We start from the raw sequence: 42,266 nt of genomic DNA on the forward strand, positions 1-42,266 counted from the left end.
AGGCGAGGTGCCGAGTGGTGGGGCAAGAGCGTTTTGCTTACTTTTGCGCTCTTCAAAAGTGAGCCGCTGTAAGAGCGGAACCAATCTCAGCCATCACCCAAATAACGGATATACACCCAAAACCCACCTCAGCCCCGCCGACTCCCCAGCCATTCCTCCCGGGTAATCTCCCAGATATCCTTGGGCAAACTCCCCGCGACAAACTGCCCCTCATCGGTCCTGACCAACCGCATCCCCGTCCGCTCGGAAATCCTGCGAGACGCCACGTTCGGCGCCGCCTTGGGCACGCGCATCACAGGCCGCTCCAGCACCTCAAACCAATACTCAGTCACCGCCGCACTGGCCTCGGCCATCAACCCCTGGCCCTGCCACTGCGGCGCCAGCCAAAAGCCGCGGTTGTTGTCCACCTCATCCATCAGGCTGACATTACCAATCAACACCCCAGGCGCGCTTTTCAGGCGGATCGACCAATGCCACTCCTCACCCCGAGCCATCGCCGGCAATGCAACCTGCTCCAGATAGCTGCGCGCACCGTCCGCCGGGTACGGCCAGGGCACCAGGGCATTCAGGTAACGCACCACTTCCCAGTGCGGAAATTGCTGCTGGACACCCTCGGCATCCTCCAGCGTCAACGGCCGCAGGATCAGCCGTTCGGTATACAGCGTAGGTTGCGCATCCATGTCGTTACCATGTGGCAGTGTTGGGAAAGTCCAGGGTCCCGCGATCCACAAAACGCATGGTGCCAAACAGGCCACCTGCGAGTTTCCCGCGCAACACGTACGGCAGGTTATTCAAACTCTGGGTCTGGCTCAAGCCAAGGGTCTGGCGCAACACGGAAAACGCCGAAACGCTCACCGGCACCGTCAGCACCGTCTCCGAAAAGCGTGGGATCGAGCCACCCTGGTCACTCACCCCGGACGCCAGCGGCCGGCCATTGACCTCCAGGTCCAGGGCCACGCCGCTGTAGTCGATGGCTGTTTCATTCGGATTTTGTATCCGCAGCTTCACCGCGAAACGCACTTCCAGGTCCTGGCTCTGCAGCGGCTCGATGCCCACCACGTTGATGTTCACCGGGTCGCGATTGGGAAACAGCGCGCACGCGCTCAGGGTGAGTAGCAGCAGTGACAAAACCATGAGCTTGCGCATAAAACGGGTTCTCCTATTTCGTGACGTCCGGGTCCTGCATCACTTTGAGGGTGGAGGCTTCCGGATCAAATTCATCTTCTTCCAGTTCTATGAACTCCTCAGGCAGGAAGATGTTCAGCACGATAGCGCAGAACGCCCCCACGGTGATCGGCGACTCGAAGATGTTGTGCAGTGCCTTGGGCAGCTCGCGCAGTACTTCCGGCACTGCTGCCACACCCAGGCCCATGCCCAGGGAGATCGCCACGATCAGCACATTGCGCCGGTGCAGCCCGGCTTCGGCGAGGATCTTGATCCCGGCCACGGCCACGGTGCCGAACATGATCAACGTGGCGCCACCGAGTACCGGCTTGGGCATCAGTTGCAACACCGCGCCGATCATCGGGAACAGCCCCAGCAGCACCAGCAGCCCGGCAATGAAGTACGCCACATAACGGCTGGCCACGCCGGTCAACTGGATCACCCCGTTGTTCTGGGCGAAGGTCACCATCGGCAAGCTGTTGAAGGTGGCCGCCATCACCGAGTTGAGGCCGTCGGCCAGCAGGCCGGACTTGATGCGCTTGATGTACAGCGGGCCCTTGACCGGCTGTTGCGAGATCATCGAGTTGGCGGTCAGGTCACCGGCGGCTTCCAGGGGCGAAATCAGGAAGATCACCGCCACCGGGATAAACGCCACCCAGTCGAACGAAAAACCGTACTTGAACGGCACCGGTACGCTGATCAGTGGCAACTGGGGCAGGGCGCCCAGGTCGACGCGGCCCATCCACCAGGCCACCACAAAACCCAGGGTCAGGCCGATCACGATCGAACCCAGGCGCAGGAACGCGTTGTTGAAGCGGTTGAGCACCACGATGGTCAGCAGCACCAGGGCCGCCAGGCCCATGTTGCCGGCGGCGCCCAGGTCGCTGGCGCCATAACCGCCGGCCATGTCGGTGACGGCTACCTTGATCAGCGACAACCCCATCAAGGTAATGATGGTGCCGGTGACCACCGGGGTGATCAGCTTGCGCAGCTTGCCGATGAACTGGCTGAGCACCACTTCGATAAACGCCGCGAAAAAGCAGATGCCGAAGATCGTCGACAGGATCTCATCGGTGCCGCCGCCCCGGGCCTTGACCATGAAGCCGGCACTGAGGATCACGCTGATAAACGAAAAACTGGTGCCTTGCAGGCACAGCAGGCCCGAACCCACCGGGCCGAACTTGCGGGCCTGCACAAAGGTGCCGAGCCCGGACACAAACAACGCCATGCTGACCAGGTACGGCACTTCGCTTTCCAGGCCCAGCACGCCGCCGACGATCAGCGTCGGGGTGATGATCCCGACAAAGCTGGCCAGCACGTGCTGCAGGGCGGCAAATATCGCCGCGCTGAAGTGCGGACGGTCGTCGAGGCCGTAGATCAGGTCGGATTTATAACGGGGGCGAGGGGTTTGAGTGTCAGACAAAATACGGGCCCGGGTAGGAAAAAGGAGGCGCAGGATGCCAGAAAGTGCCAGTTGTCAGAAGTGTGAAAAAATATTTCGAAACATCCCCCATTAAATCCTCAAGCCGGCCGATACCGTTTATAGGCCCACATACCTATTACAACAGTGGCGCCAGCCGGTCAGAGCGGCGCGTTGACGCCCACTGACCGTGTCGCGGCAGGGATGCTCGCAGCCACTACTTCTAAGAGCGCCCCCTATGTCCCTTCGTAACCTGAATATCGCACCTCGAGCTTTTCTCGGTTTCGCCTTCATCGCGTTGCTTGTCGTTATTCTTGGGGTGTTTGCGGCGAACCGCATGACCCTGATTCGTCAGGCATCGGTCGACATGGGCTCCAACCAACTGCCCAGCGTCGGGTATCTGGCGACCATGACCGAAAACGTCCTGCGCCTGCGGATTCTCTCTTTTCGTGTGCTGGTAAACCGTGAGCCGGCGGCTCTGGATGAGGCTCAAACCCGCATGGGTGTGCTGGTGGACAAGGTCAAGACGGCACAGGCCGCTTATGCAGGCATGCCAGCCGGGAACGAAGAAGCGGCGCTGTACAAAACGTTCTCCCTCACGCTCGACAATTATCTGAAGGCCCAGGCCGAGATGGTTGCCCTTTCACAGCAGAACAAGGTCGAAGAGATGCGTGCCTTGATCAATAGCCGTATCAAGGACGGCACCGACCAGATGGGCGAGCAGTTGAATAAACTGATCGCCATCAACGCTGCTGACGCGAAGCAGGCCGACACCGAGGCCGGGCAAAGTTATCAGGATGCAATCACTGGCATCATCGCAGTCTCCGTGATTGCTGCGTTGATGACCGTACTGCTGGCCTGGCTGCTGACGCGCAGTATCGTGACGCCCTTGCGCAAAGCGCTGGAGGTTGCTGAAACCATCGCTGGCGGTAACCTGAGCAAAGCGATCGAAGACGACGGCAAGGACGAACCGGCCCGCCTGATCGGCGCCTTGGCCGCGATGCAGAACAACCTGCGCCAGACCATCCAGCACATCGCCGGCTCAGCCACGCAGTTGGCCTCCGCCGCTGAAGAGCTCAGCGCCGTCACCGAAGAAGCCTCCAAGGGCCTGCAACAGCAAAACAACGAAATCGACCAGGCCGCCACCGCGGTCAACGAAATGACGGCCGCCGTGGAAGAAGTGGCGCGCAACGCGGTGTCCACCTCCGAGGCGTCCAGCCAGTCCAACCAGGCTGCGCGGGAAGGGCGCGACCGAGTGGTGGAAACCGTCGGCGCGATCCAGACCATGACCCAGGACGTGCAAAACACCTCGGTGCTGATCGAAGGCCTGGCCACCCAGGGCCGTGACATTGGCAAGGTGCTGGACGTGATTCGCGCGATTGCCGAGCAGACCAACCTGCTGGCACTCAACGCGGCGATTGAAGCGGCGCGTGCCGGTGAAGCCGGGCGTGGTTTTGCGGTGGTGGCGGACGAAGTGCGGGCCCTGGCCCATCGCACGGCGCAATCGACCCAGGAAATCGAGAAAATGGTCGCCGGCATCCAGAGCGGTACGGGTGAAGCGGTGCAGTCCATGCAGCAGAGCAACCAGCGCACCCAAAGCACCCTGGAAATGGCGCGGGCTGCCGGTGTGGCCCTGGAGCAGATCACCCAGTCCATCAGCCTGATCAACGAGCGCAACCTGGTGATCGCCAGTGCGTCGGAAGAACAGGCTCAGGTGTCCCGCGAAGTGGATCGCAACCTGGTGAACATCCGCGACTTGGCGACGCAGTCGGCGGCGGGCGCCAACCAGACCTCAGCCGCCAGTCACGAATTGTCGCGCCTGGCGGTGGATTTGAACGGGATGGTGGCCAGATTCGTCATCTGATCTGAAATGCGATCAAAAAAATGTGGGAGCGGGCTTGCTCGCGAAAGCGGTGTATCAGTTGATGCATTCGGTGGCTGACACACCGCCTTCGCGAGCAAGTCGAATCGTCGCACCGCCGCTCCCACATTGGCTTCTGTGGTGCTTCAGGAATCAGTGTTTCCAGGCGGCTGGGTTCACCAGGTTCTTCGGCTTTTCACCGGCCAGCGCCGCCAGCAGATTGTCCACCGCACACTTGGCCATCGCCTCCCGCGTCTCATGAGTCGCTGAACCGATATGCGGCGTCGCCACCACATTGTTCAAACGCAACAACGGCGAGTCATGCTGCAGTGGCTCCCGCACAAACACATCCAGCCCCGCCGCACGAATCGTGCGCTGTTGCAACGCCTCAATCAGCGCCGGCTCGTCCACCACCTTGCCTCGGGAGATGTTGATAAAGATCGTCTCCGGGCCCATCAACGCGAACTCTTCAGCGCCAATCAAACCTTCGGTTTCAGCCGTCAGCGGCAAGGTCAGGCACACAAAGTCGGCTTCCCGGAGCAGGTCCGGCAGGCTGCGGTATCGCGCGTCAAACCGCGCCTCCACTGCAGGTTTTGGCGAGTGGCTGTGGTAGATCACCGGCATGCCGAACCCGAAGTGCCCACGCTGGGCCAATGCTTCACCAATCCGGCCCATGCCGATAATGCCCAGGGTCTTGCCATGCACGTCGCTGCCGAAATGCAGCGGGCCGATGTTCTGGTTCCAGTTGCCGGCGCGCACCATATTGGACAGCTCCACCACTCGCCGGGCGGTCGCCAGGATCAGGGCGAAGCCGGTATCGGCGGTGGTTTCGGTCAGCACGTCGGGGGTATTGCTGAGCAGGATGCCGCGCGCGGTCAGGTAGTCAATGTCGTAGTTGTCGACACCGACCGACACGCTGGCCACGGCCTCAAGGTTTGGCGCCAGATCCAGCAGTTTGGCATCCAGGCGCAGGCTGGCACCGAGCAAGCCCTGGGCCGTCGGCAAGGCTTCACGCAGTTTGGCCAGGCCGCTTTCATCCAGCGATTCAATAAGCGTGAACTCGGCCTGTTCATGCAGGCGGGCCATCAGCGGTGCAGAGAGTTTCTTGTAGAGCACGACAGACTTTTTCATCAGGTCTTTACCTTCAATTCAAGGGATTGCAGCGGGGCGCGTTCGCGGTCACTGGCGCCGGGCTTGAGAAAGATCGTCAACACCACCGACACCAGCAGCGCACCGCTCATCAGCAAGTACGAGGCGCCGGGCGATCCGGTGCTGCTGTTGAGGTAGCCCACCAGGTACGAACCGCCGAACGAACCGAGGGCGCCCATGCTGTTGATCAGCGCCATGGCGCCGCCGGCGACGTTGGCCGGAAGGATCTCGGGGACGATTGCGAAAAACGGCCCGTAAGGCGCGTACATACAGGCCCCGGCGATCACCAGCAGGGTGTACGACCACCAGAAGTGTTCGGCGCCGAGCACGTAGGACGCATAAAACGCGATGGAGGCGATCAGCAACGGTGGCCACACAAAACGTTTACGTTTTTGCAGTTTGTCCGAGCCCCAGGACACCGCCAGCATGCCGATCACCGCCGCCAGGTACGGCAGCGCCGACAGCCAGCCAGCCTCGACCATGTCCATTTTCAGGCCGGCCTTGAGGATCGACGGCAGCCACAGCACGAAGCCATACACGCCAATGCTCCAGCAGAAAAACTGCAGCGCCAGGATGATCACCTTGGGTGAGCGAAAGGCCTCGGCGTAGTTCTTTACCGCCTTGATGCCCACTTGTTCTTCGGCGAGGGCTGTTTCCAGGTCTTTTTTATGCTGGGCGCTCAGCCATTTGGCGTCTGCGGGTTTTTCATCCGCCAGCTTCCACCAGATAAACGCCCACAGCACCGCCGGCAAACCTTCGATGATAAACATCCAGCGCCAGCTGAAATGCTGCACCAGGTAGCCCGAGACCACCGACATCCACATCATGGTCACCGGGTTGCCGAGGATCAGGAAGGTGTTGGCTCGCGAGCGTTCCGCGCGGGTGAACCAGTGACACAGATACACCAGCATCGCCGGCATCACGGCGGCTTCGACCACCCCGAGCATGAAGCGGATCACGATCAGCATGTAGGCGTTGGACACCATGCCGGTCAGGGTAGCCAGGCCGCCCCACAGGATCAGGCTGACGAAAATCAGCTTCTTCACGCTGCGTTTCTGCGCGTAGATCGCACCGGGCACCTGGAAGAAAAAGTAGCCGAGGAAGAACAGCGCGCCGAGCAATGACGACATGCCCGGAGTGATCATCAGGTCTTCGGCCATCCCGGAGGCGGCGGCAAAGCCGTAGTTGGCGCGGTCCAGGTACGCCAGGCTGTAGGTGATAAACACGATGGGCATGATGTACCACCAACGGCGGGTGGCGAGTTTCAACGGTTCCATAAGGTTGCTCCTGAGCTTGTTGTAGTTGTGGCAACAGGTAACTCGGTGATGCTGATTAACCGGCTTTCTGGGTGTGGGGCAGATCGGTCCTGAACGGCAAGCCTTCCATGTCGCCACGGCTCTGCACCGCGCGGCTGCCGATCCAGTTGCCGCGCTGCACGGCTTCGCTGAAGCTCAGGTTTTCCAGGAGCGCGCTGATCATGCCCACGGCAAATCCATCGCCGGCGCCGACCGTGTCGACCACCTTGGCCACTGGCACGGCGGCGACAAACCCCTGGTCCAGCTGGGTGCGGTAATACGCGCCGTGGGGCCCGAGCTTGATGGCCACGGCTTCCACGCCCTGGTCCAGGTAAAACGCGGCGATGTCGGCCGGGTCTTCAAAACCGGTGAGCAAGCGGCCTTCGCCCAAGCCCGGCAACACCCAGTCCGCCAGGCAGGCGAGGGCGTTGATTTCGCTGATCATGCGTTGCTCGTTCGCCCACAGGGACGGGCGCAAGTTCGGGTCGAAGGACACGCTGCGCCCGGCCTCGCGCATTTGCGTCATCAACTGGCGCGACAGGTCGCGGGTGGCGTCCGACAGCGCCGGCGGAATGCCGGTGGCGTGCAGGTGCCGGGCTTGCAACAGCTCAGGCTTGATCGCCTCGACCGACAGATGGCTGGCGGCCGAGCCACGGCGGAAGTACTCCACCTGCGGATCATCGCCGGCTTCCTCGCGGGACTTGAGTTGAAAGCCCGTGGGGTGCAGCGGGTCCACCGCCACATGGGTGCAGTCCAGGCCTTCGTTCTGCAAGGTGTCCACCACGAAGCGCCCGAGGGAATCGGCACCCACGCGGCTCAGCCATGCGACGTTGAAGCCCAGGCGTGACAGGCCGATGGCGACGTTGCTGTCGGCGCCGGCAATGCGCTTGTGAAACTGGGCAACCTGGGCCAGGTCGCCGGTCTGTTCGGCGACAAACATCGCCATGGTTTCACCAAACGACAGGATATCGATCTCAGACATGTGCGTTCTCCACGCGTGGCTGGCCGAGGACGGCGAGGGCGGCGACCTGCTGGGCGGTGACCTGCACCAGGTCATTGCCTTGCAGCGGAAATTCCACGGCCCGGGTAATACCTTGAGTCATGTGCTTGAGCAGTTGTTCCCACAGATGCAGGTCGGCGGCGCCCGGCGGCAGGGCCACCAGCTTGCCGTCGGCGCGGCGGGCCACGGCCTTGCAGTGCAGGTAGTCCACATGCCGGCCCAGCAGGCGCGCGGCGGTGGTCGCCGATTGGTCCTGCCATTGCCAGTTGCCGATATCGAAGGTCATTTTCACCGGCACCGCCAACCGCTCGATTTCGTTGAAAAAGCGCTGCATCGGCTCGATGCGCCCGCCGTGCAGGGTCTGGTCGTTTTCCACCAGCAGCTTGACCGGATGCCGGTTGAGCAGGGCGCTCAAGCTGTCGAGGTCGTTGGTGTCGGTGAAATAGCCCAGGGAGACTTTCAGCCAGCGGGCGCCGAATGCCTGGGCGCGGTCGAGGGTGGCGGCCAGTTCGGCATTGGGCTGCGAGCGACCGGCCACCCAGAGTTCCAGGGGCGATGAGAACACGCACTCCAGGCCTTGATCGGCTGCAGCTTGCGCCAGCTCATGGGGTTGTTCGGTGGTCAGCAGCTCTTCGCGCCATTCGATGCGTTGCGCGCCGGCGGCAGCCAGCACCTCGACGAAACTCAACTGGCCTTGCTGGCGGACCAGGTCGGCGCCGTAACTGGAAAGGCTGATGGAGACGGGGTATTTATGCATTGTTGTGGACCTCTGAAACCGGTTTCATTTTTATTCGCAAAATAAACGTGTGGGAGCTGGCTTGCCTGCGATGGCGGCGGTCAGCCGCCTACTGCTTCGCCGGAGAAACCGTTATCGCAGGCAAGCCAGCTCCCACAAGGGATTGGGTCGAGCCCCGGATAATCAGTTGTGGCAAGAAGTCCAGGGTGCGTGGGGGCTGGCTATCGCCGCGCAAACGCTTGAGTAAACAGTCAAACGCACTGGCGCCAATGGCCTCGGTGGGCTGGGCGAGGGCGGTGATGCCGTTGCCCACCAGCGGGTACCAGTCGAGGTCATCCAGGGCGATCAGGCCCACGTCATCAAACAGGTCGCAGCCTAGATTTTTCAATGCACGGGTACACGCCAGTGCCGCGATTCCGTTGGCGCAGAACAACGCCTTGGGGCCGGATTTGTCTAGAAACTTTTGCAGACGCTGTTCCAGTTCGCCGTCCAACTCGAGTACGGCGCCGGTCAACGTCGGACGGTTGGTCATCTCCGCCTTGAAACTGTCCAGGCGCTCAAGCCGCGAGCTGGTGCCGTCGGTGGCTTCAGTCACCAACAGCAGGTCGCGATAGCCTTGCTGTTCCAGATGCTCCACGGCCATGCGCACCGCCACCCGGTTGTCCAGCCCTACCAGGTCGCTGTGCAGCGGTTCGACCTTGCGGTCCACCAGCACCAGGGGCATTTCCCGTTGCAGTTCCAGCAATTGGTCCAGGTGATGGCCGAGGGTATTCACGATCAGCCCTTCGATATTGTAGGCACGCAGGGCCGCCAGGTGCTGGCGCTCCTGCTCGTCATCGCGGTCGGTGTTGCACACCACCAGGCTGTAGCCGTGCTGGCGGCAGGCGGTTTCCACGCCATGCATCACGGCAATCGAATAGGGGTTGCGGATATCGGCTACCAGCATGCCGATCAGGCGGGTGCGCCCGCGTTTCAGGCCGCGGGCCATCTGGTTGGGGCGATAGCCCAGCTCATCGATGGCCTGCTCGATGCGCAGGGCGATGGCATCGGAGAGCAGGGCACGGTCGTCGCCGATAAAGCGCGACACGCTGGCCTTGGACACACCGGCGCGCTCGGCGACGTCCAGCATGGTCACGCGGCTGCGTTGGGCGGCGGAAAAAGTAGTCACGGCGGCGGGCCTTTCTTATTGGATTTATCTGGGTTCCAAGGCGAAACCAATTGCTGAAACCGGTTTCAGGAAACACCAAGTAGGAAATTTCGTCAAGCGCTGCTCAGTAACCGCCCTGGCAGCAAGGCCGAGCAAAAAGCGACGAATGGAGGGGGCTACCTGTTAATTCTGACAGTATCCGGCCGGAGGAATCGGGCGCTTAATTCTCTCAACGCCACTTGGTATACACACGCCGCCTGCCGGCAGGCCACTGTCCACCGTGTTGAGGATTAAACCCATGTCTGACGTCTCTGAATCCACTTACCTGATCAAACCCTTGGGCGCGGACGACGGGGGCACTGTGTTGCTGGACCCGATGGACATACCCGGCGTCGACAGTGGTGACCCCCGGGGCGTGATCCCGCGCTCGCGCCTGCAGGGCCCGCTGCAGGTCAACATTCCGATGTGGAACCCGCGACCTGAGCCGCTGCTGGATGAGCCGCACATCGTGCGCCTCCGCTGGGTGTGGGCGGGTGTCGATGAGGAGGTTGATTCGCGGCAGGTGTTTGGCCCGCCACCCCCTTTGCCTGCGATGATCTCACTGGAGGTGCCCCTGTCACGATTGACTGATGAGGGCTCCGGCATCGCGCAACTCTACTACACGGTTCAGGACTCCTTTGGCGGCGTCAGTGTGCTGAATCCCAGGAGAACACTCACCATCGATCTGGACTCGCCTGAGTTACTGAACCCTCTGGATACTGTGGATTTTGTAGTTGCCCCGACCCCGAACGTCGATGAGCAATACCTGCTCGATAACGTGCCGGTGGCGTTCAATATTCCGTTCTACACCGTGCGCGCGGACAGGGACCGGATTGAATTCTACCTGTCCAACCGGGATAACCCGCCGCTAAGCGCGGCGGACGCCGAGTACGTGATCGCGTTAGCCTCAGACCCGCTGGTTGCTTACGTGGACCCCGATATTTTTCGCAGGTTGAACAACGGTGACGCCTATATTTTCTACCGCATTTTTGACGAGGCAGGCAATTTCAGCAGCCAGAGTGCCGGACTGCTGTTTCAGCTGGCACTGACGCCGTTGCCGAGCAACTTGCCGCGTCCGCAAATTCGGCCACCGGCATACGACGACGGCCTGATCAAGCGCGATGATGCACGTCGTGGCGTGTTCATGCGCATTGACCCCGCCTACGACGATTGGGCGCCGGGGGACCAGGTAATCGCCTACTGGAATGCCCGTCCGACAGTCCCGCAGCCAGTACTGAGCTTCCCTTGTGATGTGGAAATTCCATGGCTGACCCTCAGGGGGCCTGCGCCTGTACTGATTCCCGAAGCGGCGGTGGTGCGCTACGAAATCATTCGCGGAGCCCTGCCTCCATTTCGTTCCTTATCGGAACGGTTCAATGTCGACCTGACGATTGCCGGCCAGGACCATCCCAATGCGCCCGCATTGCTTAACCCGACCCTGGCCAGCGTCACGGTGATAGGGCGCGGCTCCAAGACTCCCAATCAGCTCAATCATCTGGATCGTGGGCTGGCTGCCCAGGCATATGTTCCTTTGTTTGCAGATCCGGTTGCGGGTCAATTGCTCAGTCTGTTCTGGAACGGTGTTGGCCCGGTGGCCAGCCATCCCGTGCAGTTGGGGGAGGTAGGAGGGCAGTTGGTGTGGTTTACCGATATTCCCTGGAATCTGATCGAGGGGACGGTCAATCCACGTCTGCCGGTCCATTACCTCACCAGTAATGGGGTCAACGAACAACAGTCGCCGCCAACTTTTGTGAATGTCGATGTGACGGCGCTGATTGATTTTACTCCTCCGCAAGTTCAGCACACCCTCACTAGCGAGTATGTGACCTGTTGTTCTTCGCCTTCGCCTTTATATGGCGTGCATTGGTTGATTCCGGGCAATATCGGCCTGCAACTTAACGACGAGGTGCGTTTTCACTGGCAAGGCTATGCGCGTAATAACTGGGTTGATCCTATTGCTGGCACTGAATACGAAGAAACCATCCAAGTGCTGCAACCCCATATTGATAACGGTATTAAAGTTGTGGTGGAACCGTTCGACCGGACCTTGGAGCCTATGCGCGAATACGGTTCAGCTGTGGCCAGTTTCGAAGTGTGGCGCAACCTGGGCAAGGTGGGTGACTCCCGGCCAGACGTCAAGGGGAGCGGACACATCCGTGTCGACCTGACCTTTCCAACGGGTGGGTTTTGTAAACCCGGGGATGTCATTAGTTGCACCAGTGATGGAAAGGCAACGTTGGTCAAAGATTAAAGGACTGGGTGTATTTGTTGTTGTGCAGGGAATAGTCGGCGTGTGATAGGCGTGCAAGCGCTTTGTCTCGCGACGCGAACGGCTACGTCAATGGTAGGGAAGTGTGGGTGAGATGTAATTCGTCTTAATATCTGGAGACACGTAATGAAAAAGGACACGCTCGACTTTATCCGTAACTATGCAAAGAATCGAAGTGCCAATACGAGTGATGACGCCTTGGCTGATGGTATTCTTGAAGGTGAGGTGCCTGGCTACCCTGGATTGCTTTCACGGGAGTACAACCTGCGTGAGAATTTGAATTTCTCTATTCCACTATGGCCTGACGCCGATACCCATCCGTTTCTTGACGATCAAGTCAGTGTTTGGTGGAAAAATTTCGATGACACCGAGTGGGGCACGCCCATTTATAATTTCACCGTTGTTGCCCCAGGGCCTGAGACAGTGGTGAACATTGCTCAAGGTCGGCGGCCCGCGGGGCGGTACCAAATCAAGTACGGAATTAACGTACGTGGCGTTGACAACTATTCCGAATCAGATCCGCAGACCATTGTCGTTGACCTGACACCACCGTATGCCATTTCCCCCGATGCACCGCCGGCGCCGATTCCGCCTGCCGACCTGCCGACACCTGCCGACCGCGACTACTTTGAAAGCAAGCCCAATGAGTCTGCAGTGTTTACGATCCCGGATTATGTGGCGCATGGTCGGGCAGACGGCGATTGGGCGTATCTTTACTATAATGGCTCCGATACGCCCTATGCACCCAACCCGCCCGATCCTTCGCCACGCTGGAATCTGCCTGCGGACCTGAGCTTTCCATTGCCATTATCCGTGGTTGACGCCAATCCGGATGGCCTGCGCAATTTGCGGTATGAGTTGTTCGACGCGGCAGGGAATTGGGCGCGGCTTTCGACTGCCTACGAGATGGACGTGGGCCTGTTTCCAGCGCCCGAGAACCTGCTGGCCCCCCTGGTTGACCGAACCTCACCCCCCGGCGATGTATTGATTGATCGGGCGGACGTTGCGCTGGACGGCGGCATGATCGTGCGTATTCCTGAATATACGAACTTTCTGCGCGGCGTCGATGGAGATGAATTCCTCGTCACATTGAGGACAAGCATCACCACCGTTAACTTGGAGGCCCAGCCACTGGGCAACAGCCGTTTCCCGGCGGAGGTTTACGTTCCGTACAGGGTGCTGGAAATCCTGTATGGGGCCACTCGAGGGCTATTGCCGTTGACGGTTTCCTATGTGGTGCGGCGGCGGTCTGTCAACAACCCGGCGACACCGACCACCACCGTCAACCTGGACCTGTTTGTTGTCGGCCCCACTCCCATTGGCCCGGACCCGATCAACGATGACCTGCTGCCCGTAGTCGTGAACGGGGTGGACGCAACCGGTACCGAGGGCCCCGACGACGAACTGGAGCGCGACCACGCCAACCGGCCTGCAATTGCTCGGGTAACGTTATGGAGTACGGCACCCACACCGGATGCCAGCGACTTTACGATCCGCCTTTACTATTCGGGCGAACTCGTTGCTACCCAACCGGTGACCGGCGCCTCGGCTGGCCAGGTGATTCCGCTCTCAATCCCGTGGAGCTTCATTGAGCGTCATGGCAATGGCCGCAAGACGGTGTTCTACACCATTGCCCAAGGGGCCAGCACCAACCGCCAGTTTTCCCCTGACACCACGGTGACGGTGAATGCCAACTTCAAAGAGCTTGCCCCGCCGGTGGTACGACATCTGTCGGACGCAGGCGCGATCAACTGCACTACGTTCAGGCCTGAAAATCCTCCCGGAAACGTTGTGGTGTTTATCCCGCCTTCGGAGCACTTTGAACTGAGGATGGTGGTTACGCTGCACTGGCAGGGCTACAGCGACAATGCAGGAATGGTAGCGGTCCCGGCAGCAGTGGGTCGTGTAGACTCCATACCGCTCACGCAAGCCATGATCAATTCTGGGTTCGAGTTGCTCCTGGGGCCCTATGAGACCATCTACAAACCCATCCAGCCCCACTCGGGTGCAAGGCTGGCCGGCTCCGCGCGGATCTGGTACACCATCAACCTGCCTGAAGGACCATTACCTTCCGATGAAGCGCATCCTCTTGTTCGCGGGGTTCGGATAGGTGGAACGAATGGCTTTTTCTGCGACGGTACTGCCGTCCCGCTTCCTTGATACTTGTTTGAGCCCTAATGCCAAAGAGGAGCCTTGCTCCTCTTTGGCGTTTTTGTCGTTGGGTCGACTACAAACTGCATTCACTTTCAGCACAGCACCTTGGGATTAGTCCTACAGATGTTGGGAACAGCTCTGGGTACCTTGGGCGCCGCTTGATTGGCAGGGTCCACACGCTTTTCGGAACCGGCCAGTTTTTTTTCCGTAAAGGAACGCCAACCCAGAGGTCCGTAAAGATGTCAGCTCCATTCAATTTCAAACCAACTCCCTTAAGCCTTGCCTTCAAGGCCAAGGCCGTCACACTGCTGATGCTCATGGCGCAGCTGTCCGAAGCGCGTGTCGTGACCGGCCCGGATGAAATGGTGGGGCCTGGCCCGCGCCCTGACACTTTTGAATTGCGTGCAGGTTCCCGCCTGACGGTTCTGGGAGTGCCCACCCTGCAAATCACTGCCAATTCCGCAACCCTGATTGTCAATGCCGGCAGCAGCACCCGGGACATTGCCGCAATCAACTCCGACATCCGCATCGATGGTTCGGACGTCATTGCGCGGGATTCGGGAAGGGCCGGGGTTCATGTCACGGGCAGCAACGTGCTGATCACCAACAGCAACGTTACCCACAACAACGGAACCGGGCTGGCAGCGGCCCGTTCCCTGGGCGCCTCCAATGGTTCCAGCGTCACGGTCGTCAACAGTCACATCACCGGCAGCACCCGCGGTGCCTCGGCCAGTGCCCACAGTGTGCTGGACCTGACCGATTCGCGTGTCGAGGCGACCGCAGATGATGGCGTGGGTATCGAACTGTTCAATGGCCAGGCCCGTGCGTTCAATACCAGCATCGTTGGTGGAGACATTGGCGTGAAGATGGGCGTGGATAACGACCCGACTTTGGCCAGCAGCCTGATCCTCGACCGCTCGAGCGTCGAGGGCAAGACCGGTTCGGCGATTCAGGTCGGCTCGTTCAGGCCCGGGGAATCCACCCTTGCTGATATTCATGTACTCAATGGCTCCACGCTGACCGGCGCAAACGGTGTGCTGCTGGAAGTCATGAATGGCGCCACCGCCAACATGAACGTCGACCGCAGCTTCCTGGTCGGTGACGTGGTGGTCGAAGACGGCAGCACCGCCAGGTTGCAGCTCAACAATGGCTCCTGGCTCACCGGCAAACTGCAGAACGTCGCCGAGTTGAGCGTCAATTCAGCGTCCCACTGGATGCTGGTGGATGACAGTTCAGTCGGCGACCTGATCATGGGCGGCGGCACCGTGCACTTTGGCGGCGCCGATGAGTTCTTCCAGTTGGACGTCAACAGCCTGTCGGGTGACGGCAGCTATGTGATGCACACCGACTTCAGCACCGGCCAGACCGACTTGCTCAACGTCAACGGGGTTGCCACGGGCAACCACAGCCTGCTGTTGGCGGCGACCGGCTCCGAGTTGGCGAGTGCCTTGCCGATTCGTGTGGTGCACACCGAAGGTGGCGATGCGCACTTCTCGCTGGACGGCGACACCGTGGATGTGGGCGCCTATTCCTACGGGCTGAAGAAGGAAGACACCGACTGGTACCTCGATCCTAACCGTCGTGGCACCAGCAACAGCACCAAAACCGTGATGGCGTTGTTCAACACGGCCCCCACCGTGCTGTACGGCGAGATGTCCCTGCTGCGTACCCGCATGGGTGAACTGCGTTTCAGCGACGGCCAGAGCAACGGGTTCTGGATGCGTGGCTACGGCAACAAATACGAGGTAGCCGGGAACAAGGACGGTGGTGGCTACACGCAAAACCAGCGTGGCCTGAGCCTGGGTGCCGATGCGCCATTGTCGGGCGGAGATGGCCAGTGGATGGCCGGTGTCATGGCGGGTCACAGCACGTCCGACATCAGCGCCAACACTTCCGGCAGCGGCAAGGTCAACAGCTACTACCTGGGGGGGTATGCCACCTGGATCGACGACGAGAGCGGGCTGTACTTCGACGGCGTGGTCAAGCTCAACCGCTTGCACAACGAGGTCAACGTGACCATGAGCGACGGCAAGCGTGCCAAGGGCAACTACACGCAGAATGCCGTGAGCGCATCGGCGGAAGTCGGCCGGCATATCAAGCTCGACGATGGTTACTTTGTAGAACCGTACTCGCAACTGAGCACAGCGATTATCCAGGCGCAAAGTTACGAGCTGGACAATGGCCTGCAGGCCAAGGGTGATCGCAGCGCCTCCGTGGTGGGCAAGCTCGGCGTGACAGGTGGCAAGAATATCCAGCTGGAGAGCGGCGGGGTGCTGCAGCCCTACCTGCGTACAGCGTTGGCCCATGAGTTCAACCACAGCAACAAGGTCAAGGTGAACGACCAGCGCTTCAACAACGATGTGTTCGGTTCGCGTATTGAAGTGGCAGCGGGCGTGGCGATGTCGGTGTCGAAGAACGTCAAGCTGCACGCTGATATTGAACATGCCCAGGGCAAGAAGGTGGATCAGCCGTGGGGGGTTAATGTGGGAGTGCGTTACGATTTCTAGGAAACAGGGGTAAAGAAAAAAGGAAGCCGAGGCTTCCTTTTTTTGTGGGGTTAAGTATCTTGATTTTTTAATAGGGAGTCATACACCACGCTGACATGTTGTGATGCCCGCGCACAGCCACCCAGTATAGCGGTCCGGTTCCTATCGTTATGAAGTTGTACCAATCACCATTGAATGAACAAAGTCCATACTCTCTGAGTCTTGGAGGAGGGTTGTATATAGAGTTTAACGCGGAAATTATCGATCCATTTCCGCTGTTGCCTATTACAAGTGGGCGTCCTCCTATTGAGTTCATCCAGTTAATAGCAGCAGTAGGAGACTGGTGTGTTTCATTGACTTGTAGTTGGAAGATGTTAGAGACAACGACCGTATAGGACCGCGAAATATTATTTCTGTCTCTCGCGGTGATCGTCGCCGTACCATTACGATTGCCTGTTACTTTTCCCGTGGTTGAGTGTACTGAAGCAATAGTAGGTGCGCTGGACGCGTAGGAATAAGAACCAACCCCTCCGCTGGCTACTCGTGTCTGCGTATTGCCCGCCCAATCCCTCCCGGTTGCGGGCCAGTTGGTGAGCACCCTTGTACCGTTCAAGTTCATTTGACTCTGATCAATCCTCAGCGAAGTGATTACCGTATAGGTCGCAGTGGGGAACGTAATGGCCGTGGATTCAACGCTGCTGCCATCAAACGTTACCTTGCACGTTACGGTGATGGTGCTGTTGTTAGGCAGCCCGTCCAGCCATGTGCGCAGTACCGCCTTGTTCACCAAGCCGGTCGATACTTCTCCCGCCAGCAGGCTGTAGTTTGTCAGCACATTCAACGGCGCGCTGCCCGCCCTGGTCAGTTGCACCCAGACCTTCTGGCCCGTTGCGGCCAAAGGCCAAGGGGCAACACTCAAGGTGGCATTGGTGCTGAAGTTATTGAGGTTCAACTCACCGCCTGTAGGGACGCCATTGATCAGCGGCCGAGGCAGCGCCGAGGACGGAACACGGTTGACGGTCAGCTTCTGTGTTTCTGACGGGACAATAGTCGTCCCTATCGTCGCCATATAACGGAGCTCGATCAATTTGCCCGCGCTGTTGGCGAGGATGTCCCGGCTGATCTGAAAGTCGACGCGCTTATTGGTGTTACCGTTCTGCGCCGGGATGGTCGCCATGGTGCCGTTCGGGTAAATCCACTCGAGGGCGATGCGGTGGGCCGCGGTCATTTCGTTATAGGCCACCGCCACATAGGCGTTGTTCTGCCAGTCCTGTGGGTCGATGGTCAAGGTGGCGCCCTGCAGATTGGCAAAGGCCGGGCGCGGCAATGTGGCGGGGATCGACTGGATAATATGCTCGCGTACACCAAACAATACTGCGGTGTTTTTATCAGTGCTTTCGGCCAGGCTGACCCAGAAGCGAATGGTCAGGTGCGACTCGTTCCTGAGACCTTGCAGCTCCGCCAACGGTATGGGTTGCGAGACACCCAGGGTGGCGCTTTCTCCAACAGGGGCGGCGATAAAAGTGTCCAGGTTGAACGCACTGCCGTCGGTGTTGGTACCCGTGTATTGCAGCCACATGAACTGCTCTTCAAAGGCCAAAGGCCAGGCCGCCACACGGATGCGGGCTTGAGCAACAAGCTCGTTCGTCGGCAGGATCACGCTGTTGCCGACCCCGTCGATGGTTGGTGTGGGTAACCCACTCAACGGCAGCAGGTCCAGGTTCAGAGTATCCGACTCATGGAGAAACCCGCTGCGGGTAAAACTGTATTGCACACTGATGCGGTTACGCTCGTTGCGAATGCCCTTGGCAATGGTACGGGCCTCTATCGGCACACCCACTTCATTGGCGTCGGGGTTGCCCCAACCCGTTTCGACGGTGCTGCCCAGCAGATCGGCCGTCACCCATTTCACTGAAAACGATTCGCTCTCGCGCATGCGCCGGTATTTCACCAGCACCGTTGCACCCGATTGAGCCGCCAGCGGGTCAAGCCGGTCAGGGTACTGCTCGGCTTCCACGACTTCAGGCGCATCCAGTTCCACGCCACGGCCCACGGTCAGGAGGGTTGTAAACGAGCGCAAGGTGAGTTTCGGCAGCGGGGTTTCGCGTTCCAGGCTGTAGGTGATGCGCAGTTGGCCATCGAAGTTGTTATCCAGCACCGCACGGCTCACCGGCAGTACCAGTGGCTGGCCCTGTGTCGCACCGTTGATCGTCACCGAACCGCTGGCGGAACCGCCTGTGCCCGTGCCCACAATGTTCCATTGGATATGGTCGCGGCTCCTGGTTGCCGTATAGGGTAGCGTCAGCAGCACGCTGTCGCCCACTACGTCAACCGGGTCAACGTTGTCGTCAATCGCACCCTGCAGGGTGGGGGCAGGCATGGTTTCGAGGCGTTCGTCGATGCGTACTGTCAGCACCCGTGATTTGCGTTCAATCAGCGCACCGTAGGCATGCAACTGGGCATCCGCGCCGTCGTCGACCAAGTAATACACTGCGACGTCACCCAGCCCCTTGAATTGTTGAAGCGCTTCACTGGGCACGCGGCGAGTGCCGCCCTGGTCTCCGGCCAGTTGCGGGTCGGAATAGCGAATTCCACCGCCCCCTGGAACAATTTGCTCGATGACCAGGGTTTCCAGCGAGTCGTAGGCGTGGGGCTGGTAGGACGGGATGCTGATAAACGCATCATCGTCCGGGTTGATCAGGCCCAACTCGCTCGGGGTCACGGTCACTGCCGGCATCGAGGTCGGTGTACCCACCACCGTCACGGTGACACTGCCAGACTGCCCGAGGTGGCCACCGGTGGCGGTGTGCCAGACGAATGAAGCCCTGAACGAGCCGCCGATGACGCGCTCGATCAAATCGCGGTCCACCGGGAAGATCTCTTCCCGACCGTTCCTGACTTCGACAGGATCAAGCACCAGTTCTTCGATCGTGCCGTCCGCCAGTGTGGCCGTCAGGGTAATCGTGACCTGGTTTGGGGGCAGCGGGGCCGGTGTCACCCGTGGGGTCTGCAACAGGATTTCGAACAGTGAATTACTTTGCGTGTCGTAATCGATTTGCCGGCTTTCCGCGTCATCCACCAGGAAAAACGGCGCGCTCATCAAGCTGGGGTCCAGTTCGGCGACCAGTCCATACGGCTTGGAGTACTGGTATTTTTCCCCTGAGTAATTCTGAACCACATCGAACACCCTGAAGCGCAGGGTGAGTGCGCCGTTGAGGCCGCCCTTGAGAATATTTTCCTTGCTGATAAATACCCTGATCGGCTGGATACCGCCAGCCTCGGCGGCCGTGACCAGGTGCCTGATCTCAATTCCGTCCCAATAGAACTCAATGGTGTCGTTCTTGCGCACGTTCGGATAGGGCGCAATCACGGCGTATAACCCGCGACTGATCGTGTCCATGTTGATCGTGCTGCTTTCGGGCAAGCCGTCGACACTCAGGCTGAGTTTACTGTGCCATTTGTCGTCACCATTGTTCTCTATCCCGCCGGGACGGGTGGTCTTGATCAATATGCTTTGCGGCGGCGAGGTGCTTTCCTGGCCGCTGCCTGCGCGCAGTACCCGCGCGCGCACTTGCACTTCACCTTCAGGCATGCGTTCGGCGATGACGTACATGCCATAACGATCCTGGTCCATCTCGACGACACCAGATACCTGAAGATCGTTATTGAGGTACAACTCAAAGGCGTCGAAGATGGCCCAGGTGTGCCATTTTTCCAGGACGAAATACGCATAGGGCTGAACATGCCGAATGCCCAGGCCATAGGCGTAAGGTTCATCGGGATACCGGTCAAGCGAGACCGGCGGGAACGCCGAATAGGGTGGGGCCAGGTCTTCAGCCGTGATCACCGGCAGGGGCGCGGGCTCAAGGAGGGCCAGGGGGCTGTCGGAAACAGGTACACCTGGGTCTTCAATGACCGAGGCATTGTCATCGGGGTCGATCGGTTGGTTGGGCATGCTGACCACTCCTTGCTGGAAGTCACGCACAGCGCTGGCTGTGCATATAGGCAAGGGAAATCAAACACCCGCAGCCCCGATAGCGGATAGCTGTGAAAACTGACAGTGCCGACGAACGGTTGTGTCTACACCCAGACGCTCAGCCAGCTTGAGACCAGCAACAACACCGCCATGCAGCGGTTGAACCGTTGCATGGCCTTGGGCGAGCGAAACACCCGGCTGCTTCCAACCCCCAGCAATGCCCACGCGCCGAGGCACGGCAAGGCGATCACAAAGAACGCCAGCGACAGGTACAGCACATGGCTCTGGCGTTCATCGCCATTGCCGGCAAACACGCTCACCACCGCCAGGGCCATCATCCAGGTCTTGGGGTTGACCAGTTGCAGGCTGGCGGCGCCGGCCAGGCCCAGGGGTTTTTGCACGGCAGCCGGGTCGATTGACTCGGCGGGGGCGCTGAAGATCTGCCAGGAAAGATAGCTGAGCCAGGCGACCCCCAGCCATTGCATCGCTGCCTGCACCCGGGGCCAGTGCGCCAGCGACTGGCCAACGCCGGAGCCTACCAGCAGCACAATCCCCGCCGCCCCCGCGCATGCGCCCAGCACGATAGGCAGTGCGGCTTTGAAGCCATACCGTGCGCTGTTACTCAGCACCAGGATATTGGTGGGGCCAGGGGTGATGGAGGCTACAAAAGCGAATAACAGGAAGGGCAACAGGGTAGGGAACATGGTGGGGCGACTCCGTAGGTGGGACGATGGAGTCGATGGTTGCAGGGGCGTGGTGGCGTGTCTGGAAGGTTTGAGCAGGGGCGTGCGGACACGGGCAGGGGATAGTGGCGGGAGAGCTATAGGGGACAAAAAAAGGGACAAGTCCATGGTTTAGATGGACCTGTCCCGGTTATACCTCGGTTAGTTAATCAATAACGCATGACATAGAGTCCTTGCGAGTCACTGTCGGTGAAATAAGCTTTTGAACCGTTTGGAAGTACTGCAATATTGCCAGATCCAAACCCAATGTCCACGGGTATAGTCGCTATAAGCCTGTCCGTATTTGTGTCAAATATGTTGAAGACCCTGTACCCTGCCGTATAGACATGAGGAAGTACCGGGTTGACTGCAACCGACCTTCCCCATCCCACCCCAATCACGGTCACCAAACTGTTGGTGTTGGTGTTTATTATCACCAAGCCATCAGCTCTCGCCAAATAGAGGCGAGGGGTGTTGGTACTTAATGCCATGGGCCCAATCACTCCCTGAATGACAGTTACAACACTATTGTTTGCAGTATTGATAACAGTCGTATCAACCGCGTTGAAACCGCCGCCATAGGTCGTAAGATAGGCACGCGTATTATTAGGTGAGCGGGCGATGAAGTAAGACTGACCCGCTATTTGAGCTATCCGATTGCCGGTGGCGGCGTCGTAAGTATAAGCACCGGTCCTCGAAGTAACATATAGCCGAGTGCCTGCAGTATTGATCGCCAAGTCCTGTGCATTTTCGGTGGCATAGGTCGCAACTCTGGCAAAGGAGGTTGTACTGATTACCGCTATGCCGGTGTGGACCAGGTCCAGGTAGAGTCTTGATCCGTCCGGGTGAATTGCAAGGTGCCCACTGGACTGAATGTCATACGAAGCCGAGTGAATAATGGCGTCCGTTGCTGTGTCGATAACGTAAATCGCAGTTCTACCACCCGCGCCAACAGCGACATAAACGCGGCGCCCGTCAGGGCTGACGACGATCCCCCTTGATGAGTGAAGGAGGGTAGGAATAAATGTGACCTCCGCTAGCCATGTCACGGTATAGGTACTTTGCAGGAGCGGGATGGCTTTTGACTCATCGTCACTGCCGTCATAGGTCACTTTGCAGGTCACCGTGAACGTAGTGTTTTTCCCCAGGCTTGCCAGCCAGCTGCGGGAGACAGCTTGGTTGGTGATGCCGTTGGCCGCTTGAGCAGCAGTAATGGCGTGTGCCCTCAGCACCGACAAAGGTTCTACACCTGCCGCCTCCAGCGTGATCCATACACGTTGACCTTGCTTGCTCAATTCCCATTTGGCTACAGAGGCGTGTGCATCCCCGGTGAACGCCTGGAGGTCCAGGGTTGTGCCGCTGTTCATGTTATTGATTCGCGGTTGTGGCGGTCTGCCCGCCGGGATCCTGGCCACAGTCAATACCTGCGTTTCTGAAGGCACCGGGCTGCCATTGATGGTGGCGACATAGCGCAACTCAATGGTTTTGCCGACGCTGTCTGCCAGCACTTCATTGGTAATGACGAAATCCACACGACCGCCGTCCAGGCCGTCCTTGGCGCCAATATCCGCAACACCACCATCCGGGAAAATCCATTGCAACTGGATGGAATGGCTTGGATTCATGCCGCCATACGCCACCGTGACACTGGCGTTGTCTACGTGGTCCAGCGGCTGAATGGTCAGCGTTGCCCCGGGCTGGTCGTTGAACCGTGGGTGCGGCAGCACGGCGGGCAGGGTTTGCACACGGTGTTCACGCACGCCAAACAGCACGGCGGTGTTCTTGTCGGGGCTTTCTGCCAGGCTGACCCAGAAGCGGATGGTCAGGTGCGAGCCATCCATCAAGCGCTGCAGTTTGTCCACTGGCGCGGGTGGCGAGATACCGTTGGCGGCACCGTTTTCGGTGACCAGGTTGGCGGTGTAGGTGTCCTCGCGGTACGGGCTGCCGTCGGCAAACGTGCCCTCCCAACTCATCCACATAAACTGCCCGGCATCGATAAACGGCCAGACGGATACACGGGCGCGGGCCTGGTCATTGAGTTTCGACAGGTCGAGCAGGGTGCTGTCGCCAATGCCGTCGATCGTCGGTGTGGGCAGCCCGGTGAGGGGAAGCAGGTGCAGGTCGACAGTGTCCGAAGGGTACGGAAAGGCGCCACGGTTGAAGTGGTATTGCACGCTGATCTGGTTGCCACCGGGGCGAATACCCCTGGCGATGGTGCGCGCCGGGATGGTCACGAATACTTCGTTGGTGGACGGGTTGCCCAGGGTGTACTCGGTGGCACTGCCCAGCCCGTCGCGGCTCAACCAGTCGACCTTGATCTGGTCGGTGGCCTGCATCGGCCGGTATCTCACGATGACCTTGGCGCCGCTCAATGCGGCCAGGGGGTTGAGTGCGTCGGGGAACAGGGTGGCGCCGTCGATAACCGGACGGTCCAGTTGCACGCCGCGGCCCACGGTCAGGTTGAGCACCTCGGAGCGCAATACCAGGCGTGGCGGGCCGCTGCGTTCGAGGCTATAGGTAATGCGCAGGCTGCCATTATTGTTGTTGTCGAGGATCGCCCGGCTCACCGGGAAAACCAGGGGCTTGCCTGCCGTGCCGCCGTTGATGCGCACAACGCCACTGGCCGAGCCGTCAAGGCCGGAGCCGATGGCGTTCCAGTGGATCAGGTCACCTTCTTCGGTCTGCCCGTGCGGGGCGGGCAAGGTCAGGGGCAGGGTCAGCAGCAAGGTGGGCGTGGTCACATGGCTGGGGTCGATGTTGTTGCCCAAGGCGCCTTCCAGGTGTGCAGTCGGCATGTTGCCGATGCGCTCACCCACGTGGGCGAACAGCTCGCGAGACTTGCGAATGGTCAATGCGTTGCCGTCCAGGACGTGTCCGGCGCCATCGTTGACCAGGTAATAAAATGCGATGTCGCCCACGCCTTCAAACTGTTTCAGGTGCTCTTTGCTGACGTAGCGCGTGCCGCCCTGGGCGCCCGCCAGTTGTTCTTCCTCGTAGTCTTCGCCGCCGCCGCCCGGGCGGATATGTTCAATCACCAGGGTTTCCAGCCAGTCCGGGTTGTGGGGTTCGTAGAAGGGGATCTGCACGGTGATGTCCTGATCGGGCTCGATCAGCCCCACCTCGATCGGTGCGACCGTCACTGCCGGCATCGCCACCGGCGTGCCCACCACGCTGACGGAGGTACTGCCGGATTGCTCCACGCGGCCGTCGTTTTTCAGCCACTGGAACGAGACCCGGAAGGACCCGCCCACCAGTTGTTCGATAATCTCGCGGTCGACGGTGACAAATTCAACGCTGAGGTTTCTGTCCACCACCGGGGCCAAGGGGAACACCTGGGTCGAACCGTCGCCCAGGGTACCGAACAAGGTCACCGCCAATTGGTGCCGCGGCAGGGGCGCCGGGGTTTGCCGAGGCACCGTCACCAGCACTTCGAAGGTTGCCTCGCTCTGCGTATCGAAGTCGATCTGGGTCGCCTCTTCGCCATCCACCAGGAAGATCGGTGCAAAAAGCAGGTTCGGATCCAGCTCGCTGTCCAGGAAGTAGGGTTTGGAATACTGGTACTTATCCCCGGAGAAGTTTTGCACCACGTCCGAGACCCGGAACCGCAGGGTCAGCTTGCCGAAATGCCCCCCCTGCAAAATGATGTCCCTGGAGACAAAGACGCGAATCGGCCCTGAACCCGCGACTTCGGCCGGGCTGACGATATGCGTGACTAAAACCCCATCCCACGACAGCTCGATCTGGTCATTCTGGCGCAGGTTTTCATAGCGCTGGATCAGGCACCAGACCCCGCTGTTGGCATTATCTATATTAACGGTGGAGCCCTCAGGCAGGCCTTCCACCGTCATCACCAGGCCCGGGTGCCATTTGCTGCCGGGGTCGTTATCGCGGCCACCGGGGCGGGTGGTCTTGATCAGGATGGTTTGCAGCGGCGACGTACTTTCCTGGCCGCTGCCGGCCCGCACTACGCGGCCGTATATCTGGACGTCGCCTTCGGGGATGAATTCTTCGGGGACGAACAAGTCGTAACGGTCCCGGTCTTCAAGCGCAATATCGGCGGCGACTGCATTGACCAGGTCGTTGAGGTAGAGGGCGTAGAAGTCGTAATTGAAGTTGAACCAGCGTTCGAAGGTCCACTGGGCAAAGGGGCGCACGTGGCGGATGCCCAGGCCGTAGACCCCTCTTTCAGGATACAGCGTGGCATCCAGCGGGACCGACGGATAGGCTGACTTGGGTGGGTCGAGGTCTTCGACGCGGCGCGACGCCAGGCCTGACGATGGGTTATGCAGCACGAGGGCGTTGCCGGGCGGGTTGTTGTCGCCCAGCGGCGCATTATCCGGGGCTATGGGAAAATTGGGCATGGACAGGCTTCCTTGAATGAGGCGCGGCCCTGAGTGGCCGACTGCTGACAAGGAGATCAAACACCTATCGGGGGGCGTGGCGAACCTGTGAGAATTGACAGTGCCGACGAGTGGTGGTGGCGCAGCTAGCGCTGCAAAACGCTTGAACACCGCTTGCGATACGCCGCTGGCGTCAGGCCATACGCCCTCACGAACCAGCGCCCCAGGTGACTCTGGTCGGCAAAGCCCAGGGCAACCGCCACGTCGGCGGGTTGCTTGCCGTTGGCCAGCCAATGCCGGGCGCGGGCCAGGCGCAGTTGCACCAGGTAGGCATGGGGTGGCAGGCCGAAGGCGCTCTTGAAGGCGCGGGTAAGGCGAAAGCGATCGACGCCGCAGGCCAGCGCCAGTTCATCCATGCCCACATCTTGCTGCAGGTGCGCATGCAGGTATTCCCGGGCCTTGTGCGCCACCCGTGGCAGGCGAGGGTCTTCATGGTAGCGGGTGCGCCAGTGCAGTTGCGCAGTGAGGCGTTCGAGCAGTTGGTCCATTGCCTGTTGCCGCACGATGCGCAGCTCACCTCCGTGCAAGGTCTGGAAGGCCCGGCTGGTGGCCAGGGCCAGGCGCGGGTCGCTGGCCAGGGTGCTGGCAAACCCCAGCTGGCTGTCGAGCGGCGCTTCTTCGAACACTGCGCTGACTTCCCGCGCCAACCACTGCGGGTCGAGGTAAAGCATGTGGTAGGTAAAACCGTCCGCCGTGGGCGCGTCGCCGTCGTGCAGCTCGCCGGGCTCCACCAGGAACACCTGGCCGGGCACGCTGTTATGGCGGGTGCGCCGGCAGTTGAACTGCTGCACACCTTGCTCCGTGACGCCCACCAGGTAGCTGTCGTGCCAGTGCGGGTCGTAGGCGTGGCCCTCGAAATGCGCGCGCAGGGTCTCGATGCCGGTGTCGGCGTCCTGAGCCAGGTCGATCCAGTTGTGGGCGGCCATAAAATACCTATGGAATGGAACACTGCAGGAGCGAACAAGCTCGCTCCTGCAGGGGCTTAGCGTCTAGAAGGTTTGTGCAGCTTCATCCAAACAATCCGGCGGCGATGTTGATCGAGAACCCCAGGATCGCCGTGTTGAACAGAAACCCGATCAACGATTGCCCCAGCACCACCTTGCGCATGGTACGCGTGGCAACCCCGACATCCGCCGTTTGCACCGCCACGCCGATGGTGAACGAGAAGTACAGGAAGTCCCAGTAATTGGGCGTGCGTAAATCCTCGGCAAAGCGCAGTGCCGGCTCGGGACCGTCCCAGGTGTAATACAGGCGCGCATAGTGCACGCTGAAAATCACCCCGATCAGCAGCCATGAGCCAACCACCGTCAGGCCGGTGAAGCCGTAATGCAACAGGCGCTGGCTATCGCTCAGGTCCTTGGTGCCCACCAGGTTCAGGGTGATGGTCGCCAGGCTGGCAATCGCCGCAATGCACACCATGAACAACACCAGGCCGGCGTTTTCGTCCTCGATCTCGGCGATGCGTTTTACGTCGTCGGCGCGGGAATGGCTGGTGAGCCACAGCATCAGCACCAGGTAGGTCCAGACCCCGGCGTTCCAGCCGATGAGGATTTTGCTGATGATCGTGTCGGCGGGAGCCAGGAGCCCCACCGCCAGGCCCAGGACGGCGGCGGAGGACAGGCGAGGGTGGGTGCGTGCGAGGAAGGGCATGGCGCTCACAAATCAGGGATGTGTAAGCACCATAGCGCATTTATTACGTGTGGCGCTTGCGCACCAGCTTCATGACCACGACGAAGAACACCGGCACAAACACCACCGCCAGCGTCGCGGTAATCATGCCGCCGATCACCCCGGTACCGATGGCCTGCTGGCTGGCCGAGCTGGCGCCCGTGGCAATCGCCAACGGCACCACGCCGAGGATGAACGCCAGGGACGTCATGATGATCGGCCGCAGGCGCAGGCGTGCGGCTTTCAACGTGGCGTCGATCAGGTCTTCACCCTGGTCATACAGGTCCTTGGCAAACTCGATGATCAGGATCGCGTTCTTCGCCGACAGCCCAATGATAGTAATCAGGCCGACCTTGAAGAACACATCGTTGGGCATCCCGCGCAAGCTTACGGCCAATACCGCGCCGAGCACGCCGAGGGGCACCACCAGCAGCACCGAGGTCGGAATCGACCAGCTCTCATACAGCGCCGCCAGGCACAGGAACACGATCAGCAGCGACAAACCGAGCAGCAGCGGTGCCTGGGAGCCGGACAAGCGTTCCTGCAACGACAGGCCAGTCCATTCCTGGCCCAGGCCGGCGGGCAGTTGGCTGACCAGGCGCTGGATTTCCTCCATCGCCTCGCCGGTACTGTGGCCCGGTGCCGATTCACCGGAAATCGCGATGGCCGGGTAGCCGTTGTAGCGGGTCAACTGGGCGGGGCCCTGAATCCAGCGCGCCTCGACGAAGGCCGACAGCGGCACCATCTTCCCGGCATTGTTGCGCACATGGATCTTCATCAGGTCGGCCACCTGGCTGCGCTGATCACCTTCGGCCTGCACCACCACCCGCTGCATGCGGCCCTGGTTGGGGAAGTCGTTGATATAGGCCGAACCGATGGCCGAGGACAGCACATTGCCGATATCGGCAAAGGAAATGCCCAGGGCATTGGCTTGCTTGCGGTCCACCTCAAGCTGTACTTGCGGAGCTTCGGCCAGGGCGCTTTCACGCACGTTGGCCAGGATCGGGCTTTTCTCGGCAGCGGCCAGCAGTTCGGTGCGGGCCTCCATCAACGCGGCATGGCCGACGCCACCACGGTCCTGCAGGCGGAACTCGAAACCACTGGAGGTGCCCAGGCCATCCACCGGCGGTGGCAGGATTGCATAGGCAATCGCGTCCTTCAGCTCACTGAAAGCCGCGTTGGCACGGTCCGCAATGGCCGCGGCGGAATCCTTGCTGCTGCGCTCCGACCAGTCCTTGAGCGTGGTAAACGCCAGCGCGGCGTTCTGCCCCGAACCGGAGAAGCTGAAACCCATGATCATCGTGGTATCGCCCACGCCTGGCTCGCCGGCGTTGTGTGCCTCGATCTGCTCGGCCACCTGCACCGTGCGGTTTTTGCTGGCACCCGGCGGCAGCTGGATATCGGTGATGGTGTAGCCCTGGTCTTCCACCGGCAGGAAGGAGGAGGGCAGGCGGGCGAACAACACCCCAAGCCCCACCACCAGCACCAGATAGATCAACAGGTAACGGCCACTGCGCTTGAGGGCGTAGGCCACCCAGCCTTCATAGCGGTCGGTGAACTGCTCGAAGCGCCGGTTGAACCAGCCGAAGAACCCGCCTTTCTCATGGTGCTCGCCCTTGGCAATCGGCTTGAGCAAGGTCGCGCACAGGGCTGGGGTCAAGGTCAGGGCGAGGAATGCCGAAAACAGGATCGAGGTGGCCATCGACAACGAGAACTGCTGATAGATCACGCCCACCGAACCCGGCATGAACGCCATCGGCAGGAAAACCGCCACCAGCACCAGGGTGATACCGACAATCGCCCCGGTAATCTGGCCCATGGCCTTGCGGGTGGCCTCCTTGGGCGACAGGCCCTCGGTGACCATGATCCGCTCGACGTTCTCTACCACCACAATCGCATCGTCCACCAAAATGCCGATGGCCAATACCATGCCGAACATGGTCAGCACGTTGATCGAGAAACCCAGCAACAGCATCGTCGCAAAGGTGCCCATCAGCGCGATGGGCACTACCAGCGTCGGGATCAATGTGTAGCGGATGTTTTGCAGGAACAGGAACATCACCGCAAACACCAGCAACATCGCTTCGCCCAGGGTGTACACCACCTTGGTGATCGAGACCTTCACGAATGGCGAAGTGTCGTAAGGGATCTTGTATTCGACGTTGGCCGGGAAGTAGCGCGCCAGTTCGTCCATCTTCGCCCGCACCAGGGTCGCGGTGCTCAAGGCGTTGGCGCCCGGTGACAGCTGCACGCTGACGGCGGTGGACGGCTTGCCGTTCAGGCGGGTGGAGAACTGGTATTCCTGGCTGCCGATTTCCACCCGCGCCACGTCACCGACGCGCACGGTGGAACCGTCCGGGTTGGCCTTGAGCACGATGTCGGCAAATTCGGCCGGGGTCGACAGTTGGCCTTTCACCAGGATCGACGCGGTGATCTCCTGGGTCTTGGTGCCCGGCAAATCGCCGATGCTGCCGGCCGACACTTGGGCGTTCTGCGCCGCAATCGCCGCGTTGACGTCGGCCGGGGTCAGGTTGAAGCCGATCAGCTTCTGCGGGTCGATCCAGATGCGCATTGCGCGTTCGGCGCCGTACAGCTGGGCCTTGCCCACACCGTCCAGGCGCTTGAGTTCGTTCATCACGTTGCGCGCCAGGTAATCGCTGAGCGCCACGTCATCGAGCTTGCCGTCACTGGAGGTCAGGGTCACCAGCAGCAGGAAGCCGGCGGAGACTTTCTCCACCTGCAAGCCTTGCTGCGTCACGGCTTGGGGCAGGCGCGGCTCCACCGCCTTGAGGCGGTTTTGCACATCGACCTGGGCCATTTCCGGGTCAGTGCCCGGCTGGAAGGTGGCGGTGATGGTGGCCGAACCGAGGCTGCTCTGGGATTCGAAATACAGCAGGTGATCGGCGCCGTTAAGCTCCTGCTCGATCAGGCTGACCACGCTTTCGTCCAGGGTTTGCGCGGAGGCACCCGGGTACACCGCATAGATCTCGACTTTTGGCGGCGCGACGTTGGGGTACTGCGCGACTGGCAACTGCGGGATGGCGAGGGCGCCGGCCAGCAGGATAAACAGGGCGACCACCCAGGCGAAGATCGGGCGGTCAATAAAGAACTGCGGCATGTTTAACGATCCTTATTGGCCGGATGCCTGGGCGATGGGCGCGGGGCTGTCGTCGACCTGGACTTTCTCGCCAGGGCGGGCGTGTTGCAGGCCTTCGACGACGATACGGTCACCGGCCTTCAGGCCGCGGGTCACCACCCAGCGGTCATCGACCACCGAACCCAGTTCTACCGGCTGCTGGCTCACGGTTTGCTCGGCGTCCAGCAGCAACACCATCGGGATCCCGGCGCTGTCGCGGGTGATCGCCCGTTGCGGCACGCTGATGCCTTGCTGGTCGACGGCTTGCTCCAGGCGCACGCGGATAAAGCTGCCGGGCAGCAGGTCGAGATCCGGGTTGGGGAACTCGCTGCGCAAGATGATCTGCCCGGTGCCCGGGTCGACGCTGATCTCGGCGAACAGCAACTTGCCCGGCAGCGGATACAGGCTGCCGTCATCCTGGATCAGCGTGGCCTTGGCCTGGTCCTGGCCGACTTGCTTCAAGTGCCCGGCGCGAAAGGCCCGGCGCAGGTCGTTCAGCTCGCGGGTGGATTGGGTCAGGTCGGCGTGGATCGGGTCCAGTTGCTGGATCAGCGCCATCGGTGTGGCTTCGTTCTGGCCCACCAGCGCACCTTCGGTCACCAGCGCACGGCCAATCCGACCGGAAATCGGCGCAGTCACGGTGGCATAACCCAGGTTCAATTTGGCGCGCTGCACGGCGGCCTGGTTGGCGGCCACATCGGCGGCGGTTTGCCTGGCGGCGGCGCGGGCGTTGTCGTATTCCTGGCCGCTGATGGCGTTGCCTTCCACCAGTTGGCTGTAGCGCTGCTCTTGCAGGCGCGCCTGGAATGCATTGGCCTCGGCCTTGTGCAGGCTGGCCTGGGCGCTGTCGAGGTCGGCCTTGAACGGCGCCGGGTCAATCCGGAACAGCACATCGCCCTGTTTGACGTCATGGCCTTCCTTGAACACCCGTTGCAACACCACGCCGGCCACCCGGGCGCGCACTTCGGCGATGCGTGGCGCGGCAATCCGTCCGCTCAACTCGCTGGTGATGGACAGGGGCTTGGCTTCCAGGGTTTCGATCCGCACCTTGGCCAGCGGCGCCTCGGCGGCGTCGTCCGCCGACTTGCCACACGCGCTCAACGCCAGTGTCAGGGCCAACAGGCAAAACGGCGCAAACAGATTCTTCGACATGCTCATATCCCAATATTGACTGGCGCATCCTACGGGCGCCCCCGCCACAGTGCTGTGAAGCTCTGTAGGTGGTGTGTGAAGAAATGTAAGGTGCAGCCCACAGATGCACGCGGGCGTATATCCTTCATAACCGCCGAACCTTACACGATCTTCCTGACACCGAAGATCAAATGTGGGAGCGGGCTTGCTCGCGAAGGCGGTGTGTCAGTCGCCGTGTGCGTTAACTGAAACACCGCTTTCGCGAGCAAACCCGCTCCCACATTGGATTTGCGTACTACTCAGAAATTGTATTATTTGGAAATACCATGCCCAACATTCTTCTGGTGGAAGACGACGCCGCGCTCTCCGAATTGATCGCCAGTTACCTGGAACGCAACGGCTATCACGTCAGTGTGCTCAGCCGTGGCGACCACGTGCGTGAGCGTGCGCGGCTCAACCCACCGGACCTGGTGATTCTCGACCTGATGCTGCCGGGCCTCGACGGCCTGCAGGTCTGCCGGTTGCTGCGGGCCGACTCGGCCACGCTGCCGATCCTGATGCTCACCGCCCGCGACGACAGCCATGACCAGGTGTTGGGCCTGGAAATGGGCGCCGACGACTACGTCACCAAACCCTGCGAGCCGCGGGTATTGCTGGCGCGGGTGCGAACCTTGCTGCGCCGCAGCAGCCTCACCGAACCCCAGGTGGCCAACGACCAGATCCTGATGGGCAACCTGTGCATCGACCTGTCGGAACGCACCGTGACCTGGCGCGGCCAGCCGGTTGAGCTGTCCAGCGGTGAATACAACTTGCTGGTGGTGCTGGCCCGACACGCCGGCGAAGTGCTCAGCCGCGACCAGATCCTGCAACGCCTGCGCGGCATCGAGTTCAACGGCACGGACCGTTCGGTGGACGTGGCGATTTCCAAGCTGCGGCGCAAGTTCGACGACCACGCGGGCGAGGCGCGCAAGATCAAGACGGTGTGGGGCAAGGGCTACCTGTTCAGCCGTTCCGAGTGGGAATGCTGAGCCATGTTTCGCGTCCTGATTCGGCTGTACCTGATCACCATCGTCACCTTCGCCGCCGCGATCTACCTGGTGCCCCGGGCGGTGATCCAGCTGTTTGAACACCGTTACATGAACTACAACATCGAGCAGTCCCGAGGCATGCAGAGCCTGATCGTCAAGGAGTACCGACGGGTGCCGATGGAGCAGTGGGCCAATATCACCGTGCGCCTGTCGGCGGATTTCGCGCCGCTGAAGGTGCAACTGCTGCGTATCCAGGACGCCAGCTACACCCCTGAAGAACAGCGCCTGCTGGAAAAAGACCAGATGGTGATTCGCCTGGGCGAGTGGGGCTGGGCGGACGACGTCAGCTCGGCCCTGGACGACCAGTTGGTGGTCAAGGTCTCGGTACCGCCGGACCCGCTGGACATGAACCTGCTGTACTGGAGCATGAACGTGCTGATCGGCGCGGCGCTGCTGGCATGCCTGCTGTTCTGGCTGCGGCCCCACTGGCGTGACCTGGAACGCCTGAAAAGCACCGCCGCGCAACTCGGCCAGGGCAACCTTGCGGCCCGCACAAAAATCCCGCCCAGCTCCAACATCGGCAGCCTGGCGGCGGTGTTCGACACCATGGCCAACGACATCGAACAGCTGCTCAACCAGCAACGCGACTTGCTCAATGCCGTCTCCCATGAACTGCGTACGCCGCTGACGCGCCTGGACTTCGGCCTGGCCCTGGCGCTGTCCGACGACCTCCCGGCGGCCAGCCGTGAGCGGCTGCAAGGGTTGGTGGCGCACATTCGCGAGCTGGATGAGCTGGTGCTGGAGCTGCTCTCCTACAGCCGTTTGCAAAACCCGGCGCAAACACCCGAGCGGGTGGAAGTGGTGCTGGATGAGTTCATCGACAGCATCCTGGGCAGCGTCGACGACGAACTGGAAAACCCCGATATCGTGATGGACGTGGTGCTGGACTGCGCCGTGGAACGCTTCACCCTGGACCCGCGCCTGACCGCCCGGGCCCTGCAAAACCTGCTGCGCAACGCCATGCGGTATTGCGAGCGGCGAATTCAGGTGGGGGTGAAGGTGTGTCCCAGGGGGTGCGAGATTTGCGTGGATGATGACGGTATTGGCATTCCGGTTGACCAGCGGGAGCGGATTTTCGAGCCGTTCTACCGGCTGGATCGCAGCCGGGATCGAGCCACTGGCGGTTTTGGCCTGGGATTGGCCATCAGCCGGCGGGCGCTGGAGGCGCAGGGCGGAACATTGACGGCCCAGGCTTCGCCATTGGGTGGTGCACGCTTCCGGCTCTGGCTGCCGAGTTAAAGAACACCACAAAACCATTGTGGGAGCTGGCTTGCCTGCGATGGCGGTGGGTCAGCTTGCATCTTTGCTAACTGATACACCGCCATCGCAGGCAAGCCAGCTCCCACATTTGATCTTCATTGTTCTTCAGTCCCGAATTTGGCGTTTGCACAGCCTTACCACCTCACGCGGTGCCTTGTTATAGTTCGGCCCCTATTCCAGCCGCCAGTCAAGGATCACTGCCATGTCCGAATACCAAGCCTTTGTCGTCGAACTCAGCGGCAACGTCGCCCATGTGCAGCTCAATCGCCCGGAAAAGATCAACGCGATGAACGCGGCGTTCTGGACCGAGATCATCGACATCTTCCAATGGGTCGAAGACACCGACGCGGTGCGTGCCGTAGTCATCAGCGGCGCCGGCAAGCATTTCTCCTCCGGCATCGACCTGATGATGCTGGCCTCGGTCGCCAACGAGTTCGGCAAGGACGTGGGCCGCAACGCGCGCCTGCTGCGGCGCAAGATCCTCGAACTGCAAGCTTCCTTCAACGCCGTCGACAACTGCCGCAAGCCGGTACTCGCGGCGATCCATGGCTACTGCATCGGCGGCGCCATCGACCTGATCAGCGCCTGTGACATGCGCTACGCCGCCGAAGATGCGCAATTCTCCATCAAGGAAATCGACATCGGCATGGCCGCCGACGTCGGCACCCTGCAACGCCTGCCGCGCATCGTCGGCGATGGCATGCTGCGCGAGCTGGCCTACACCGGCCGCCAGTTCGGCGCCGAAGAGGCCCGCAGCATCGGCCTGGTGAATCGGGTGTACAGCGATCACCAGAGCCTGCTGGCCGGCGTGCTGGAAATCGCCCGGGAAATAGCCGCCAAATCACCGATCGCGGTCACCGGCACCAAGGCGATGATCAGCTACATGCGTGACCACACGATCAATGACGGTTTGGAATACGTTGCCACCTGGAACTCAGCTATGTTGCAATCCAACGACCTGCGCGTGGCCATCGCGGCCCATATGAGCAAGCAGAAACCCGACTTCGTGGATTGACTGAACATGACCCCAGGCTGGATTACCACAATGCTGCTGGACAATGACGCCCCGGGCGGCTGGGCCGTGGCCCGCAGCCGTGAAGGCTTTTTACACGACCAGAACGGCCCGCTGTTTCCCCGGGAATGGCTCAAGCGCCAGGACCTCTCGGTGTTCGCCGAGCATGGCATCGGCCACCTGGACGGCGAGCCGGTGTACCTGCTGGAACTCAACAGCCCCGCCGACGTGCCGGGCTGCGGCTGGCAGGGCCTGCGGGCATTCATGCTGCAGGGCGATCACACGCTGTACAAAGTCCTGGGCTACGCCGCGCAAATCGGCACCTGGGCCCGGGAGCATCGTTTTTGCGGCAGTTGCGGCCAGGCGATGGTGCAGGTGCCACGGGAGCGCGCGATGTTCTGCCAGGCCTGTGACCTGCGCAGCTACCCGCGGATCTCGCCGAGCATGATCGTGTTGGTGACCCGTGGCGACGAGATCCTGCTGGCCCGTTCGCCGCGCTTTGTCACGGGTGTCTACAGCACCCTGGCGGGGTTTGCCGAGCCGGGCGAGTCGGCCGAGGACTGCCTGATTCGCGAAGTGCGTGAAGAAGTGCAGGTGGAGGTCAAGAACATCCAGTACATGGGCAGCCAGTGCTGGCCGTTCCCGCACTCGATGATGCTGGGCTTTCACGCCGAGTACGCCGGCGGCGACATTGTGCCCCAGGCTGACGAGATCGAAGACGCGCAGTGGTTCAACATCCATGAACTGCCGCCGTTGCCGGCGTCGCGCTCGATTGCGCGCTACCTGATCGACCTCTACCTGGCTCGTCGCCTAGGTCACGCTGAACCAGTGCTGCCAGGCTAGGCGCACCGTCAGGCCGAGCACCACGGTGATGAACACCGGGCGAATGAACTTGGCGCCGCCGCTGATGGCGCTGCGTGCGCCAAAAAACGCGCCGCACATCACCGACACGCCCATGCACAGGCCGACAATCCAGTCTACCGAGCCATTGAAAATGAACACCGTCAGCGCCGCCGCGTTGCTGACGAAGTTCATGCTGCGCGCCACGCCGCTGGCCTTTACCAGGTCGATGGGGTGCAACAGCATGGTACTCACGGTCCAGAAGGCCCCGGTGCCCGGGCCGGCGACGCCGTCGTAGAAACCCAGGCCAAAGCCCTGGGTGGACTGCCATTTCTTCTTGATCGGTGCGTCGTTGTCCAGCGCCGCCTTGGGCGTGCCGCCGAACAGCAAATACAAACCGCAGCCGAACACAATCACCGGGAGCATCTTGTTCAGGGTTTCTGCCGGCAGGTAATGGGCCACGACCGCGCCGGTGAGTGCACCGACCAGGGTGCCGACGATGGCGTGCACCCACTGGCGCGGATGAAACAGCTTGCGCCGGTAGAAGGTAAAGCTGGCAGTGGCCGAGCCGAAGGTGGAACTGAGCTTGTTGGTGCCCAGCACCAGGTGGGGCGGCATGCCGGCGGTCAGCAGGGCGGGCGTGGTGAGCAGGCCGCCACCGCCGGCGATGGCGTCGATGAAACCGGCGATAAAGGCAACCACGGCGAGGATCGCCAGGGTGGTGAGGTCAACGCTGAGTTCGAAGGGCATGGGCAAGACTTAGTCGGCAGGGCGCAGCAAGGGCTGCGCGAAAGGCCGGTATCTTACCCATAACCCTGGGTCGAGGCGATCCAAATGTGGGAGCGGGCTTGCTCGCGAATGCGCAGTGTCAGTCACCGGATAGAGTGGCTGATCCACCGCATTCGCGAGCAAGCCCGCTCCCACATTTCAACCGTGCCCGCTTGGCTATTTATGTGTTTCGACCCACTCCAGTGCGGTCCGCCAGATGCAGATCCCCAGGAAGTACGCCGACATCAGCAACCACAGGCCCAGGGTCAGGCGATTGGTGTACGGGAAGTCGATCACCAGCAGCAGGCTGCACAGCAACCAGATGGTGGTCACGGCAATATTGATCGGCATGAAGCGCTTGACCCGGAACGGGTGCAGGAACTTCATCGGCGTCACGGTCAGCAACGCCAGGCCGATCACGGTGAGCAAGGTGACCCAGGCTTCCGGCTGGATGATATAGACGCACAGCGCCACCACGTTCCATGCGGCGGGGAAGCCGACGAAGTAGTTGTCCTTGCTCTTCATGTTGACGTTGCAGAAGCAGAACAGCGACGACACCAGAATCACCGACACCGTAAACAACGGGGTGAAGTCCGGCAGGGCGATATAGCGATAGATAAACAGCGCCGGAATAAACACGTACGTCAGGTAATCAATCACCAGGTCCAATACCGAGCCATCGAAGCTTGGCAGCACTGTTTGCACATTCACCCGTCGCGCGAGAGAGCCGTCGACCCCATCGACGATCAAGGCCAGGCCCAGCCACAGCAGGCAAGCCTTGGGCTGGTTGTCGAGCAGTGCCAGGGTGGCCAGGAAGGCCAGCACCACGCCGGTGGCGGTAAAACCATGGGCGCCCCAGGCCTTGAGACGGGCTACATGCAGGGTCGATATCACAGGGGCGTTCTCCAAAAGGTGAAACAGGGCAGCCGACGGGGTAGCACCGTCGAATCTGGCCAGAGTGTGCAGGTATCGACCGGGAAGGGTGGGATAAGGTTCACCACCCGGCGTAGGTTAAGCGTAGCAAGCGCAGGACGTTTCGGCATCAGCCTTGGCGAAACACCAGTGCCTTTAATCCGCTTTGCGGGTCGATATCGGGGAATTCCGGCGGGTTTTCCAGCCGCTGGTCAAAGCGCAGGCCAGGCGCTTCGCGGGTTACGCCGTCGATCAGGAAGTCTTCGCCGAGCGCCGGGTCGTTCATGCACGCCAGCACCGTCCCCTGGGCCGTGAGCAAATCCGGCAGGCGACGCAGCACCCGCTGGTAGTCCTTGGTCAAAAGGAAACTGCCTTTCTGGAACGAGGGCGGGTCGATGATCACCAGGTCGTACGGGCCGCTGTTGGTGACCTTGGCCCACGACTTGAACAGGTCGTGGCCGAGGAACGTCACCTTGCTCAGGTCGTGGCCGTTCAGGCGGTGATTGTCACGACCACGGCTCAGGGCGCCTCGGGCCATGTCCAGGTTCACCACATGCTCGGCGCCGCCTTCGATGGCCGCCACGGAGAAACCACAGGTGTAGGCGAACAGGTTCAGCACCCGCAGGCCATGAGCCTGTTCGCGTACCCAGTTGCGGCCGTAACGCATGTCGAGGAACAGCCCACTGTTCTGCTTTTTGCCCAGGTCGATCAGGTAGCGCAGGCCGCCTTCGGTGATGGTCAGTTCGTCGACCACCTCGCCCAGCAGCCATTCGGTGGTGCTTTGCGGCAGGTAGCGGTGTTGCAGCGCCACGGTATGGGCGCCGAATGACCGCCAGTCGATCTGCACCAGCATCTGCTTCAAGGCCTCAAGCTCCGCGGCTTCAGGCTCCTTGAACAGCGAGACCAGCACCACGCCTTGCAGCCAGTCCACCGTCAGTTGCTCCAGGCCCGGCCAGCAGCGGCCACGCCCGTGAAACAGGCGCCGGGTCTCGGCGGGGACGGTTTGCAGGGCATTCAGCAAATGGGTGTGCAGGGTGGCGAGTGCGTCTGGGTTCATCGGGCAACGTCGGTCATTGAGCGGGCGGCATTTTAAACACAATTGCGGGGTGTTCGGGAGTTGAAGCACAACGTGCTTTGAATTTGCTGATTGGCAGTGATTTATGCTCAAAAGTCCCTGAGAGGCGGCGCACAACAGTCAAAAAATCCCTTGGCACCGACATAAACTGGAAAAAAAGCCCGGAGGTGCCCATGAACGGTTTCGCGAGTGCAGTGAGTCAGACAGCGATGGACCAGGAAGAACTGTCCGAATGGCGCGATGCCCTGGCCTCCCTGGTGGCCAACGCCGGCGCGGCGCGCGCACGGGAGATCCTCGACATGCTGGCGGATGCCGGCGGCGCGCCGCACATCGCCTGGAAACCCCGGCATGGCACGCCCTACATCAATAGCATCGCCGTGGAGCAGCAACCGCCGTTTCCCGGCGACCTGGCCACCGAAGAACGCTTGGCCTCAGTGGTGCGCTGGAACGCCCTGGCCATGGTAGTGCGCGCCAACCAGGCCTATGGCGAACTGGGCGGGCATATCGCCAGCTACGCCAGCGCGGCGGATTTGTTCGAGGTGGGCTTCAACCACTTTTTCCGTGCCCGCAACGACAGTTTTGGCGGCGACCTGGTGTTCTACCAGCCGCATTCCGCCCCCGGCATCTATGCTCGCGCCTTCCTTGAAGGGCGCCTGAGCGAGGCCGACCTGGCCCACTATCGCCAGGAAATCGGTGCCGGCAAGGCGGGTGCCCAAGGTTTGTCCAGCTATCCCCATCCGTGGTTGATGCCGGACTTCTGGCAATTTCCCACCGGGTCCATGGGCATTGGCCCCATCAGCTCGATTTTCCAGGCGCGGTTCATGCGCTACCTGCAACACCGCGGCTTGCAGGACACCACCGACCGCCACGTATGGGGCGTATTCGGCGACGGCGAGATGGACGAACCGGAAAGCATGTCGGCCCTGACCCTGGCCGCCCGTGAAGGCCTGGACAACCTGACCTGGGTGGTCAACTGCAACCTGCAACGGCTCGACGGCCCGGTGCGTGGCAACGGGCGAATTATCGACGAGCTGGAGGCGTTGTTCGCCGGTGCCGGCTGGAACGTGATCAAGCTGGTCTGGGGCTCGGACTGGGACGCCTTGCTGGCCAAGGACACCGACGGCGAGCTGGCGCGCACCCTGTCGCAGACGGTGGACGGACAATTCCAGACCTTCGCCGCCAAGGACGGCGCCTATAACCGCGAACATTTCTTCGGCCAGAGCGAGGCGCTGTCCAAACTGGTCGAGGGCCTGAGCGACGAGCAGATCGACCGGCTCAAGCGTGGCGGCCATGACATGGTCAAGATCCACGCGGCCTATCACGCGGCGCGCCGGGTCGCCGGCAAACCCACGGTGATCCTGGCCCAGACCAAAAAGGGCTTTGGCATGGGCGAGGCCGGGCAGGGCAAGATGACCACCCACCAGCAGAAGAAGCTCGACCGCGAGGCCTTGATCGCCTTCCGCAATCGCTTCCAGTTGCCGCTGTCGGATGAACAGGCCGAATCCCTGAGCTTCTACAAGCCCGCTGAAGACAGCCTCGAAATGCGCTACTTGCACCAACGCCGCGCCACCCTCGGCGGGTATGTGCCGAGCCGTGGCCAGCAGGCACCCACCGTGAGTGTCCCGCCGGTGTCGGGCTACGGCGCGTTTGCCACCCAGGCGGAGGGCAAGGAAATGTCCACCACCATGGCCTTTGTGCGCATGCTCACCAATCTGCTCAAGGACAAGGCCCTCGGCCCGCGCATCGTGCCCATCGTCGCCGACGAAGCGCGCACCTTCGGCATGGCCAACCTGTTCAAGCAGATCGGCATCTATTCCAGCGTCGGCCAGCGCTACGAGCCCGAAGACATCGGCTCGATCCTCAGCTACCGCGAAGCCACCGACGGGCAGATCCTTGAAGAAGGCATCAGCGAAGCCAGTGCCATCAGTTCCTGGGTCGCGGCGGCCACCAGTTATTCGGTGCATGGCCTGCGGATGCTGCCGTTTTACATCTACTACTCGATGTTCGGTTTCCAGCGCGTGGGGGACCTCATCTGGGCCGCCGCCGACCAGCGTGCCCGAGGTTTTCTGCTGGGCGCCACTGCCGGGCGCACCACCCTGGGTGGCGAAGGCTTGCAGCACCAGGACGGCAGCAGCCACCTGATGGCCGCCACCGTGCCCAATTGCCGTGCCTACGACCCGGCGTTTGCCGGCGAGTTTGCGGTGATCCTCGACCATGGCATGCGCCAGATGCTGGAGCACGATGTGGACGAGTTCTACTACGTGACCCTGATGAACGAAAACTACCCGCAGCCGAGCCTGCCGGAAGGCGTCGAAGCCGCGATCATCAAAGGCATGTACCGGCTGAGCGGGCAGCCTGGCGGCATGGTCCGGTTGCTCGGCTCCGGCACGCTGGTGCGCGAAGCCCAGGCAGCGGCGCAATTGTTGGCGGAAGATTGGCAGGTTGACGCTGAAGTGTTCAGTGTCACCAGCTTCAGCGAACTGGCCCGGGACGCCCGTGACGTGGAACGCTGGAACCGCCTGCATCCGCAACAGCCGGCGCGGCGCAGCCACCTGGCGGAGTGTTTGCCCAAGGGCGCGCCGGTGGTGGCGGTGTCTGACTATGTAAGGGCGGTGCCGCAGATGATTGGGTCGTACGTGGATTCGGCTTACACCGTGCTGGGGACGGATGGCTTTGGTCGCAGCGATACCCGGGCGGCGTTGCGGGATTTCTTCGAGGTGGACCGGTATCACATTGTGCTGGCGGCGCTGACGGCGTTAGTGGAGCAGGGGAGTCTGGACAGGCAGGTTTGCCAGCAGGCGATAAAGCGTTATGGGGTGCAGACCGATCGCGAGCCGTCCTGGACCTCCTGAGCGACAAAGATCTAAATGTGGGAGCGGGCTTGCTCGCGAATGCGGTGTGTCAGTCAATATATCCGGCAACTGATACACCGCTTTCGCGAGCAAGCCCGCTCCCACACTGGTTCTGTGTGTTTGTCTAAATACTGGCTATCAACGGCGCCCCAAACGATTCCCGCAGAAACCCCGGCGCGATATACCGCTCGTAATGCGCCTCGGACAACAGGAAAAACTCCCGGTCAATCGCATCCCGCAAATCTGCCAGATTGCGCTCGCGAAACTCCGGCAACAGCGCCAACCCATACGCATCCAACTTCGAAATCACCCGCGCGCCCCGGGCAATCAACTGGTACGCCCAGCAATACGGCGACTGGTGGGGCACAAAGCGAATCTTGCGGTCTTCCAGTTGCTGGCGCAGGCGCTGCGGGTCCAGGACCTGCAGCTTGCCGGTCATCACCTGCACCAGCAGTTGTTCCAGGCGCAGCCACACCGCCTGTTTCTCCTCGGCGTTGTAGCCGTTCCACTGAATCACCTCATGGTGATAACGCTTGCAGCCCCGGCATACCAGGTCTCCGTAAACGGTGGAGCACAGGCCGACGCAGGGTGTCTTGATGGTTTGATTGGGCATAAAAAAACATCGACAGGTGAAACAACACGGCCCCCGAAGGGGCCGCTTTAAATCAATCCCAGCTCAGCGCGCCACCAGTCTGATACTCGATCA

At 61.1% G+C, this 42,266-nt stretch carries 28 protein-coding genes; 9 read left to right on the plus strand and 19 right to left on the minus strand.

The genetic code is table 11. The features are described 5' to 3' along the window. Nucleotides 1–128: 128 nt before the first annotated feature. From HX817_RS02825 to HX817_RS02835, 3 genes are read right to left on the minus strand one after another with little or no spacing between them, the layout of a single operon-like run. Nucleotides 129–680, minus strand: a complete 552-nt coding sequence (locus HX817_RS02825; protein ID WP_087694381.1) for a GNAT family N-acetyltransferase — start codon at nucleotides 678–680, stop codon at nucleotides 129–131. Nucleotides 681–684: 4 nt separating this feature from the next. Continuing rightward, entirely contained in the window at nucleotides 685–1,146 is a 462-nt protein-coding gene (locus HX817_RS02830) for an LEA type 2 family protein (RefSeq protein ID WP_003214086.1), read from the minus strand. A gap of 13 nt (nucleotides 1,147–1,159) precedes the next feature. Continuing rightward, complete coding sequence (locus HX817_RS02835; RefSeq protein ID WP_003214084.1) at nucleotides 1,160–2,587, minus strand: nucleobase:cation symporter-2 family protein; 1,428 nt, start codon at nucleotides 2,585–2,587, stop codon at nucleotides 1,160–1,162. Between the two features lie 235 nt (nucleotides 2,588–2,822). Between HX817_RS02835 and HX817_RS02840 the strand changes: the two genes are divergently transcribed. Then, nucleotides 2,823–4,448, plus strand: a complete 1,626-nt coding sequence (locus tag HX817_RS02840; RefSeq protein WP_177039745.1) for a methyl-accepting chemotaxis protein — start codon at nucleotides 2,823–2,825, stop codon at nucleotides 4,446–4,448. Nucleotides 4,449–4,598: 150 nt separating this feature from the next. Here HX817_RS02840 and HX817_RS02845 read toward each other — a convergent pair whose 3' ends face one another. From HX817_RS02845 to HX817_RS02865, 5 genes are all read right to left on the minus strand, one after another. Then, nucleotides 4,599–5,576 carry a D-glycerate dehydrogenase gene (locus HX817_RS02845; RefSeq protein ID WP_177039746.1) on the minus strand — a complete coding sequence of 326 codons (978 nt, stop codon included), beginning with the start codon at nucleotides 5,574–5,576 and terminating at the stop codon, nucleotides 4,599–4,601. Further along, nucleotides 5,576–6,871, minus strand: coding sequence for an MFS transporter (locus HX817_RS02850; RefSeq protein ID WP_003214078.1), 1,296 nt, complete (start codon nucleotides 6,869–6,871; stop codon nucleotides 5,576–5,578). Before HX817_RS02850 ends, HX817_RS02845 begins: the two co-directional genes overlap by 1 nt. A 55-nt stretch (nucleotides 6,872–6,926) precedes the next feature. Further along, on the minus strand, nucleotides 6,927–7,871 hold the full coding sequence (locus HX817_RS02855) for a sugar kinase (RefSeq protein WP_003214077.1): 945 nt from the start codon (nucleotides 7,869–7,871) through the stop codon (nucleotides 6,927–6,929). Then, complete coding sequence (locus HX817_RS02860; protein ID WP_087694384.1) at nucleotides 7,864–8,646, minus strand: sugar phosphate isomerase/epimerase; 783 nt, start codon at nucleotides 8,644–8,646, stop codon at nucleotides 7,864–7,866. Before HX817_RS02860 ends, HX817_RS02855 begins: the two co-directional genes overlap by 8 nt. An 88-nt stretch (nucleotides 8,647–8,734) precedes the next feature. Further along, complete coding sequence (locus tag HX817_RS02865; protein WP_177039747.1) at nucleotides 8,735–9,793, minus strand: LacI family DNA-binding transcriptional regulator; 1,059 nt, start codon at nucleotides 9,791–9,793, stop codon at nucleotides 8,735–8,737. Nucleotides 9,794–10,070: 277 nt separating this feature from the next. On the opposite strand from HX817_RS02865, the gene HX817_RS02870 reads away from it, so the two are divergent. The 3 genes from HX817_RS02870 to HX817_RS02880 all read left to right on the plus strand — a co-directional run bounded on the left by HX817_RS02870 (nucleotide 10,071) and on the right by HX817_RS02880 (nucleotide 16,741). Further along, nucleotides 10,071–12,062 (plus strand): hypothetical protein, encoded by a 1,992-nt coding sequence (locus HX817_RS02870; protein WP_177039748.1) that lies wholly within the window; start codon nucleotides 10,071–10,073, stop codon nucleotides 12,060–12,062. A gap of 144 nt (nucleotides 12,063–12,206) precedes the next feature. Beyond that, the gene (locus tag HX817_RS02875) at nucleotides 12,207–14,240 is read left to right on the plus strand and encodes a hypothetical protein (protein ID WP_177039749.1); all 2,034 of its coding nucleotides are present in this window, start codon (nucleotides 12,207–12,209) and stop codon (nucleotides 14,238–14,240) included. A 233-nt stretch (nucleotides 14,241–14,473) separates the two neighbouring features. Further along, entirely contained in the window at nucleotides 14,474–16,741 is a 2,268-nt protein-coding gene (locus HX817_RS02880) for an autotransporter outer membrane beta-barrel domain-containing protein (protein ID WP_177039750.1), read from the plus strand. Between the two features lie 67 nt (nucleotides 16,742–16,808). Here the strand turns inward: HX817_RS02880 and HX817_RS02885 are convergent, their stop codons facing one another. The 7 genes from HX817_RS02885 to HX817_RS02915 all read right to left on the minus strand — a co-directional run bounded on the left by HX817_RS02885 (nucleotide 16,809) and on the right by HX817_RS02915 (nucleotide 31,774). After that, complete coding sequence (locus HX817_RS02885; RefSeq protein ID WP_177039751.1) at nucleotides 16,809–20,675, minus strand: Ig-like domain-containing protein; 3,867 nt, start codon at nucleotides 20,673–20,675, stop codon at nucleotides 16,809–16,811. A 125-nt stretch (nucleotides 20,676–20,800) separates the two neighbouring features. Next, the gene (locus HX817_RS02890) at nucleotides 20,801–21,400 is read right to left on the minus strand and encodes a LysE family translocator (RefSeq protein WP_177021201.1); all 600 of its coding nucleotides are present in this window, start codon (nucleotides 21,398–21,400) and stop codon (nucleotides 20,801–20,803) included. Between the two features lie 188 nt (nucleotides 21,401–21,588). Continuing rightward, nucleotides 21,589–25,779, minus strand: coding sequence for a YncE family protein (locus tag HX817_RS02895; RefSeq protein WP_177039752.1), 4,191 nt, complete (start codon nucleotides 25,777–25,779; stop codon nucleotides 21,589–21,591). 125 nt (nucleotides 25,780–25,904) lie between these two features. Next, nucleotides 25,905–26,744 (minus strand): AraC family transcriptional regulator, encoded by an 840-nt coding sequence (locus HX817_RS02900; RefSeq protein ID WP_177009627.1) that lies wholly within the window; start codon nucleotides 26,742–26,744, stop codon nucleotides 25,905–25,907. Nucleotides 26,745–26,826: 82 nt separating this feature from the next. Further along, nucleotides 26,827–27,468 carry a DUF1345 domain-containing protein gene (locus tag HX817_RS02905; RefSeq protein WP_003214055.1) on the minus strand — a complete coding sequence of 214 codons (642 nt, stop codon included), beginning with the start codon at nucleotides 27,466–27,468 and terminating at the stop codon, nucleotides 26,827–26,829. A gap of 43 nt (nucleotides 27,469–27,511) precedes the next feature. After that, nucleotides 27,512–30,604 (minus strand): efflux RND transporter permease subunit, encoded by a 3,093-nt coding sequence (locus HX817_RS02910; RefSeq protein ID WP_003214052.1) that lies wholly within the window; start codon nucleotides 30,602–30,604, stop codon nucleotides 27,512–27,514. Nucleotides 30,605–30,616: 12 nt separating this feature from the next. Continuing rightward, nucleotides 30,617–31,774, minus strand: a complete 1,158-nt coding sequence (locus HX817_RS02915) for an efflux RND transporter periplasmic adaptor subunit (RefSeq protein ID WP_177039753.1) — start codon at nucleotides 31,772–31,774, stop codon at nucleotides 30,617–30,619. A 305-nt stretch (nucleotides 31,775–32,079) separates the two neighbouring features. Here HX817_RS02915 and HX817_RS02920 point away from each other — a divergent pair, with 305 nt between their 5' ends. The 4 genes from HX817_RS02920 to nudC all read left to right on the plus strand — a co-directional run bounded on the left by HX817_RS02920 (nucleotide 32,080) and on the right by nudC (nucleotide 35,956). Continuing rightward, nucleotides 32,080–32,781 carry a response regulator transcription factor gene (locus tag HX817_RS02920; RefSeq protein ID WP_008430287.1) on the plus strand — a complete coding sequence of 234 codons (702 nt, stop codon included), beginning with the start codon at nucleotides 32,080–32,082 and terminating at the stop codon, nucleotides 32,779–32,781. 3 nt (nucleotides 32,782–32,784) lie between these two features. Continuing rightward, nucleotides 32,785–34,080 carry an ATP-binding protein gene (locus tag HX817_RS02925; protein WP_177039754.1) on the plus strand — a complete coding sequence of 432 codons (1,296 nt, stop codon included), beginning with the start codon at nucleotides 32,785–32,787 and terminating at the stop codon, nucleotides 34,078–34,080. A gap of 223 nt (nucleotides 34,081–34,303) precedes the next feature. After that, nucleotides 34,304–35,116, plus strand: a complete 813-nt coding sequence (locus tag HX817_RS02930; protein WP_177039755.1) for a crotonase/enoyl-CoA hydratase family protein — start codon at nucleotides 34,304–34,306, stop codon at nucleotides 35,114–35,116. Nucleotides 35,117–35,122: 6 nt separating this feature from the next. Beyond that, nucleotides 35,123–35,956: an NAD(+) diphosphatase gene (gene nudC, locus HX817_RS02935; RefSeq protein ID WP_177039756.1), complete on the plus strand. Its 834-nt coding sequence runs from the start codon at nucleotides 35,123–35,125 to the stop codon at nucleotides 35,954–35,956. Here nudC and HX817_RS02940 read toward each other — a convergent pair. From HX817_RS02940 to HX817_RS02950, 3 genes are all read right to left on the minus strand, one after another. Next, a complete protein-coding gene (locus HX817_RS02940; RefSeq protein WP_003208505.1) occupies nucleotides 35,924–36,703 on the minus strand; it encodes a TSUP family transporter in 780 nt (259 codons plus the stop codon). The genes nudC and HX817_RS02940 overlap by 33 nt on opposite strands. Nucleotides 36,704–36,898: 195 nt before the next feature. Continuing rightward, on the minus strand, nucleotides 36,899–37,615 hold the full coding sequence (pcsA, locus tag HX817_RS02945) for a phosphatidylcholine synthase (RefSeq protein ID WP_003208507.1): 717 nt from the start codon (nucleotides 37,613–37,615) through the stop codon (nucleotides 36,899–36,901). A 148-nt stretch (nucleotides 37,616–37,763) separates the two neighbouring features. After that, on the minus strand, nucleotides 37,764–38,690 hold the full coding sequence (locus tag HX817_RS02950) for a class I SAM-dependent methyltransferase (protein WP_177039757.1): 927 nt from the start codon (nucleotides 38,688–38,690) through the stop codon (nucleotides 37,764–37,766). 191 nt (nucleotides 38,691–38,881) lie between these two features. Between HX817_RS02950 and mdeB the strand changes: the two genes are divergently transcribed. Then, nucleotides 38,882–41,560, plus strand: a complete 2,679-nt coding sequence (mdeB, locus tag HX817_RS02955; protein WP_177039758.1) for an alpha-ketoglutarate dehydrogenase — start codon at nucleotides 38,882–38,884, stop codon at nucleotides 41,558–41,560. A 124-nt stretch (nucleotides 41,561–41,684) separates the two neighbouring features. On the opposite strand, the gene HX817_RS02960 is transcribed toward mdeB, so the two are convergent. Continuing rightward, nucleotides 41,685–42,173 (minus strand): DUF1289 domain-containing protein, encoded by a 489-nt coding sequence (locus tag HX817_RS02960; protein WP_177039759.1) that lies wholly within the window; start codon nucleotides 42,171–42,173, stop codon nucleotides 41,685–41,687. Nucleotides 42,174–42,266 lie beyond the last annotated feature (93 nt).

This window comes from Pseudomonas sp. C6002 (assembly GCF_013385805.1).
GTDB lineage: Bacteria > Pseudomonadota > Gammaproteobacteria > Pseudomonadales > Pseudomonadaceae > Aquipseudomonas.

Coding starts and splice junctions, on each gene's coding strand:
- HX817_RS02825 (WP_087694381.1), bottom strand. CDS start 680: ATGGATGCGCAACCTACGCTGTATACCGAACGGCTGATCCTGCGGCCG.
- HX817_RS02830 (WP_003214086.1), bottom strand. CDS start 1,146: ATGCGCAAGCTCATGGTTTTGTCACTGCTGCTACTCACCCTGAGCGCG.
- HX817_RS02840 (WP_177039745.1), top strand. CDS start 2,823: ATGTCCCTTCGTAACCTGAATATCGCACCTCGAGCTTTTCTCGGTTTC.
- HX817_RS02845 (WP_177039746.1), bottom strand. CDS start 5,576: ATGAAAAAGTCTGTCGTGCTCTACAAGAAACTCTCTGCACCGCTGATG.
- HX817_RS02850 (WP_003214078.1), bottom strand. CDS start 6,871: ATGGAACCGTTGAAACTCGCCACCCGCCGTTGGTGGTACATCATGCCC.
- HX817_RS02855 (WP_003214077.1), bottom strand. CDS start 7,871: ATGTCTGAGATCGATATCCTGTCGTTTGGTGAAACCATGGCGATGTTT.
- HX817_RS02860 (WP_087694384.1), bottom strand. CDS start 8,646: ATGCATAAATACCCCGTCTCCATCAGCCTTTCCAGTTACGGCGCCGAC.
- HX817_RS02870 (WP_177039748.1), top strand. CDS start 10,071: ATGTCTGACGTCTCTGAATCCACTTACCTGATCAAACCCTTGGGCGCG.
- HX817_RS02875 (WP_177039749.1), top strand. CDS start 12,207: ATGAAAAAGGACACGCTCGACTTTATCCGTAACTATGCAAAGAATCGA.
- HX817_RS02880 (WP_177039750.1), top strand. CDS start 14,474: ATGTCAGCTCCATTCAATTTCAAACCAACTCCCTTAAGCCTTGCCTTC.
- HX817_RS02885 (WP_177039751.1), bottom strand. CDS start 20,675: ATGCCCAACCAACCGATCGACCCCGATGACAATGCCTCGGTCATTGAA.
- HX817_RS02890 (WP_177021201.1), bottom strand. CDS start 21,400: ATGTTCCCTACCCTGTTGCCCTTCCTGTTATTCGCTTTTGTAGCCTCC.
- HX817_RS02895 (WP_177039752.1), bottom strand. CDS start 25,779: ATGCCCAATTTTCCCATAGCCCCGGATAATGCGCCGCTGGGCGACAAC.
- HX817_RS02900 (WP_177009627.1), bottom strand. CDS start 26,744: ATGGCCGCCCACAACTGGATCGACCTGGCTCAGGACGCCGACACCGGC.
- HX817_RS02905 (WP_003214055.1), bottom strand. CDS start 27,468: ATGCCCTTCCTCGCACGCACCCACCCTCGCCTGTCCTCCGCCGCCGTC.
- HX817_RS02910 (WP_003214052.1), bottom strand. CDS start 30,604: ATGCCGCAGTTCTTTATTGACCGCCCGATCTTCGCCTGGGTGGTCGCC.
- HX817_RS02915 (WP_177039753.1), bottom strand. CDS start 31,774: ATGTCGAAGAATCTGTTTGCGCCGTTTTGCCTGTTGGCCCTGACACTG.
- HX817_RS02920 (WP_008430287.1), top strand. CDS start 32,080: ATGCCCAACATTCTTCTGGTGGAAGACGACGCCGCGCTCTCCGAATTG.
- HX817_RS02925 (WP_177039754.1), top strand. CDS start 32,785: ATGTTTCGCGTCCTGATTCGGCTGTACCTGATCACCATCGTCACCTTC.
- HX817_RS02930 (WP_177039755.1), top strand. CDS start 34,304: ATGTCCGAATACCAAGCCTTTGTCGTCGAACTCAGCGGCAACGTCGCC.
- nudC (WP_177039756.1), top strand. CDS start 35,123: ATGACCCCAGGCTGGATTACCACAATGCTGCTGGACAATGACGCCCCG.
- HX817_RS02940 (WP_003208505.1), bottom strand. CDS start 36,703: ATGCCCTTCGAACTCAGCGTTGACCTCACCACCCTGGCGATCCTCGCC.
- HX817_RS02950 (WP_177039757.1), bottom strand. CDS start 38,690: ATGAACCCAGACGCACTCGCCACCCTGCACACCCATTTGCTGAATGCC.
- mdeB (WP_177039758.1), top strand. CDS start 38,882: ATGAACGGTTTCGCGAGTGCAGTGAGTCAGACAGCGATGGACCAGGAA.
- HX817_RS02960 (WP_177039759.1), bottom strand. CDS start 42,173: ATGCCCAATCAAACCATCAAGACACCCTGCGTCGGCCTGTGCTCCACC.